This window comes from Labrys sp. HAY1-8F, assembly GCF_056754975.1.
On the sequence record NZ_JBPGWZ010000001.1, the window covers coordinates 233,187 to 289,913 of the forward strand.

Sequence of the window (56,727 nt, forward strand, 5' to 3'; positions counted from 1 at the left end):
CGCCGGAGCGGCGCACCAGTTGCGGACGGTCGAGATATTTGGCGACATCCACCGTTTCGATCGACAGCGAGACGGGCCGGCCCGCCACCCGTTGTCCGCCCTGGGAGGCCAGGGTGTAGATCTTGGCCTCGGGCGATGCGCAGGCTGCGAGCAGGCAGAGAGCCAGGCCCAGGCCCGTGAGGGCCGCGATGCGTCCAGAACGACGGAAGGAGGAGAACGGCATCAGTTGCTTCCTCTGGTCTTGCCCCGGATCAGGGATTCGGGGTGCTGCTGCATATAGTCGGTGAGCACGCGAATGGACCGCACGGCATCGTCGACCTGCGACATCAGGCGCGTGAGGTCGCGCTTGAAGCTGGACGAGCTGCCATAGCCCTGGTCGAAAGAGCCCAGGGTGGAATTGATGCGTTTCATCGACTGCTGGGCGGTGTCGAGCACCGGCTGCAGCCTCTGCATTGCCGGGGCGAGATCGGTCTTGGCCTTGTCGATCAGCTCCCGCGCCGAGGTGAGGGCGCCGGCGAGCGAGCGCAGCGATTCCTTGATCTCCGGTCCGGCGGCAAGGTCCTGGAACGACTTCATGGTGTCGTTGGCCTGGACCACCAGTTTGTCCAGCGGCAGTTTCGAGATGCGGTCGAGGATGTCGTTGACCGAACGCAGGGCGGAGTCGAACTGGTTCGGACTGGTGGGGATCACCGGATAGGTGTCACTGGTGTCCAATTGCGCTGGCCCGGCCTTGGGGTCGATGTCGAGCGACACCACGCTCTGGCCAGTCAGGTAATTGCTGGTCTTGATCTCGGCGCGCAGGCCCTTGGCGACCAGCGATTTCAGCACGGTTTCGGGATTGATCGGGCCGTCCGCGCCGACGATCTGGATGCGCTGCGGCTCGATTTCGATCAGCACCGGCGCGCGCGGCGTGTTCTTGCCGATGTTGTATTGTAGGCTGACATTGATGACCTCCCCGATCTTGAGGCCGTGCCACTCCACGTTGGAGCCGGCGGCAAGGCCGCCCACGGAGGAATCGAAATAGACCAGATAGCGCAGGCGAACGGTATATTTGGCCTCGTCGGCACTGGCCTGGTCCCGGTAGAGGGTGAAAGCCGTCTTGGGAGCGGCGCGCTCGTTCGAAAGCACGTCGGCCGGCGTATCGAAGGCGATGCCGCCCGCGAGCAGGGCCTGGATGGAATCGAGCTGGAGCCGAAAGCCCTGGGGACCGGTGGTGAGGGAGACCCCGGAGGCATTCCAGAAATTGGTACTGGTGCGCACTTCCTTGTCATAGGGATCCCTGACGAAGGCGCGGATGGTGATGCCGTCGGCGAGGTTGGAGGAATCGTAGCCGAGGACCTGACCGACTTCGAGGCCGCGATGGAAGATCGGCGATCCCGCGCTGATCGAACCGATCTGCGTGGTCTTCAGGGCAAATTCCGTTCCGGGCGCGTCGGTGGGAATGACGGGAGGCAGCTCGAGGCCGGCGAAGCTGTCGGCTGTCGTGCCGGCCTTGCCGGGATCGAACTCGATATAGACGCCGGAGATGATGGTCGACAGGCCGGAAATACCGGAACTGGCCGACAGGCGCGGCCTGACGACCCAGAACAGCGTGCCCTCGCGCATCAGCGGTTCGGCCTGCTTGGTCATATCGGCGGCGACGATGACGTGGCTGCCGTCCGGCGCAAGCGCGACGCTCTTCACCGTGCCGAAGACGATGGCCTTGTAGCGGATCTGGGTCTTGCCCGGCTCCAGCCCTTCCGCCGTGCGCATGGTGATGGTGATCACGGGCCCCTTCTCCGACAGCGTGACCCAGCCCAGATAGAGCGCGATCCCGGCCGCCACGATCGGGATCAGCCAGATCGCGGACAGGCGGCGACGGCGCGGCGGATCGATATCCGGCGTGGCCGTGTCACTGCCGTTCTTGGAGGCGTCGGAGTCGGTCAATGGCCCTTCTTCCCTGTGTCGCGGCGCAAGACATCCCACATCAGCCGTGGGTCGAATGATTCGGAGGCGATCATGGTGATGATCACCACGCTGGCAAAGGCGATCGCCCCGATGCCGGGCTCGATGGTGGCGATCTCGCCCAGCTGCACCAGGGCGACCAGGATCGAGATCATGAAGATGTCGATCATCGACCAGCGTCCCACGAACTCGATGATCCGGTAGAGCACCGTCCTGTCCTGCAGACGCCAGGTCGAGCCGCGCTGGGTGGTGATCAGCAGCATCGTCAGGCCCGCCAATTTGAGCACGGGAACCAGGATCGAGGCGAAGAAGACCAGGGCGGCCAGTGGCCACAAACCGGCATCGGCCAGGGCGATGACACCGCTGATGATGGTATCGGGCTCGCCATGCCCGAGCGAGATCACCGTCATGATCGGGAAGAGATTGGCCGGTATGTAGAGGATGGCGGCGGTGATCAGCAGGGCCCAGGTTCTGGTGAGGCTGTTGGGCTTGCGTTGATGCAGGGGCGCCGAACAGCGTGGACAGGCCGCGTCATGGCCGGAAGCGGGCAGGTTCGACACGAGCCAGCAGGATTCGCACAGGGCGGTCGGGCGGCTCGGATCCACCCGGGGAGGATGGGGAGCCACGCCCTTGCGCGCAAAGCTGCGCCAGATGGTTTCGTCGTCCAGGAGGGAGCCGGTCGCCACCGTCACCAGCATCAGCGCCACCACGGCGAACACGGCGGGGCCGAGATCGACGTGTGCGAGATCGATCAGCTTCACATAGGCGACGAGAAGGCCGAGCATATAGACTTCGATCATCGCCCAGCGGCCGACGAAACTGGCGCCGCGATGGACGAGCGGCAGCCAGCGCGGCGGGCGCCGCATCCTCAGCCCGGTCAGGACCGTGAGGCGGGCGAGAATCTGCAGGCCCGGCGCCACCAGCATGGTGAAGGCGACGACGATTCCCAGTTCCCACAATCCCTGGTCGTAGAGCGCCTTGATGCCGGTGACGAGGCTGGCCACCTGCGCGCGCCCGGATATTTCGAGCTTGATGAAGGGCAGGAAATTGGCCATGGCAAAACAGATGGCACCGGCCCAGCTATAGGCGTAGGCGTGGCTCAGCGAGATGGCGCGATAATGCTCCATCGTGGCGCCGCAGCGCGAGCAGCGCGCGCGCATGCCGTCCTGGAGCGGCGGCACGTCATGCAGAAGCCCGCAATCGTGGCACTCCATGATCTGGGTGGAGCTTCGCGTCGTCGGGGTGATCACCCGATCTGTCCGGCCGGCTACCATGTCACCGTTGCACTCGAATCACAAAAGAACTCCGGCCCTGCCGCAACGTCATTTTGCCAATGGAGACGATGAATCTCCCCTGAAGTCTCTCTTCGAGCCGATCGTAAATCCGATGTCTTAATATCGAACGGCTCTATTCCTAAACGTTCGCTAGCGGACAACTGCATTGCCGCAATACGCCTCTGCCGGTCCTTTGTTATTAATGCCCACCACTCACAACCAAGGTTTGCACGGGCAGAAGCATGGCTTGGATCCGCAGGATCATGGCGTGTACCAGACCGACCGTGTCAACGATATGGAGAAAGAGCCAACGTCCCGAGCTGATGTCTTGCGCGGCTAACGCGTCATGATTGTTAGTATAGACATTGGCTATGCAGCTGCCACCGGGCGGTACGTCTTCTAATTGCTCGGCATAAAGCGGTTCCAGATAAGCAGTGATGGAACCCGGTGGCCCTACCTTCTGGACGTCGATCAGCTGGTCTGTGGGACGAAATTGTCCGGTAGCGACGACATCTTGAACCAAGGTTACTTCCATTGGAATAATAGCGAAGGGTTTACCTATACAGGTCGCTTCGGCGATCATGCCGACCTTCAGTACTTGAGCCTCGATCTGATCAAACCCAGCTACGAGCGCAGTCCGTCCTGCTCCGGCCGGCACCAGAATACCTGCCGGTCGAAACGTTGTTACCACGTCACCCGGTCGTAACGTGAATTGCTGCAGAGTGCCTGCGATGCCAGCGCGCACGAGTTTCTTGTCCAACTCAACCTGTGCCTGCGCCAAGGCTGCCTCGCTACTGGCCTTTTGCGCTGGCAGAAGCGTGGATATCTGTGCTTGGAGGGTCTGCTTATTCGCTTTGGCGGCATCGGCTGACCCCCTTAAGCCCTCAACGGAAACCTGCAGGCGTTCAATTTCTCGTACGGCGACTACATCGGCATTGCGTCGCATGAGCTCCTGCTTTGTCTTCAGTTCGTCAAAAGCTTGCTGATAAGCTCCTTGCGCCTGCTGAATTGTCCCGTCTGCAGCTCCTAGTTTGGTCGAAGTTACAATTATCTGAGCATCGATTTCAGCGATCCTGCGCTTGGCAGCCTCCACAGCGGCTTTCTGATCTGAGTCATCGAGCTGAAACAGCGGATCTCCGGCCAGGACCTTTTCATTGGTGTTGACAAACACCTTCGCTACTCTTCCGTTTCCTTCCGGTAGAATTGAGACGGTGCGGTAAATGGTGGTGGCGTACTTGGTCGAAGGATGGAAGTAGAAGATCAGTGTGATTAATAAAACCGTCAGAATCACACAGGCGCTGATCCCCCATCGCAATTCGTACCAAACAGAATAGATAGTAATGTCACGACCAATACGCTTGTTCTGGACATAGCGGCGAACTAGATAATCGGGAAGAATCGTCAACATCGAGCACAGCAATAGCTCAAACACCGTTTAGTTTCCTTTGTTCAACGGAGGTGCGTTAGGCACTCCTTCGGGCGCAGGGTCATGCTCGTCGTGATTAGGATTCAGGTCAGATGCTGAGCGAAGGGGCAATTCGGCTGGGCGGTTCGGGGTGGCGCGGCCTAATGAATCACGAACAGGGGTTGGATTTTCCTGATGTTCGTCGTGTTGTTCGGCGATCTTTGCAAGAGAGCCCGCGATGGATGCGAGCGGGGTAGAGAAGTCGGGAATACGGATGAGAGCCAGCAACAAGCCGGCGATCCAGAAAAAATGGTTGTGCGTGAAAAGAGAAATCAAAACCAGAACGGCAACAACTTCCATTTGGACTAAGTTGGTTCTGTGCGCCATCCGTTCGGGAAGGGCATGGAGCTGGAAGTAGAGGTTGCCAATGACGAGGATTAACACCAGCATGACGACGACCATCCCGCTGAACAGGACGTCGGTTTCGCCAGGTGCGGTGATAAAAAACGGCAGATGGCCTAAAGCAGACCGATGAATTCTTCCGTCCAACGAGATCGCCCCTTAGTTTTCGATTTGCCCCATCTAAGTGGCCTTGGGGGGGCTGTCTTGCCATTTCGCGCCAGCACTCAGCGCTTCGATAGCCCTTACAGATCAAGTCGACATAGCGAACGACACAATCAAACGCACTCGTGCGTGGTTCCGAGAAATTGGGCAAATTCGTTGCTGAACAGGCGCCGAGCGCGCTTCTTCACAGCGGGAAGGCCCTCGATCCGGTCACTGGCAGTATCGCTGCCATCAGCGTCCTTAAGGACGGCATTGTATTCAGCCACGTCACGCCCTCCTGTGCATGCCGGCAACAAGTTCAGGTGCTGGTGTGCGCCCTTGGCGGCCCGCAAAGCGGCAAACACCGCCTCCACGACGCGTTTTTCATCCGGCTTGCGTGCCCGGTTCAGGCTCTCCGACAACAGGCGGATCGTTTGGTCGATGGCCTCGACATTCTGGGAATTGGCAGGGCGCAAAAGTGAATTGTTTCATGATCGTCCGTCCAGGATTGGAATGACCGGGCCAGCCGGCAGGCCGGCCCGGATCGGCTCTCAGAAAGCCCGATTCCCCGGAGGGGCCGGGCGAGTTCAACGTGCCATAACGCATAAGCCCGCCGCTGCTTCTCATTTGCCAGAATATCGATACGGGCATATTGATCTAAATCAGGTTGCGGATCGCGAGGGATCGACGCTCCGTGGCGGGAATGCCTTGACCTCCGCCAACGCCCCATTTCCTGCTTTTTTGCTTGTTGCAAGTGCGCAACAAGGCACCCTAGGAGGACGGTCGGGATAAGCGCCTTCTCCCGACCGGCCGTGTTCGTAGGGAAGCCTTTTGGGCTCTCGTTCGCTTGCACGGTGCCACATCGGCAATTTTAATGCTGACCGTTTCTTCGCGGGTTTCTTCTGTGTCGTCGCTCTGTATTTCGTGAGAAATATCCAGGCGTTGCTTGTAATATGTCGTCGAAGCAACGCACATGTCAGTATTTTTTGGCTGGTCATTTCGTACGAATTTGTCTTTTTTATTTTTCAATGAAGCCACTCCACATTCAGAATGAATCAGTTGTCGGAGTGCTGGGTCAATTAAAGGGTCGCAGTGCACAGCGACGGCGCAATCTTCACTTATAGGCCATGCGGTCACAGCTGCTTTGACATGAATCAAATGGCCCCGCGCCGGTACGCAGAACCTGGCTCGTCATGAGCAGGCTCGCCGAGCGTGCTTTGCTGCGTGGTCAATAACGCTCACTCGTGGCAAGGGGCGGCGATCACCAAACGGCTCGACCGGCTCGATCATCACAGAGTGCGGTTTAGGCGCGATCTCGGAATCGCAGTCGAGTCGCCCGCAATTTTCATGCGCTTCTGGCCGGCCACAACACCGGCTTTGCCGGAGTCTACTGCGTAAGCCACTCGCGCAAAACTTGGCGAGAAGTTGGATTCCTTCGTTATCGAGTTCGGTTGTCGGCTGGCCAAGAAGCCAAAGCTACGACAAGAGATTGGCGAGGACCTGCCAGGATCGATCACCTACCAGACAGCCACGACTTAGCCACACTTTCTGGTATTAAGCCTTCCGGAACAGGATGCGCAATTGTGGGCCGGAAATCGTCGCCATCGTCCTGCTGGGGACGGGCAAGACTGCAATTTCCGCAGATGCATTGATATTTTCTTGAGCGAGAGCGGCGATGAGCACTTGGCTCGAAGTTGTCCGCATCCGCACCGCCGCAGGACGAAGCCTCCAAGGATTGCATTCCAGATCTGTTCTCGATGTCAAAGATCGAGGGCTTTGCGGAGAGCTTCCAGCCGTTCCATCGCAACAACGCCGTCGTGGATGGTCGGAGCAGGCGTGTTTTCCCCCTTGAGCCCTGGGACAACGTCAGCAAGGAGGGCATGGTATCCCTTGAAATCCTCGTTGGCGGCTGCAGTGAAATTGGGTTTCCAGGTCAGGCTGTCCTGGGTGTCGGTGAGGGTTGCCGCTGCATCGGCTGCCTTGAAAGGGGGATCTCGGTGCCAACGCACCTCCACCACATCTTCGATCTCCAAACGTTGATGATCTCCCATGACATCGATCCGCTCGACTGGCGTGCCCCGGGACTGGATCGTGCCCATTGCTACGGTGCCGATGGCGCCGCAATCGAAGTCCAGAGCAATGTGGAACAGTACCCGACCCGGCGTCTTCTCCACTTTGCGTGCTGTCAGGGCGCTGACGGGCGAGACGAGGTGGGAGACTAGATCCATGTAATGCACACAATGATGCAGGAAAAAGCCGGTGTAATCGACGCTGCCGGCGAAATAGCCGGGCGCCGTCATGTAGTAGCCGGTGAGACCAAGAACGGGGCCGAAACGGCCGGATTTCAAGATGTTATGTGCAATCTTGTTCCCTACTGAATAGCGTTTCATGAAGCCAACAAGCAGGGGCTTGCCAGCCTTTTCGGATGCTTGACGCAATAGGCGAGCCCCCTCGGCCGAGCCTGAGGGAGGCTTTTCCATGAAAACGGGCAGTCCGTGTTCCAGCGCAGCCTTGCCGAAGGAAAGGTGCTGGTCGGGGCCGACGGCCATGCCGACGGCATCGATGCCGGGCGTGCGGATCAACTCCGTTGCGTCGGTGAGGAGCGTCGAAACGCCGAATTGGCGGCCGGCATCGGCCAGGCGCTTGCCGTCGATGTCGCAAAGGGCTGCGATTTTGACGTCGTGGCGTGCGAGCTGGGGCAACAGCATCTGGGTGGCGTGCACGCCACAGCCGATCCAGCCGATATTCAAGGTCATCTGCGAAATTCCGTCAGCGAGATATGGGAGCGGATGAAGGAGGCTGAGGCGGCGAGGCGTTCGCTCTCGTCCTCATGTGGCGCGCGCCATTGTGCCAGGGGCACGCCGAAACGATCATCGTTGCGCCGGAAGGGTTCGAGTGAGATGGGGCCGCTATAGTCGATGTCGTGAAGGGCGCGGCAGACGTCGACCCAGTCCGTGGCGCCCGTTCCCGGAAACCCGCGATGGTTCTCATTGGCCTGGAAATGCACGAGAAGAGATCCGGCAAGGCGAATGGCTTCCGAGACGGAGGCTTCCTCCATATGCATGTGGAACGTGTCGAGCATCAACCGCACAGCGACATGGTCGATGGCATGGAGCAATTCCATCGCCTGCTGCGTGGTGCACAGCACGTCGCTTTCGAAACGGTTCAGGGGCTCGACGGCGAGGGTAACGCCAAGGCGTGCGGCATGATCGCCTGCTTCCCTCAGGCCGACGACACAACGCTGCTTTCGGGCGAGGCGCTCGGTCTCGGACACCGGCTGGGGGGCACGGCCGGCAAAGACGAGCGGATTGCCTGTCAGCGGGCCCCCCACCACTGTCGCGCCGAGCGCGGCCGCGCAGTCGGCGGCATATTTCAAATAGTCGATGCCGGCCCGGTGGCTGTCTGCGTCCTCCGAGGACAGGTTGCGCTGCAGATTGACGCGAGCCGCCAACACCACTCCAAGACCCGCGTCGGCGAGGGCCGCACGGGCCGCCGCCAGGTCCATTTCCCCGGGCTCGGGCACCAGGAGCTCGACGAAGTCGTAGCCGAGTTCCTTCATGCGAGTGAAGAGGGGAAAATGCTCGGCGGCAAAGGGCCGGGCATATTGCATCGATATCAGGCCGATAGGATTCATTGTATCATTTCACGGTTTGCAGATGGCAGGCGCGGCGTTGGCTTCATCATCCCTTCACCGCTCCTTGGGTCAGGCCGCCGACCAGGCGTTTCTGCACGATGAGGAAGAGCAGCGTCGCAGGCAGGGCACCGACCACGCCGCCGGCGGCGAGCAGCCCCCATTCGATCTGGTATTCGCCGATCAGGGTCTGGATCGCCACGGTCACCGTGCGCACATTCTTGCCGCCCAAAGTGAGCGCATAGAGGTACTCGTTCCAGGCGGTGATGAAGATATAGATGCCGGTGGAGATGATGCCTGGCATGGCAAGCGGCAATATCACTCGGCGCAGCGCCGCCAGGCGCGAGCAGCCGTCGATCATCGCCGCCTCGTCGAGACTTCTGGGAATGGCTGCCACATAGCTCGTCAGCATCCACACCGCGAAGGGAATGGCGACGGTCGCGTTGGCCAGGATCAGGCTGAGATGGGTGTCGAGCAGGCCGAGCCGGCGCATCAGCACGAAAAGCGGCAGGATCAGCAGCACCACCGGGAACATGTTCACCAGCAGGAATTGCAGCATGATCGCCCGGCGGCCGAGGAAACGGAAGCGCGAGAAGGCATAGGCGGCGGTGACCGAGACGCCGAGGCCGACGACCACCGTGCCGAGTGCGATGATCAGGCTGTGGCCCATATTGCCGAGGAAGGAGGTCTGCTCGAACAGGCGGATGTAATTGTCGAAGCTCCAGCCGATGGGCGAGAGCGAAACCCCGCTTGCCGCGATGCGCTCGGACGGTGTGAGCGAGGTCAGGATCATCCAGGCGAAAGGCCCGAGCGCGAAGAGCACGATCGCCGCCACCGGCAGGTCGGTCGTCAGGATGCGCCGGAGGGTCGATGGTTTGTTCATCGCTCGACCTCCTTCATGGTGCGGATGATGTAGATGGCGACGAAGGCTCCAAGGAGGACGGTGAAGGTCACCGCTATCGCCGTGCCGTAGCCGAAATCGAGATTTTGGCGGGCCTTGATGAAAGCGTAGAGCGGCAATGTGTGCGTCGCGTAGCCGGGACCGCCGCCCGTCATCACGAAGATGACGTCCATGGAGTTGGCGACCCAGATCACGCGAAGGAGCCCGGCCGTCGCCAGGACGGGTGCAATCCCGGGCAGGGTGACGTTGACGAACTGACGCCAGGGCGTGGCACCGTCGATGGATGCAGCCTCGTACTGGCTGCGTGGAATGCCCTGCAGGCCGGCGAGGATCATCACGGCAAAGAAGGGGAAGCCCTGCCAGGTGAGCGTGGCGATCACGGCGTAGAGCGCGACATTGGGATCGGCGAGCCAGGGTACCGCACTCTGGATCAGGTGCACGCTGAGCAGCATGTCATTGAGCACGCCGGTGTTGGGGTCGTAGATCCAGCGCCACATCAAGGCGATGACCACGCTCGGCAGCGCCCAGGGGATGATGATCATCGCGCGGGCCAGACCCCGCCATGGAAAGTCTCGATTGAGCAGCAGGGCGGTCATCAGGCCGAGCCCCATCTGCAGCGGTACCGTGAGGCCGATCCAGACCACGGTGTGCCAGAGTGCGGTCCAGAACACCGGGTCGGCAAACAATTTGATGTAGTTACCGAAGCCGACGAATCTGGCGGCATTGGGCTTCCACAGCACGAGATCGAACAGGCTCGTGTAGATGGCCTCGATCATCGGGACAAAGACGACGACGAACACCACCAGCAGAGCCGGCGCCAACAGGGCATAAGGCATTAGACGCGCCCGCAGGCGGACCGCGAATTCCCGATCGAGCTGGGAGGTGGAGGAATGCAGCGACATGGCCTGGCGTCGTAGTGGGAGAAAAAGAGGACCTTCTGCACGATGGACAGAAAGTCCGGCACATTGCCTAGTTTGCAAACAGCGTCTGTAATTGCTGCATCATCTGCTCGGGCGTCGCCGCGCCCGTCAGGGCCTGCTGCATGTTGGTCTGCCAGGCCGTGTTGACGAATTCGGTCGTGGCTGGGGTCTGCGGCAGCACCGAGGCGAAGGGCAGCGACTGCACGGTGACATCCACGAAGCGCCGCTGGTGCAGTGTCCAGTTGGCCGAACCCGACTTGGTCACCGTCATCTGGCCCGTGGCCTTGTTGAACTCGACATTGTTCTGTCCCTCCGCCAGGAAGGAGATCCATTTCCAGGCAGCGTCCTTCACCTGCGAGGAAGAGAAGAGCGCCAGCGATTCATCGCCATAGGAGGTCCACTGCTTGCCGTTGCAGGCTGGAGCAGGCACCGCCGAAACCTTGTCGCCCAGGGCTTTGACGAGGTCGTTGGACGAGCCGACATGGTGGATGGTCATCGCGGTCTTTCCGGCCTTGAAGGCCGCAATGATTTCCTGGAAGCCGTCATTCGGCGCAGAGGGCGGAATCGACTTGTCCTCCCGGAACATGTCGACCAGCCATTTGTTGGCGGCAATCGCCTCCGGCGTGGTCAGGCCGCCCGGCTCGAGCTTGGCGCCCTTGGAAAAGACGAAGGTGCCCCACTGGTCCCAGCCGCCCTTGCCGCCGCGCAGGCCGAAGCCATAGGTGTCCGGCGCCTTGGTGAGCTTCTTGGCGTCCTCGCGGAATTCGTCGCAGGTCTTGGGCGGTTCCAGGCCGGCGGCCTTGAACAGGTCGGCGCGATAGTAAAGATAGAGAACGACATATTGGATCGGCAGGTAATATTGCTTGCCGTCCGGTCCCTTGTTGAGATTGAGGAGATTGTCGAGCAGGTCCGCCTTGCCGGGCCAGGCATCGATGCGTTCGCCGATCGGCTCCAGGGCTCCCATCTCGACGAGGCGGGGCTGGGCGAACAGCTTCACCATGGCGGCGTCGGGCGCATTGCCGCCGACGATCGCCGTGTAGAGATTGTCGTAATAGGAGTTCCACGGCACGTTTTCGGCTTCGACCTTGATGCCGGGATTGGCCGCCTCGAATTTCTTGATGAGGTCATCCATCGGGTTGGCCGGATTATCGAAATGATACCAGAAGCGCACGGTCTGCGCCTTGGCCGCCCCGAGCATCATGCTGGCGCTCAGGGCACAGGCGACACCGAGCGCCTTCAGCATTTTCTTCAGTCCTGTCCTCATCATTTCCTCCCGAAGAATGTGTTTTTGGTGCCGGTTCACGCCGGCTTGATCATTGACTTTGCCGCTTGGGCCGCGGTCTTGAGGGCGTTGCGGGCCGCGCTCAGCCCGGCGCTCATCTGCAAAAATCCGTGCGTCACACCCTTGACGATGTGTATGTCGGCCTGCCGCCCCACCGATCGCAGGCGCGCCGCCAGGTTGAGCGTGTCGGACAAGAGCGGATCGATCTCCGCGGCCAGAAGGAAGAGGGGCGGCAGACCACGTAATGCCTCGTCACTGGCATGAAGGGGCGAGGCGAGCACCGTCTGGCGTGCCTTCGGGGCGGGCAGATACCAGTTCCAATAGCGCTGCATCCGCGCCGTGGTCAGGCCAGGACCGTCGGCAAAACGTCGATAGGAGGGTGTCTCGAAATCAGCGTCGTAGACGCCGTAGAAGAGCAGGGCACCGTCGGGCAGGCTGCGTCCGTCGGCCTGGCGATGAAGCATGGCGGCGAGCGCCAGATTGGCGCCGGCCGAGTCGCCCGCCAGCAGCAGCGGACCTGGACGGATGCCGAGTGCAACGGTGTGATCGAAAACGCGGCCGATACAGGCGATCACGTCGTGCAGCCCCGCCGGGAAGGGATGTTCCGGGGCCAGGCGGTAATCGGGCAGGAGAACGGGCAGGCCGGTCTCGATGGCAAGAACCCGGGCGCAACGCTCATGGGTCTGCGGGCTGCAGAAGGCAAAGCCGCCGCCATGGACGAAGATCAGTGCACCGGCTCCCGCCTCCGGTGGGATAAGCACCTTGACGCGGCAATCGGCTGACGAGAATGTCGGATCCGCAGGAACGACGAAGTCGCCCGTAAAGGCCATTGCCGGCAGATCGCGGTTCCAACGCTGGTTGAGTTGCGCGGCAAGGGCCCGACCCTCTGCCGGCGGTAGCAGCGTCGTATCCGGCTGCGGGCCGATTTCATCGTCAATGGCGGCCAGGAGGCGTGCCAGTTCCTGATCGAGCTGGCCGGGCAGCTGTTCGACCGCCGTATCGGGGATAGGGGCATTCATTGCCCCGCTCCAGGAAAAACGTTGGGCCCGAAATCGACGATGGTCGCGATATGATGCTCGAGAGAGGTCACGGCCGCGGCGCTGTTGCCGGCCTCGATTGCGCCTACCAGCGGCCGATGACGCTGGGCTGTCAGCACGAGATCGCGCTGGCCTTGCGTGCGCGAAATCTTGAAGCGGTGGTTGTGGATCAGGCAGCGATGCAGGATCGGATCCAGGGCGGGCAGGTCTGCATCGTGGAATAGACGGCGGTGGAAGTCGCGGTCGAAGGCGGCGAGCCCCATCTCGTCATCCTCCCGCGCGGCCTCCTCCATGGCCTCGACCAGTGCCTTCAGATCGGAAAGCAGGCCGCGGCTGGGGTTGCGCAAGGCGCGCAGCACGCCGGCACATTCGATCTGCTTGCGGACGCGGAACATCTCAACGGCTTCGTCCGCCGTGCAGTCTGAGACCTGCGTGCCGCGATGGCCGCGCCGGTGCACCAGCCCTTCCTCCTGAAGCTGCAGCAGGGCCTCCCGCACCGTGCCCTGGCTGCAGCCGAAACGGGCGGCAAGTTCCAGTTCCACCAGGGGTTCGCCGGGAGCGAGTTCGCCGAGCATGATGTCGTGCTTGAGGGCGTCGAAGGCGATCGCCGAGCGGGCGACAGGGCCCGGCCGGCCGCCCTTGGCGCGCAATGCCGGGTTGAAACGCCGAGATGCTGGCCGCTCGCTCATGTCTCCCCCTTGTGCTGGCGCCATCTTGAGAGTGTTCGCATACCTCTTGCAATTATCATTATTGATATTGATAATTAGGTCAAGAGCTGGAATGGCCTCGCTTGTCGCAGGCAGTATCGGGGGAAAACGCAATGGCGGGCATTGGTCTCAGGGATATTCGCAAATCTTACGGCACCCATACGGTGATCCATGGTGTCGACCTCGATATCGCCGAGGGCGAATTCCTTGTACTGGTCGGTCCTTCGGGTTGCGGCAAATCCACCTTGCTGCGCATGGTCGCCGGGCTCGAAGAGATCACCGGTGGAGAGATGCGCATCGGGGACAGGGTGGTGAATGCGCTTACGCCCGCAGAGCGCAACATCGCCATGGTATTCCAGGATTACGCGCTCTATCCGCATATGACGGTCGCCGAGAACATGGGATTTGGGCTGCGCATGCGCGACCAGAACCCGCAAATGATCGACCAGCGCGTGAGACAGGCCGCTGAAACCCTGAAACTGGCACCCTTGTTGGAGCGTCGACCGGGGCAATTGTCGGGAGGGCAACGTCAGCGTGTCGCCATGGGGCGGGCCATCGTTCGCGATCCTCAGGCTTTCCTGTTTGACGAACCGCTTTCAAATCTTGACGCTGGCTTGCGGGTGGAGATGCGCCTTGAGATCGCAAAGCTCCACCGTCGCATCCAGGCAACCACGGTCTATGTCACGCATGACCAGGTCGAGGCGATGACCCTGGCCGACCGTATCGTGGTGATGAATGCGGGCCGCATGGAACAGGTCGGCCCTCCGCTCGAACTTTATCACCATCCGGCAAGTCTGTTTGTCGCGCGCTTTATCGGCAGTCCGACCATGAATACTGTGGAGCTGCAGCTGAATGGTGATGGCGAGCTCTCGGTCGGTAGCGCCAAAATTGTCCTGCCATGGCTGTCGCTGGCTCCCGGAGCGTCGGTCATCCTCGGCATTAGGGCGGAAGACCTTTCACCCTGCGATGCTTCCCAGGCTTGGTTCACCGGCGAATTGACCATGGTCGAACGTCTCGGCGGACAGACTTTCGGTTATCTCGATCATGGCAGTGACCGGATGATTACGGTCGAATTTCCGCGTCACAGCGCCGTGAAAGTGGGGGATAGGGTTTCCGTAAGGGGCGAGGGGGATGCCCTGCATCTTTTCGATGGGAGCAGCGGCACACGGCTAAAGCCGGACTGACCGGTTACCTGGTCTTCCCGCTCCAGAATCTCGGACCAAATTGCAGCAATGCCTGTTGGCGCGGGATTTCGACAATCCGGCATCCTGCTTGGTATGGGGCAACAAGGGGGGCTGGCGGCTGGCACCGACGGAAGCCGTCCTTCAAATAGAGCGCGCGTTTGACCATGGCGGGAGCAAAACTTTGCGCGAAGGATCCGTGCGAAAAGCGGCGAAGGTTGCCTATCGGATGCCAGGTGGAAGGGCCTTTCTCAGCAAGCGCCGTGAGGCTCGACAAGCGACCCTGTAGATAATGTTCGGGCCTTCCACTTGGGTACCTGAAATCTTGCCCTCTTCCGCCTCTAGGTTTCCTCCCAAACAGCTTGATATTTTGGCTGCTTGAAAAAAGGCACGATCGTCTTTCTCGGTCTTGGATTTGAGATTACGAACGGAATTTACGTAGTTGGGGCCAATTCGGCTCCGTTACGGCGTGGGGAGAGGTCGGCTAATCTGCTTCGCCGGATCAACTATTCGCTGATAACGTGCCAGACACCGCCGATGCCGTCGCCGGTCTTGTCGCCCTTCTTCTTGTCTGGCGCGTAGAAATAGACTGGTTTGCCGTCATAGCTCCATTGCAGTGAACCATCCGCCCGCTTTACGGCTGCCCAGCCTTCGCCCATTTTCTCGCCAGCCTTGGCGACATATGGAGGCCACTTTGCCGCGCAGCCGCCATAGCACGACGGCTTCCCACCGGCGTCCCGCGATAGGCCATAAGACCCCGATCCCGTTGCAGAACTCCGGTGGTGCCGCCAGCCCGCCACCGTGAAAGAGGCCGGAAACCCTAGCCTCAGGCGGTCCAACAAATGGGCGCGGATCAAACAGACCCTGCACTAACATTCAAACCGGACCAGTCATTGGGACCCGGCCACCTTTACGACAGAGTCATCGCAGTTAATTCGATCTGATCGAGACGTTTTTCTATGCATGACAGCGGATACTAATTGGCGGTTACCAATCGCGACCACCGCCGCACCAGATAATTGTGCTCGTCCATCGTCGTGTTCCAAACGGCGATCGAATTGGCGCGCTGGCGGTAGGATCCACCATCGCGCACGGATTCGGCCTTGATGGTGATGGTTCCGTCCGGACCGGGCAACTCAGTCTGTGTCGGCAGGCCCTCATACCAGTAGGCCCACTCGTCTGGTGTCAGATAAGCCCGAACGCGGGCGGGGATGGACATGTAATAGCCCTGGCGGGCCATCACCGCGCCTGGCCAGCCGGACAGCCACCAGTTCAGATAGTCATAGGCGACGTCGAGCATGCGCCCCGATAGGTTGCTCGAAAGGCACAGGCCGCCGTGCCAGGCTCGATAGCCTTCGCGGGGCACGGCCTCCATGACCGGCACGTTGCAATGGCGCAGGGCGGTGATGCCGGGGGACCACATGCTCTGGATGACGACACCGCCATCGCGCATCAGGCCGGCGGCTTCCGCCGCGGTCTTCCAGAAACCGGCGAAAAAGCCGGCCTTGCGCCGTTCGATCAGGATGCCCAGCAGAGTGTCGATCTCCTCGGTCGACATGTTGCCGATATCCTCGAAGCTCATCAATCCCAGCGATTGGGCGGCGAGAGCCGCGTCGAAAACACCGATCGCCGGCTCATCGACCAGAGCTGCCTTGCCATGCCAGTGCTCGTCGAGCAGGGCACCCCAGGAGACGATCTGCTCGGCATCGCCATTGGCGAGATCTGGTCGGAAAGCGAAGGAATCGAAATTATGGGTGGTCGGCAGCATCGAAAGCCAGCGCGACGGCGTCGGGCCCAAGGCACGGTTGGGCTGGACGAAGAGCTTGGTCACGGGGGCATCACCGAAACCGACGCGGGCCCCTGGATCGAGCCGACCTGTCTTGGTCAGGTCGGTGATTTCGCCCCAGAGCGGGATGCGCGTGAGATCGATGGGTTGGATGGCGCGCCAATACCAGACGATGTCGAGGTTGTGGAAACACTGGTCATAGACATCATAGCTGCCCGGCTCCGCCGCCGCCTTGTGCTGGGTGGTGATGAAGTCCTGGGTATCGAAGACGACGTTGATCCCCAGATCGGCTTCTGCCCTGAGGCGCAGTTCCTCCAGATGCGAAATCTCGGTTCCCAATACCCGCAGGGTCGGCCGTTCCGTGAGATGCAAGGCGGGTGCCGAGAACTTTTCTTCCGATGCTGCCCCCTTCATGGGGAGCTCGGATAACGGAGCTGAGACAATGGCATTCGAAATCGCTTGCTCATGATTGTTGCGACACTGGAGCCGCCAATCTGTTGAAGGCTGCCAGGGAGCGCCGGATCAAGCTGGAATCGAGGTCATCCACGATGAAAACGATGCGCGAGCGTCGATCGCCATCGGGCCAGGCCTGCATATGCACGGGTGTATGCACCAGATGCTGCACCCCGTGGATTGCCACCGGGGCACTCTCGCCCGCAAGGTTGAGCATGCCCTTCACCCGCAGGATGCGATCGCCATGCCGGTTGAGGAGCATGGTCAGCCAGATGCCGAAGGCCGTCCAGTCGAGCGGTTCATCGACCGTGACCACGAAGGAGCGGATACGCTCGCCATGCCGCGTACGGTCGCCTGAACCATGTTCGTGCCCGGGCTGGCTGATTGTTTCGGGGGTGAGCGGATCGTCGCTTTGAAAGGTCTGGCGGAACCATTCGCGGGTCGAGCGCTCCGGTTGGCCTGCAGCAGCGAAGTCATTTTGACTGAACAGAGCCGGGGCGTCGAAATCCCGCTCGGCCGACTGCAGGATCGGTGCATCCGGATTGAAGCGCCGAAGTCGATCGAGGAGCCGGGCAATTGTCACTTCGTCGGCGATATCGGTCTTGGTGAGCACGAGCCGGTCGGCGATCGCAGCCTGGCGTGTCGACTCAACGTGGTTCTCGAGCTGGAACTGGCCGTTCACCGCATCCACCGTTGCAATCACCGTGCCCGGCCGGAAATGATGCCGCAGGACGGGATCTGCCTTGATGGTCGACAGGATCGGGAAGGGATCGGCCAGGCCGGTGCTTTCAATCACCAGCCGGTCGAAGGGTGGAATGTCGCCACGCGCCCGCTTGGCATGGATATCGCGGATCGCCTGGGCCAGTTCGCCGCGTATCGTGCAGCACAAGCACCCCGACGGCAGCAGCACCATGGTCTCGTCGATGGGTTCGAGTAGATGGTGGTCGAGCCCGATTTCACCGAATTCGTTGATCAGCACGGCCGTGCGCGCCATGGCCGGGTCCGACAGCAGCCGCCGCAACAACGTCGTCTTGCCCGAACCGAGGAAGCCGGTGAGGAGGTGGACCGGGGTGAAGGCCGGGACGTCATCCGCCATGGCGCTTCTCCATGGCCTCGATCACCGGCAGGGAGAGCGGATCGCAGGCGCGCCGGGCCAGCCTTTCGGCCGCGGGCCACAGATGGCCGAGATCGTCGATGATCTCGGTCTTGCCGGTTTTCGTCGACAGCAGGAAGGAAGCGCCCTGCCAATCGGAGAGGGTCATGCCGAAGGGTTCCAGAACCTGGCAGGCAATGCGCACGCGGTTCATGCGCTCACGGCGGCGATCGATTCTGTCGCCATTGCGCGTGAAGACGCCCGGCCGGGCCACCGCATCGGCCCAGTGCTCATTGCCACCCAGAATGCCGCAGAGCGAACACATGCAGATCTTCCCGTTGCGGCGCATTTTTTCGACTTGAAAGGGCTGTAGCCCTTTCCCGACAGTATTGATGGCCGGGCCCACGATAGGGGACCCGGCCTCCCTCGTCACTTCTTGCGCGGGAAGCGGCGGGCGAAATCGTCGGCCATTTCGTTCATGGTGACGAACTTGACGCCGGGATGCTTGGCCATATGCGCATAGAGGCGCTCCAGCATCATCAGGACCTGCGGGCGGCCCGAGACGTCGGGATGGATGGTGATCGGGAAGACGGCATAATCCATCTCGCGATAGACCCAGTCGAACTGGTCGCGCCAGAGCTGCTCGATATCGTGCGGGTTGACGAAGCCGTGACTGTTGGGCGCCTTCTTGATGAACATCATCGGGGGCAGATCGTCGAGATACCAGGAAGCCGGGATTTCGATCAGGTCGGTTTCATGCCCCCGCTTCAGCGGCACCATCCAGTCCTTCGGCTTGCCGGAATAATCGATCTTGGTCCAGGAATCGCCGACGCGCACATAATAGGGCGTGAAGTCGTTGTGCATGAGAGAATGGTCGTATTTGATGCCGCGCTCGAGCAGCAACTCATTGGTGACGTTGGAAAATTCCCACCACGGTGCCACATAGCCGGTAGGACGCTTGCCGGAGAGCTTGGTGACGAGATCGATGCATTTGTCGAGAATCTCGATCTCCTGTTCGCGCGTCATCGCAATCGGGTTTTCATGGGTGTAGCCATGGATGCCGATTTCATGGCCGGCGTCGGCGACGGCCTGCATCTGCTCGGGAAAGGTCTCGATCGAATGACCGGGGATGAACCAGGTCGTCTTGATGCCGAAGCGTTCGAACAGCTTGACCAGGCGGGGCGAGCCGACCTCGCCGGCGAAAAGGCCGCGCGAGATGTCGTCCGGCGAATCCTCGCCGCCATAGGAACCGAGCCAGCCAGCGACCGCATCGACGTCGACGCCGAAGCCGCAGAGTATTTCCTTTGCCATGGGGTGAGGTCTCCTCATTTCATGTTGAAATCGATGTCTCTTGAAAAGGTGGTCTGTCAGGCGGCTGGAATGACGGTGGCCTCGGCGGCATTCCAGGCCAGCACGACTTCACCGCCGGGAGCGAAGAGGCCCGGCGGGTATTTTTCGACATGCGCTTCCAGGGAGATCGCCCGGCCTCCCGGAAGCTCGACGGACAGATGCGAGATGTGCCCGACGACATCGAGGCGACGGACGGTCGCGGCGATGGTATTGCCCATCTCGGTGACGCGCCCATCCGAGGCCGAACGAACTTCTATGGCTTCGGCCGGGACGACGATCTTGGCGGCACTGCCATTGGCCAGCCTGCCGTTCGCCGTGCCGCGCAGGATTCCAAGCGGGGTATCGACCACCACGCGCCCGTCCTCGACACCGCCAATGGAGCCGTCGAGAATGGTGTTGCGGCCGATGAACTGCGCCACGAAGGGTGTGTTCGGCCTTGTATAGAGTTGGTGCGGCGGGCTGATCTGTTCGACGCGTCCCTGGTTCATCACCACGATGCGATCGGAAAGAGCCAAGGCCTCGGATTGGGCATGCGTGACGAAAACGAAGGTGACACCCAGCCTTTTCTGCAGGAGCTTCAATTCGTTCTGGATCGCTTTGCGCAGATTGGCGTCGAGCGCACCCAGCGGTTCGTCCAGCAAGAGGATATCGGGTTCGACGACGAGGCCGCGCGCCAAAGCGATACGCTGGCGTTGGCCGCCGGAGAGCTTGTCGGGACGCTTGTCGGCGACATCCTCGAGGCCGAGCGTGTCCAGGATGCGATCGACCTTCGCGTCGCGCTCGGCTTTCGCCAGTCCCTTGACCTCGAGGCCATAGCCGATATTGCGGCGTACGGTCATATGGGGGAAGAGCGCGTAGTTCTGGAAGATCATCGATGTCGGGCGCCGTTCTGGCGGCACGTCGTTGATGCGCGTTCCCCTGATCAGCATGTTGCCGGACGAGATGGATTCGAAGCCGGCGATCATGCGCAAGGTTGTCGTCTTGCCGCAGCCGGAAGGTCCCAGAAAGGCGATGAACTCTCCCTTGGCGACGGCCAGGTCGAAACCGGCGACGGCGGGCGTGCCGTTGTCATAGACCTTGCCGACCTTGATGAGTTCGAGATCGTGGATCATCGCTTCGTGCTCCGCGGGAATGGCAGGGGAGGCGGGCGGAAAAGCGCACTTTCCGCCCGGATCGTGATCAGGCGTTCAGGAACTCGTCCCATTTCTGAATGAGATGGTCATAGGCATCCGGCCATTGGTGCCAATAGGCGACGTTGGCGGCCCGCTCCGTCAGGCTGCCGCCGTCGCGCAGGTCACCTTCCTTGATGCCGCGCTCGGCTGCGCCGACCCAGGGCTTGCCTTCGTACCAGAATGCGTATTTTTCCGGTGCCATCTCGCTCTTGATGTTGGTCGTCGGCGAGTAATAGCCCTGTTCGGAAACGGTGATGCCGGGCTTTCCCGAAAGCCAGTAATCGGCATAGGCGGCAACGGCTTCCTTGTTGGTGGAACCGGCGATGAGCGAGGGGCCGATCGCCCAGGCGCGATAGCCTTCCTTCGGGCGGGCATATTTGCAGGCCTTGCCCTGGGCCTTGACCGCCATCACGGCCGGCTGCCAGGCGTCGCACACCACCATCTCGCCGGAAGCGAGGAGATTGACGAGCTCGCCGAAATCACCCCAGAGCGCACGGAACTGCCCATCCTTCTTCTTCGAAACCAGGAATTTCGCAGCCTCGTCGATCTCGGCTTCCGAGGGATTGCCGGGGTTCTTGACGGCCGACAGGCCCAGCGAGTTCATGGCCATCACGGCCTGCCCGAAGGCGATCAGGGGGTCGGTGTTGAGGCCGGACTTGCCCTTCCATTTGGGATCGAAGATCGCCGCCCAGGTGTTGGCCTCCTCATCCGACAGCACGTCCGGATTATAGCCGATGGAGTCGTAATTATAGACGGCCGGCACCATCCAGAGCTGGCTATGGGCATCGTCCTGCCAGATCTGGCCGGTGATCTGGGCCTTGGGATCCCACTTGTCGCTCGGCTTGGTGAAAGTATCGCGGATATTGGCCCAGTTCTTCAGCGACGAGGCGGCTATCGGCGCGACATTGTTGGTCATCACCACCGATGGCAGGCGTTCGGCGATCACTTCCCAGCAATCATAGTCCTTCGAACCCGACAGGATCTTGGTCTGGGCATCGGGGAAGGTCGCGGCCGTGCCCGAGGTCGTGCCCACGCCGGAGGCGGCCTTGAACTCGGCCAGGATGCGTTCCTGCACCGTCACGGACAGGCCGATCGTGCGCAGGCTCTGGCTCGCCAGGCCAGTACCTTGCGCCCAGGCGGCCCGGGAGGAGAGGAACGGCGTGCCGCCGCCCAGTGCCAGGGCCATCATTCCCGCGGATCGCTTCAACAAAGAGCGGCGCGTCATCTCGCTTCGGTCAGACATCGTTCCTTCTCCGGTTCTGGTTATTTGCTTTTGTTTCAGTAGCGACCCACCAGCAGGCCGCCATCGACCACCAGCGTCTGGCCCGTGAGGTAGCGAGCGCTGGAAGAGGATAGGAAAACGATCACGTCGGCGATCTCTTCTGGCTCGCCGATACGGCCCATGGGAATGAAGGCACCGGCGGCCTCCGCGCCCTCGGGACCGAGGGAATGCTCCTTGGAGAGGAGCTGGGCGGTGCGGATGTACCCGGGTGCCACGCCATTGACCCGCACTCCGTCGCGGGCGACCTCGACGGCGAGGCCCCGCACCAAGCCGACGACACCGGCCTTGGCCGAGGAGTAATGCACATGCTCGTCCCAGCCATAGGCGACGCCCATGATCGAGGAGAGCGCGACGATGGCGCCGGATCTGCGGGCGCGCATGCCGGGCAGCGCTGCCCGCGCCACGCGGAAGATGCCCTTGAGGTCGATATCGAAGGTCAGGTCCCATTTGTCGTCATCGAGCCTGGCGAGCGGCACGCGGTGGGCGATACCGGCATTGGCGACGACGACATCGATGCCGCCGTGACGAGCCTCCACATCGGCGACGAGGGCGTCGGCCTTGTCGGTGGAACGAACGTCGAGCGGCGCGAATTCGGCCGAGCCGCCGGCGGCCTTGATCTCCTCGACGACAGCCTTGCCTTCCGCTTCCAGAATGTCGGTGACCACCACATGGTCGCCGAGCGCGGCGAAGGCCTTTGCGCTGGCGCAGCCGATGCCGATGCCTCCGCCGGTGATCAGGACGATGCGTGCCTTCGTCATGGTGCTATCTTCTCCCTCTGCTCGTTCACAACATCACGTCGCCGGAATTGGGCCCGAGCGTCTGGCCGACGAAGAGGCTGGCGGCCGGGGAGGCGAGGAAGGCGACGGTGGCTGCCACCTCTTCAGGTTCGCCGAAGCGGCCGAGCGGCAACTCCCTGGCCTTGCGCTCCTTCCAGTCATCCGAGAGCGCTCTCACCAGCGGCGTGTTGATCGGCCCCGGTGCGACGGCATTGACCCGCACGCCGCGGCTCGACACTTCGCGGGCAAGCGATTTGGTCATGCCGATCACGGCGGCCTTGGCACCGGAATAATGGGCGAGTTCGATCCCGCCGATCTGGCCGAGCTGGGATGCGACATTGATGATGATGCCCGATCCCGTCTCCAGCATCGCCGGCAACACGGCCCGTATCATCAGGAAGGTGCCGCGCACATGCACGGCAAACATGCGATCGAAATCACCGGGTTCGAGCTGTTCGAACAGGCATTGATGGACGTGGCCGGCATTGTTGACGAGCAGGTCCACCGGGCCGAGATGCGTTTTGGCCGCCGTGGCGATGGTCGCGACATCAGCCTCGCTGGAAACATCGCCGGCTGCGGCGACCGCCCTCCCGCCAACCGCCTGGATGGCCTCGGCGATGGCCTGCGCGCGATCCAGCACCAGATCGTTGACGAGCACGCCATAGCCGTCCGCCGCGAGACGTTCGGCGATGGCCCTGCCGATACCCGAACCCGCGCCCGTGACGATGGCGGTTTTCCGATTGGGTATCATGCGTCCTCCTGGATGGCGACGCGTCGGCCGCGCCGGACCGACAGGCCCATCAGGATCGCGTAGACCGCGAGCAGGGCGAACGAGAACAGGGTGGTCAGCACGCCGAAGGCGAAGACATTGGGATGGATCTCGACCGAGAACGTGCCGTAGATCGCCAGCGGCAAAGTGAGGTCGCGCCCCGAGGCGAAGAGCGTGCGTGAGAACTCGTCATAGGAAAGGGTGAAGGCGAACAGCATCGCCGACAGGACGCCTGGGAAGATCAACGGGAACGTCACCTTCCGGAATGTGCGGATCGGCGAGACGCCAAGGGACCAGGAGGCTTCCTCGACGCTCTGGTCGAAGCGGTTGAAGATCGCCAGCATGACGAGGAAGGCGAACGGATAGGTGTAGACGACGTGGAGGACGAAGGCCGTGCCCCACCAGTGCCGGTCGATGCCGAGGACGTTCGCCACCAGCGCCATACCGAGGCCGACCAGCACGCCGGGCACCATCATGCCAAGGACGATCAGATAGAAGGCGATGCCCGAGCCTCGGAATTTTTTGCGGAAGGCCTGCGCGGACGTCACGCCCAGGACGGTCGAGACCACCATCGTCATGATGGCAAGGACGACCGAACGTCCCAGGCTCTCTTCGATCGGCAGCGGGGCGATGCGGGAGGGCGGTGTCAGGCCGAAGAGATGCTGGTACCAGTAGGTCGACCATTCGATGATCGGGAATTGCGGCCCGCCTTCCGGTCCGGTCTGGAAGGACAGGATCGCCAGCACGACGAAGGGGCCATAGAGAAACAAGAGGAACAGAGCCGTATAGATGGCCAGGACCGGTTTGACGCCGCGTGCCTGCATGGCTCAGAGCTCCTTCCTGAGATCGACGACGCGCAGCAGGGCGGCGACTACGGCTCCCATGACGATCGTCAGGATCACGCCGACCACGGCGGCAAAGGCCCATTTGAGTGAACCGACCTGGGTGACGATGATGTTGCCGAGGAGGTTGACCTTGCGTCCCGACAGGGCCGTGGAGGTGGCGAATTCGCCCAGCACCATCACCGAGACGAAGATCGAGCCGACGATCACGCCGGGCATGGACAGAGGCAGGATGATGGTGCGGAAGATGCGCCAGAAGCCGGCGCCGAGATCGCGCGCCGCCTCGATCACGTTCGGGTCGATCCGGCCGAGCATGAAGGCGATCGGGCCGACCATGAAGACGCAGTAGATCTGCGTCATGCCGATCACCACCGACAGGTCGGAGAAGAGCAGGGCCTCGATCGGCTGCGTGATGATGCCGGCCTTGAGCAGGATCAGGTTGATGGCGCCCTCCTTGCCCAGCATCGGGCGCCAGGCAAGGACGCGGATCAGGAATGAAGTCCAGAACGGGATGACGCACAGCACCAGGAGCGTCGTCTGCAGCGCCTTGTTGCGCACGAAAAGGCCGACGAAGAGGGCCGTGGGGTAGCCCACCACCAGGGTTGCGACCAGTACCGTCAGCCAGATGCGGATCGTGGTCCAGAGGGCCTGGAGATAGGTATCGCTCGTGAAGAAGGTGGCCCAGCTCTTGGTAGTGAGGATGGGCTCGATCTTGAAGGTGGTCTGCGTCCAGAACGAGACATAGACCATCATCAGGATGGGGACGAGCAGGAAGAGCACCATCCAGGCGACGCCTGGAGCCAGCAGCCACATTGTCTTGTTGCGGGACCTGCGCGGCGATGCAGCCTGCGGAGCCGCCGCTTCGCTGCCGGGAGGCGTCGTCATCCAGTCGATCTCCGTTCCGGGTCGAGGGTCAGCAAGGGACATGGGCGTTGCTCACGCAAAGAGGAGCGCAAGGTCGCGCTTCCAGACGAGGCCGTAGCGTTCCTGCGGCGCGTAGTCGGCGGGGGGGCGATGGCTGAGATGGGTCTCCACCTCCACCACCTGGCCGCTATCGAGCGCGAAGAAGGAGTTCACGGCCGCGCCGCTATACTCGCTGGCGATGAAGGCAGCCTCGACGCCCACTTCGTCGCTCGTCATGGCCGACGATGTCGGGCGCACCTGAATGCGGTCATAGCGGACGGCATAGGCGGTTTTCCCGCCTGCGAGGCGCGTGCTTCCCTCAATCGGGAAGCTGCCCGCAGGCCCGACAAAGTCCTCGCCCGAGATCGCCCCTTCGAACAGATTGTAGCAATTGAGGAAACGCGCGACCGAAGGCGCGGCCGGGCGGTTATAGATCGTGTCGGCATCCGCCGACTGGGCGATACGGCCGCGGTCGAGCACCAATACGATGTCGCCCATCGCCAGCGCTTCGGATTCACTGCCGGTGACATGCAGGAAGGTGACGCCGAGGCGCTCGCGGATGCTCCTGAGCTCCGCCCGCATCCGGGCCCGCAGATTGGCATCGAGGGCGCCCAGCGGCTCGTCGAGCAGCACCAGGCGCGGTTCGGTCACGAGCGTGCGCGCCAATGCCACGCGTTGGCGCTGACCGCCTGAGATCTGGGCAACGCCGCGATCCTCCAGGCCGGCCAGGCCGACCAGTTCGATCATCTCCCCGACCTTGCGGCGAATGGCGGCGCGATCGGTCAGTACGGCGACTTCGCGGTTTTCAAGGCCGTAGGCGATGTTCCCGGCAACGGAAAGATGAGGGAACAGGGCGAAGTTCTGGAAGACGAAGCCGATGCCACGCCGATGGGCCTGGACATTGTCGACGGGGCGGCCACCGAGGGCAACGCTGCCCTGGTCAGGGTCTTCGAAACCGGCGATCACGCGCAGGAGCGTCGTTTTGCCCGAACCGCTAGGCCCCAGAAGCGATACATAGGTATTGTCGGGGATGGCGAGGTCGATACCGTCCAGCGCTTGCAGGTCGCCATACGACTTCCTGACGCCGGAGAGACGAAGTACATCTGCCAAACGAGCCTCCCAGAACATATTAGGCCACACCAATACCTTGCAATTCCTGAGAACAGCATGAATCGTCGGCAGCATAATTTAAGGTGATAAATATTAATTGGTCGCAATACGTTTGCGCCCAACATAATATCAATCAGATTTCTTAATTCAGTTCGCCTCTGCATTGCTTCTGCGGCAATGAGTGCTTGGATCTTAGTGCAATCGATTTTTGTATGCAACAATCTTTTTTGTGCAGCGAGTGCTTAAAATACGAGCGGATCCGAAATTTGGATCCTTGACGAGAGGTGGTCGAAGTTTGCGCAATTCTTATAGGAAATTGGCTATTTAAGCGAGATTTTTTGCGTCTTTCGACAGCGCATGTTTCGTTTGGCAAAGATGGTGGATGGCAAGGGCGGCGCGGAAGCTGGAGGAGGGTGGAAGTGCCAAGGGGTGGAATTTGCAATAAATTTCGCGGGAAATCGATGAAAATGGACTCTCCCTAAGAAAAATTGAACTATGGTATTCAAAGATCATTTATTCGAATATAGGACAGGTTGTGTCAAACGCGTTAGACACGGGCAGTTCGAGCGGCGGTCTGCGATGACGCCCGCAAGGAGGTCCGTTTACGGCATGCCATTGTCCAAGCCTCGCCAGACCGCCCAGCGGCGCTACGAAATTGTCGAAGACGTCTTGCGTACCAATATCGCCGACGGGCTGCTGCCACGGGGGCTGGTCCTGCTCGAGGGGCCGATCGCCGAGATCTTTCAGACGTCGCGTGCCCCGGTTCAGAGGGCGCTGCTGCGCCTGGAGGCAGAGCAGCTCATCCATCGCTTCGATGGGCGCGGCTATCTCGTCGGGGCGCCGGGACGGCGCATCGCGCCGGTGCGCGCCGATATCAAGACCCTGGGTCTGGTGGTACCCGAGGCCATCGACGAGGCGTTGCAAAGCCGGTCGACCTGGGAACGCATCTACGATTCCATCGAGGCGGATGTCGCGGCCTGTGTCGTATTCGGGCAATATCGCATCATCGAGATCGAGCTGGCGGATCACTTCCATGTCAGCCGCACCGTGGTGCGCGACGTGCTCGGGCGCCTGCAGGAAAGGGGACTGGTGCATAAGAACCAGAGCTCCCATTGGATCGCCGGCCCGCTCACGGCAAAATCGATCAAGGACCGCTTTGCGTTGCGGCGCATCCTCGAACCTCCTGCCCTGGTGTCGGCGGCGCCGCGCATCGATCGCGCGAGATTGACGGCGCTTCTCGACAGTTTGTCCGAGGCCGAAAGAACCGAATCGGATGCCGACCTGGTCGAGTGGGAGGATCTGGAGACGAAGCTGGTCGAGACCTGCGTGATGGCCACCCCGAACGAAAGGCTGCGCGACCTGATACGGGACAATCTGTTGCCGGTCGTGGCCTCGGAGCGCCTGTTGCGCCAATTAGGCCTGCCGCGTGATCGTATCGCCATTGCCGAATATCGCCTGATCGTCGAATTGCTGACGCGCGGCGCCATCGACGCCGCGGCTGCGATGTTCGATGCTCACCTCGAAGAAGCGAAGAACCGCAATATTGCGCAGATGAAGATTGTCGCGGTGATCCCGGCACCGCAGTCGATAGCATCTTATTTGACCAGGATCGCGGAGTAGGCCTGCGGGCGCAGGCGGAGGATCCCTAGGCGCTAACTTTGCGGCCAGAGGCGCGGGTAGCGTGGAGGGTCGATCTCCACAGCTCCATCAATTGATGGAGCGAGATCGACCACCTTTGTCCTCTATCTGGCTCGACATTTCCAAGATGGTCGATCTGGAGATCGACCCTCCAAATCTGGTGCCACCACACAAAGTTAGCGCTCATGGGCGGAGGATCTGCCGCTATCTGACGGGTTCTTTCCTGCGAAAGCCTCCTACAAGTTGTCTCCGTCCTTCGGAGGCGTGAACCACATAGTCATAAACGGGTTGGCCATCCGCGCAGCCGCGGCCCCGAGAACGAGGAAGCGCTCGACTATGACGATGCGATTGCCACTCTCCCCGGGAGCCGATCGACGCCCCGTTCAAGGATGCGATTTTTCCCATTGGATGCGATGGCGCGCTGCAAGAAGATCTCGCGTTTTGGCGAATTGTACATTCCGTCGCTCTGCGCTCCATCCGAGGGCTTCAGCTGCAATGTCCGCAATCGCTGCCAGATCACGTTCGCTCAGACGGCCCGTGATGGCGAGCGTGCTACGCCGCATCACGATGTCCTCGAGTTCAATGACTTTTTCGTAGCGCGCAATCCAGTCGATTTCGCTTAGAGAATAGCTGTTGGTGTCCGTCAGGCGCTGTGCCTGCGGGCCCTCATGGGCGAGGATTGCTCGTGCCGTCGTGCCATAACGCCCGAGCAACTCGGTGGTGCGCATGGCGGATGCACCCGTCGCCTTTGCTGTGTGCTCGATCCAATTGGCACGTGCGGCTGGTTCCGTCGGATAGTCGCGTCCGCCGCCGATCGGAAGGGCCCGCGTATTCAGGCGGCGATTATGGCCAAGACGCCCCAAGACGAGATCGCAGACCTCTTCGGCAAAGCCGCGAAAGGTCGTCCATTTGCCGCCCACCAACGAGATGACCGGGTAGGGACGATCATCGGCGGGTTCGAGCACGGGGGCCGAATGGTCGCGGCTGATCAGCCCGGCGGCCGTACTGCCCGAGGCGGGCAGGGGGCGGATGCCAGAATAGGCGTAGACGATCTGGTCACGCGAAAAGGCAAGGCCAGGCAACAGATCGCGCAGACTCTTGAGGAAATAGTCGATCTCTTCGTCGTCGCAGCAAACCGTGTCGGGATCGTCAGCGCGAATGTCGGTCGAGCCGACCAGTGCTCGGCCGAGATAGTCGTAGACCAGGCAGATACGTCCGTCATTGGCCTCGAAATAGATCATCCGTCCCTTGAGCGCCGCGATCAACTCGGGATGGTCGAGCAGGATATGGGAGCCCTTGGTGCCGCCGATCAGCCGGGTGGGTGAACCGAGAGCCTGGTTGACGTGATCGATCCAAGGGCCGGCCGCATTGACGACGATCCGTGGGCGAACGGTTCGCTCCCCGCCATCCGGTGTGCGCAGGCCTATGAGGTCGTTCTCGGCCGAGATCATGTTCGTATAGTTCAGGGCCTCTGAGGCTGGATTGGCTGCCGTGCCATCCTGCAGCAACTCCAGCACCAGCCGCTCCGGGCAGGTGACCTTGGCGTCGTAATAGGTGCCGGCGGCGACGATCTTCGGCGTCATCGGCGCGATTTCGCTCAGCGTGCGCCGGCGGGACCACAAGGCATGCCGGGGCATGACGCGGTGGCGGGAGCCATAGAAATCGTAGAGCGCCAAGCCGATCTTGATCAGCACCGCGCCGCGGTTGCGGGGAGCCGTGGTCGAGCCGAACAATGTACGCAGCGCCGCCGGAATACCCTGCAGCCACGAGAAGATCGGGATCACGGTCGGCAGGGGCTCGACCAGATGCGGCGCATTGCGCAGCAGGAGATTGCGTTCCAGCGTCGACTGGGCGACGAGGCGCAATTCCCCGGTCTCCAGATATTTGATGCCGCCATGGATCAGCCGCGACGGGGCGGCGCTGGTGCCCGAGCCGAAATCAGCCTTGTCGGCGATCAGGCAGGTCAGGCCCTGCTCACAGAGATCGCGAAACAGGCCGGCTCCATTGATACCGGCGCCGAGGATGAGAACGTCAATGTCTTTGGTCATGTCAAATACCGATGGTGCCGCGCCAGAGCATTTTCTAGAAAAGTTGATAGACTTTTCGATTAAGAAACCGCGTCAAAACAAAGAGTTAGAGCAAAGTGCGTTTCAACGGAATCGCACTTTGCTCTACGCTGCTTGCGAGGCGAGGGCCTCGATGCGCGGCCAGAGAGGTGCAAGCTGCGTGGCGATGTCGCAATGCAGGGCATAACGCTCCTGCAACTGCCGGCTGCGCGTGGGATCTGGCTGGTAATGCCGGGCGAGAGCTGCGAGATCGCGGGGATCGTCCGTCGGCGATGCGTAGAGGCCGGCTCCGGCGCCGGCGCACAAGGCAGCGCCCCAGGCGGCGGCCTCCTCGGTCTCGTTCACGGTGACGGGCAGGCCGAGAGCGTCCGCGAAGATCTGGGCGTAAAGCGGCTTCCTCGATATGCCGCCCGTCAGGCTGATGGTGCCGGGGGAAAAGCCTTCCCGCAGGGCGTCGACATGCACTCGGTGGTTGAAGGCGATGCCTTCGATGACGGCGCGCAGCATGTCACCGCGATCATGCCAGCCACGGAGCCCGAGAAAGCCGGCGCTGGCGGTCGCGCCATGGGGAGAACCGTAGAGATAGGGGTGAAAGAGCACGGTGGAGGGCCGCGCGAGTGCCGCCTCGATTTCGGTGCCGATGGCGGCGTGGATGGAGCCGCCTGTCTCCTCCGCGCTGCGTCGCTCGACGGCGCAGAGCGTATCCAGGAACCAGTCGTAGTTGGCGGCGGATGCCGGCGATATGCTCATATGGTTCCATTCGCCCGGCTTGATGCCGTTGCGGCAGAACCAGCGTATATCGGTCTTCGGCGTGCTGGCGATCGTCTCGTTGATGGAATAGGTCCCCGCCACGATCGCCACGGTGCCTTCGCGGTGGCCGCCAATGCCGAGAGCCGAGGCGACGACGTCATGCACGCCGGCCACCACCGGGGTTCCGGCCGTCAGGCCGGTCGCGGAGGCCGCGGCCTGCGAAACCGTGCCGATGATCTCATCGGGCCGGGTAACGGCGGGAAGGGCACCGGCAAGGCCCTCGAGGCCGAAGATCGGCAGGATGTCAGGTTCATAGACCTGGCTTTCCATCGCCGTGAACGATGTGCTGGCCTCGGTGAGATCCGTGCCAAGCGTTCCGGTCAGGCAAAAGCGCAGCCAGTCCTTGCAGGCCAGGACATGGGCGATCCTGGCAAAGCGCTCGGGTTCGTGGCGCTTGATCCAGGCCAGCAGTGCCGAGGGGGCCGAGGCATGCGCGACCTGGCCGGTGCGGGCAAGGGCGGTGGAGGAGGTGCCATCCCCGTCCCACTCGGCGACGATGGCGGCCGCGCGGCTGTCGAGCGAGAGAATGCCATGGCCGAGCGGACGATGCTCCGCGTCGAGAAGGTAGAGGCCGTCTCCATGGGCGGTCGCGGCCACCGCCGCGACATCGCTGGCAGGACGCCCGGCCTTTTCGAGTGCCTCGGCGATGGCCTCGGCCGTTGCCTGCCACAGGTCCACCGTGTCGCGTTCGACATGGTGGGGATGGGGAATGATCTGGGGAATGCGCCGGCGGGCCACGGCGAGCAGCACGCCTTTTTCATCGAAGACGGCCGCCTTGGTCACCGTCAGCCCGTTGTCGATTCCGATGAGGGTGGGCATTGGCAGGCACTCCGTCTCGAAAGGATATTGCAGAAATCGCGATGTCCGACGGAGACGAAACGCCTCGTCGCGTCACGCGGGGTGGGGTGAGCGCTGCTTGATCGGCGCGATCACGATGTTGATGCCGCGCGAGCGCAGCAATTCGACCTGGAGCGGGGCCATGCCGTCGTCGACGATGATGGCATCGAACTCGCTCAGAGTGCCCATGGCGTGCAGGGCGCGACGCTGGAACTTGGTGTGGTCGGCAAGCAGGATCCGCTTGGCCGCACTGTCGAACATGGCCCGCTTGGTCTCGACCATCTCCGCGGATTGGTGGAACACCATGTCATCGGTGATGGCCGACATCGACAGGAAGACGCAGTCGGCGCGCAGCCGGCGGATCTCGGCCGTCGTGGCCGGGCCCATGAAGGCGTTGCACCAATTGTAGTAGCGTCCCCCGAGGCCGAGCAGCGTCACGTCGCTCATCTCCTTCAACTCGTTCATCAGCGGGATCGAGTTGGTGATCGCCGTCAGCGGTACGCGGGCTGCGATATGCGGGGCCATCTGCAGCACGGTGGTGGAATCGTCGAAGAAGACGGCCTGGCCGGCTTCCAGGAATTGGGCCGCCACCTGGGCGATGGCGCGCTTTTCCACGGCCTCGCGCATGGAACGATAGACATCGCTCGACTCAACCAAGCTGGTGGGTGTCGCCGAGACGATGCCCCTCGACTTGCGCAGCAGGCCGCGATTGATCAGCTCGTCGAGGTCGCGGTGCACGGTCATCAGGCTGATGGCGAAGCGCTCGGCCAGTTCCTCGATGCGCATGGTGCCCTCAGCCATCACCGCCTGCATGATGAGCTGGCGGCGGGCAAGCTGGCGAGCATGGCGGCTGTCGCTCGGCACCTGATCGGCGATGATCTGTTCCAGCGTGTCTTCCTGCGTGGCTCTCGTCGATGTCATGTCGGTCTGTTTCCGGGTTGAGCGCTGGCAGGATATCCCGAAGTGCTGGAATATGCCTGCCTGCAGCAATCACCGCTGTGGAAGGACGCGCCACCGACCCATAAGAAAGCCGGGATAGCCAACGGCCATCCCGGCTTCGTCATTATTTGGCGAGCGTAAAGGCCGAAACATACTTGTCGACATTGTCCTTGGTGATCAGGATGCAGTCGAAGAGCTGCTTTTCGGTCGCTGCGCCGGTCTTGCCTGTTTTGATGAAGGTGTCGGCCTGGACCACCGCTTCCTTGGAGAAGACCGCAACCGGCTGCAGCACGGTATATTGCAGCTCGCCGGCCTTGATGGCGGCAACCGCATCGGGCGAGCCGTCGAAGCCGCCGACCTTGACCTTGCTGAGCTTGCCGGCCTCCTTCAGCGCCGCGATGGCGCCGAGCGCCATCTCGTCATTGCCGGAGATCACGCCGGTGATGTCAGGATGGGCCTGCAGCATGGACTGCATCTTCTGGTAGCCCTGGGCGCGATCCCAGTTGGCCACTTCCTTGGCGGCCTTGGTCAGGTCGGGATATTGCGTCAGCACGGTTTCGTAGCCGTTGGAGCGGGTGGCGGCGTTGTTGTCGGCGGGGTTGCCGAACAGCTCGACATATTTGCCCGACTTGGCGACCGAATTCACCCATTGCTCGGCACCGATGGCGGCGCCCTGCGCGTTGTTGGAGACGAGCTGCGCCTTGGCGAGGCCTTCCTTGTTGATCTCGGCATTGACGAGGAACACCGGAATGCCTGCATCGACGGCCTTCTTCACCGCTCCGACCGATCCATCGGCATTGGCCGGGTCGAGGATGATGGCGGCGGATTTGTTGGTGATGGCGGTATCGACCAGCGTGCTCTCGGTGTTGGTGTCGCCCTTATGGGCTGAAACCGAGGCGGTGTAGCCGAGCTGTTCGGCGGTCTTCTTGGCAACCTCGCCTTCCGTGTACCAATATGGATTGGCCGGATCGGTGACGATGATCGAGATCAGGCCGGCCGCCGAGGCCGAGCCGATCAGCAATGGGGTCACGGCGGCGGCCGCGACCAGCAAACGCATGCCTTTTTTGAACATGGCGCATCTCCCTTGATTGGTGAAGTTGTCTGCCGTCGCAAGACGGCAACGATCCCACTGCAGATCTGTTATTTGTTGCCGAAATGGGAAGGTTTCTGTGCGGGCCCTCAGCCTTGCCGGCCGCGGGCCTTGTACTGGATCGAGTTGAGCAGGACGGCGAGCACGATCACCGTGCCGGTGAAGACGGTCTGCCAGTAGGAGGACACGCCGATGATCACCAGCCCGTCCGACAGGAAGCCGATGACGAAGGCGCCGAGCATCGTGCCCTGCACCGTGCCGCGGCCGCCGGTGAGCGCCGCGCCGCCGATCACCACGGCCGCGATGGCCGTCAGTTCATAGGTGGTCCCCGCCGTCGGGCCGGCCGAGGTCAGCTGCGAGGACAGAACCAGCCCTGCGATCGCCGACAGGATGCCGGAGACGGTATAGACGGTGATCTGCACGCGCTTGACCGGCACGCCCGACAATTCGGCGGCGCGGGCATTGCCGCCCGAGGCATAGAGCCAGCGGCCGAAGGCGGAACGACCGAGCACCAGAGCCGTGACGATGGCGAGCGCCGCCAGGATCAGCACCGAGATCGGCACGCCGAACAAGCGATTGAAGCCCAGCCACTCGAAGCCGGTGTTGCCGAGATCGGCATGGCCGGAGAGATTGTTGTAGGTGAGGCCGTTGGTCATCAGCAGCGCCACGCCGCGGGCGACATACATCACGCCCAGCGTCGCCACGAAGGCAGGCACGCGGAACCAGGCGATGAGCACGCCGTTCAAGGCTCCGACCAGCCCGCCGGCCACCAGGGTCAGGATCACGATGGCCCAGACCGGCGGGTAGAGGATGACGCCGGCCACCTGCAGGGTCACGCCTCCCATCAGGAAGCCGGCGACGCAGCCGGACAGGGCCAGTACCGAGCCCACCGAAAGATCGATGCCGCCGTTGAGGATCACCAGGAGCATGCCGAGCGCCAGGACGCCGTAGATGGCGACATGAGAAGCCATCGTCAGGAAATTGCCGAGCGTGAAATAATTCGGCGACAAGAACGAAAAGACTGCGACGATGAGGATCAGCGCGAAGAAGGCGCGTCCTTCGAGGAGCAGCCGGCCGAGGCCGGGGCCCGATCTCTGCCCCTTGGCGCTCGTACTTGCAGCGGTGTGCGACATGGGCAGGCCTCCAGCCTAATGGACCACGGCTTCGCCCGAGGCGGCCATGATCTCGTCCTTGCTTGCGGTTGCGCCGAATTCGGCGACGATGCGGCCCTTGCGCATGACGATGATGCGATGCGCGACGGAGAGGCATTCGCCGACTTCGGACGTGGAGTAGACGACGGCGAGGCCCCGGCGTGCGCCCTCGGCCAGCAACCGGAACACTTCGGCCTTGGCGCCGATGTCGATGCCGCGGCTCGGCTCGTCGAGCAGGATCACCTTGGGGTTGGTGGCCAGCATCTTGCCGATCACCACCTTCTGCTGGTTGCCGCCGGACAGCGAGCCGATGGGCGCTCCGCCTCCGGCCGTCTTGACCGTGACCTTGCGGATGGTGTCTTCGATCAGCTGCTGCTCGATCTTCAGAGAAGTGAACAAGCCGCGTGTGAAGTCGGCGATCGACGCCAGGGACAGGTTCTGGCCCACGCTCATGGTCTGCACCAGGCCATCGCGCTGCCGGTCCTCGGGAACCAGGGCCAGGCCGGCCTTGATGCGCCGAGCGATGGTCAGGCCCGAGACCTCGTCATCCTCCAGCAGGATCTGGCCTGATGAGGCTTTGAGGCGTCCGGCCAGAGTCTCCAGCAATTCGGTCCTGCCGGCGCCCATCAGGCCGTAGATGCAGACGATCTCGCCGGCCTTGACGTCCAGCGACAGCTTGTCGACCACGTTGTAGCCGCCACCCGCGGGATCCGGCACCGTGAGGTCGCGCACCGAAAGCGCGGTGGCGCCGAAGGCGTAGCCCTCCGGCGGCGAGCCGAGATCATAGTTCTCGCCCACCATGTTGCGGACGATCCATTTGAGGTCGATCTCGGCGCGCGGGGCGTAGGCCGTCATGGTGCCGTCGCGCAGGACGACGGCGTGATTGGTGATTTCGAGCGCCTCTTCGAGATGGTGGGAGATGTAGACGATCGAGACGCCCCGGCTGGTGAGATCGCTGATGACCTTGAACAGCACCGCCACTTCCGTCGCCGACAGGGCCGAGGTCGGCTCATCCATGATCAGGATGCGGCTGCGAACCGAGAGGGCGCGCGCGATCTCGACGATCTGCTGCTGCCCGAGCCGCAATTCGCCGACCGGGGTGAGGGGATCGATGTCTTCTTCGAGCTCGGCCATCAAGGCGCGCGTCTCTGCTTCCTCCCGAGCGAAGTCGACGCCGGTGAGGCCCATGATCTCGCGTCCCATGAAGATGTTGTCGCGTACCGACAAATTGGGCGCGAGGGAGAGCTCCTGGTGGATGATCGAGATGCCCTGGTCGCGGGCGTCCGATGCCGAGGAGAACACCACGGGCCGGCCGTCGAGGAGGATCTCGCCCGATGTCGGCGTCACGATGCCCGACAGGATTTTCATCAGGGTCGATTTGCCGGCGCCGTTCTCACCGAACAGGGTTGTGACCTGGCCGCGATGAATGTCGAAGTTCACGCCTTTCAGGGCATGGACATTGCCGTAGGACTTGGCCACGTGGCGCGCGGCCAGCACGACCCCGGGCATCTGAGCGCCGGAAGGAGAGGGCTCGCCGCTCATTTCACCGTCACCGCCACGGGCGTGATCAGCCAGTTTTCCGGGTTCACCAGCCGGAAGGCACCAACGATCTCCAGGGTCTTGCCGGTGAGATTGGCGGTGTCGATGCCGGTGAGTACCTGCTTCTTCATCTCGCGATTGATGGCCGAACCGGCGTTCTGATACTCGATCTGGTTCTTGAACTGGCCGAAAGCGATGTCGCCAGGCGCATCGCGAAGATCGGTCCCGTTGATGGCGGGGCCGGTCTGCACGCGCACCCCGATGGATGCCGGCAGTCCGTCCACCGTGAGCTTGTAGATGCCCGCCTTCTGCTCGCCGGCGATGCCGGTGAGGCGGATGGGAATGATCGAGCCGGTGGAGGCTGCCGTGCCATATTTCGTGGCGGCTGCCGCCTTATTGGCCAGGACCTCCGGCGCGAGGGTCTTGGCCTCGACGGCGCGCTGTTCGATGGCCGCCTTGATCTGCGGAAAATGCTCGATGCCATAGCTGTCGGGCGAAAAGGCCGCCTGGCGCACATCGTCCTTGGAGCCGATCTGCACGATCCGGGTATCGAACGCGATTCCTGCAATGACGAGAAGAACAAGGGCTGGCACCACCAGCCGGACACGCCCGCCGGCGCCCGACGCCCTCACGGATGCACCATGACTATTGCTCATGACCAGGCCCCACATTCTTGCGGTGTTCGACCAGCGCGGCGTGAGGGAATGTCTGGCCGAGGCTCGCTCCGGCTTGCGCCGCAAACGCGGGCCCGGTGCGCGGAATGCGCAGCATGGCTCCTCCCATTCTGCCGCTGATGCGGCCCGCTCTCACGGGCCGGACGGCTCTCTCGCTGATCATTGAGATATGTTATATCTGTGTTTTATAAAACGTCAACAGAGTTATATTCTTAACTCGTTGATTTGGCAGGAAAGTTTTCCGGAAGGGATATTATCCCGCGGCAATCTCTCCGGCGAAGCAGGGCAGCCTGCGGGGCGTTGGGGTGGCCCGCTGCTGCATTTTTCATAGAGTGAGTCGTTATGCTCAGAAAACGAAGGTATGACAATTTATCTATATAAATCAGTTATGTAACTAAGAATTGGCAATTGAAAAACGAAAGAGATGACGGTTTTTCAGCACATTCCAAGCGGAGGCGTCGGTAGGCGCCCGAGGCTTTTGCGATGGGCCTTCTCTTTCTGGCTATGGGTCCGGTTATCTGAAATAATATGTTATGTTGGCAATAAATTACGTGACGTATGATATCTTTGTGATATATGAAAATCACAGTGATCGGAGATCGATGCGGACGGTGAAAATCGCCGGCGCGTGTGGGAGGCCTGGCTCTGTCAGGGAGATGGATCATGCGCGGAAGTGTCGACCCGTCGGTTCGCGAAGGATGTTGCGATGTCCGCTGATCTGCTGATCGGGGTGGATGCCGGGACCTCGGTGATCAAGGCCGTCGCTTTCGATTTCGGCGGCCGCCAGGTCGGCGCCGCCTCCGTACCCAATCGTTACCTGCGCGGGGATGATGGCTCGGCGACCCAGTCGCTGGAGGCGACCTGGGCCGATTGTGTCGCGGCGCTGCGCGGATTGGCCGACAAAATCGAGAATCTGGCCGCCCGCACCGCGGCGCTCGCCGTCACGGCCCAGGGCGATGGCACCTGGCTGGTCGGTGCGGACAACGCGCCGGTGGCCGATGCCTGGCTGTGGCTGGATGCGCGGGCGGCGCCCACGGTGCGCGGCCTGGCAGCCTCCCCGCTGAACAGGGCTCGTTTCGAGGCCACCGGCACGGGCCTCAATACCTGCCAGCAGGGCTCGCAAATGGCCCATATGGACAGCCACAATCCGGATCTGCTCGACAGGGCCGAGGTGGCGCTGCATTGCAAGGACTGGCTCTATCTGAACCTGACAGACGTGCGCGCCACGGATCCGTCGGAAGTCAGCTTCACCTTCGGCAATTTCCGCACCCGCCGCTATGACGATGCGGTCGTGGAGGCCCTCGGCCTGACGCATCGGCGCAGCTTGTTGCCCGAAATTCTCGACGGCAGCCAGGTCACCCACGCCCTTACGAAGCGCGCGGCGGAGCAGACGGGATTGCTGGCGGGCACGCCGGTGAGCCTGGGCTATGTCGACATGGTCATGGCCGCTCTGGGGGCGGGTGTCTATGGCGGTTCGGGCGATGCGGCCTGTTCGACCATCGGCTCGACCGGCGTCCATATGCGGGCCAAGAAGGCGGCGGACGTTCATCTCAATGCGGAGGGTACCGGCTATGTCATTGCCCTGCCCGTGCCCGGTGTCGTCACCCAGGTCCAGACCAACATGGCGGCCACGCTCAACATCGACTGGGTGTTGACGATAGCGGCCGACATTCTGGCGCAGATGGGTCAGAAGGTGGCGCATCAGGACCTGGTGAGGCGTATCGACGGTTGGCTGGCCGACAGCCGCCCGGGATCGCTGATCTACCATCCCTATATTTCCGATGCCGGGGAGCGCGGTCCCTTCGTCGATGCCGATGCGCGGGCCGGCTTCATCGGCTTGTCCGCCGGCCATCGCTATGCCGACCTGGTGCGGGCCGTCGTCGAGGGGCTGGGCATGGCCATGCGCGATTGTTATGCCGCGATGGGCGACCTGCCGGCCGAACTGCGCCTGGCCGGCGGGGCGGTGCGCTCGCGCGCTTTGCGCGGCGTGTTGTCCGCGGCGATCAACGCCCCGCTACGCGTTTCCTCACGAGAGGAAGCCGGGGCTGCCGGCGCGGCGATGATGGCGGCGGTTGCCGTCGGCGCCTTCAAGGACATGGATGCCTGCGTCGCCCAGTGGGTGACGCCTCTCTTGGGGGCGCCAGAACCGCCCGATCCGACCCTTGCGAGCCTTTACGATCAATTGTTCCCCGCCTTCAGGGCCACGCGCCTCGAATTGACCCCGGCCTGGAATGCACTTGCGGCCGCCCGGCACGATGCCGGTGGGGCAAGCGCAGCACCGGGCGCGGGAAGGAGCCTTGCAGTATGAGTGAGATGATCGACCTCCCGGTGATTGACCTTCTGGTGATCGGCGGCGGCATCAATGGTGCCGGCATCGCCCGCGATGCGGCAGGCCGCGGCCTGTCCGTCACGCTGGTGGAAAAGGACGATCTGGCCCAGGGCACGTCCTCGCGCTCGGGCAAGCTGGTGCATGGCGGTCTGCGCTATCTGGAATATTACGAGTTTCGTCTGGTTCGCGAGGCGCTGATCGAGCGTGAAGTCCTCTTGAAATCGGCCTGCCACATCATCTGGCCGATGCGGTTCGTGCTGCCGCACAGCCCGCAGGACAGGCCTGCCTGGCTGGTGCGCCTCGGCCTGTTCCTCTACGATCATCTCGGTGGCCGCAAGAAGCTTCCCGGCACGCGCGTGCTGGATCTGCGGCGCGATCCGGTCGGTGCGCCGATCCTCGATCAATATGCCAAGGGCTTCGAATATTCGGACTGCTGGGTCGATGATGCGCGGCTCGTCGCGCTCAACGCGCTCGGAGCCGCGGAAAAGGGCGCCACGATCCTCACCCGTACGGCGGCCGTCTCGGCGCGGCGGGAGGAGGGGGCCTGGACCGTCATGACTCGTGACGAGACCACAGGCGAAACCCGCACGCATCGAGCGCGCTGCATCGCCAACGCGGCAGGGCCCTGGGTCTCCGATGTCATCGCACAGGTGGCAGGCTCCAACTCCACGCGCAATGTGCGCCTGGTCAAGGGCAGCCACATCATCGTGCCGAAATTCTGGGAGGGGCAGCAGGCCTATCTGGTGCAGAACCACGACAAGCGCGTGATCTTCATCAATCCCTATGAAGGGGACATGGCGCTGATCGGTACCACGGATATAGCCTATCAGGGCGCCGCCGAGGACGTCGCTGCCGACGAGACGGAAATCGACTACCTGATCACAGCGGTGAACCGCTACTTCAAGCAGAAGCTGCGCCGACAGGACGTGCTGCACGCCTTTTCGGGCGTCCGGCCGCTCTTCGATGACGGCAAGGGCAATCCATCCGCCGTCACGCGCGATTACGTCTTCGATCTCGATGAGACGGGCGGGGTGCCGCTGCTCAACGTCTTCGGCGGCAAGATCACCACCTTCCGTGAGCTTTCCGAGCGCGCGATGCACAGGCTCGGCAAGTTCTTCCCCAAAATGGGCGGTGACTGGACGCGCGAGGCCAAGCTACCGGGCGGCGAGATCGAGAATGCCGATTATGTGAGCTTCGTCGAGAGCCTGCGCATCGCTTATTCCTGGATGCCCAACCGGCTGCTCCAGCATTATGGCCATGCCTATGGGGCACGCACCCGGCAGGTCGTTGGCTCGGCAAGCAGCATTGCCGATCTCGGCCGTCATTTCGGCGGCTGCCTCTTCGAGGCCGAGGCGCGCTATCTCGCCGGTCATGAATGGGCCCGCAGCGCCGAGGACGTCCTGGTGCGCCGGACCAAGCACTATCTCCACCTGAGTGATGCCGAAAAGGCGGCTTTCATCGCCTGGTTCGAGCAGGAGATGCCGACCGCAGGCGAGGCTACGCCGACCCGTTTTTCCAACGTTTCCGCCTGAGGATCCGATGCCTCTGACGCTGTCCCTCAATACCAATCCGCTGGTGAACCGTTTCGCCGATCCCGACGATCTGATCGACACGGTGGCGCGCGGTCTCAGGCTGCGCGACCTCCAGCTCACCCATGAATTCATCAATCCGAGCTGGCCCGCGCCCACCATAAAGCGCCTGGTCCGCGAGATGGGCAGCGCCCTGGCCCGCACCGGCGTACGCGTGACCAGTGGCATGACCGGGCCCTATGGCCGGCTCAATCATTTTGGACATCCCGATCCAGATGTGCGGCGCTATTATGTCGACTGGTTCAAGACCTTCGCCGACATCATCGGCGATCTCGGCGGCACGTCGGTCGGCACGCAGTTCGCCATCTTCACCTATGCCGATTATGACGACACGGCCCGCCGCGAGGAGTTGGTCCAGATCGCCATCGAGTGCTGGGCGCAGGTCGCGGAGCATGCCAAGGCTGCCGGTCTCACCTCTGTCTTCTGGGAGCCGATGAGCATCGGCCGCGAGTTTGGCGAGACCATCGAGGCCTGCCTGTCGCTGCAGCGGCGGCTGACGGCCGCCGACATGGCCGTGCCGATGTGGATGATGGCCGATATCGATCACGGCGACGTCACCTCGTCCAATCCCGACGACTACGACCCCTATGCCTGGGCCCGGGCCGTGCCGAAGGTTTCTCCGATCATCCACATCAAGCAGAGCCTGATGGACAAGGGCGGCCATCGTCCCTTCACGGCCGAGTTCAATGCCAAGGGCCGGATCCAGCCCGAGCCGCTGCTGGCGGCCCTTGCCGAAGGCGGGGCTGCAGACAACGAGATCTGTCTGGAGTTGAGCTTCAAGGAGCGCGAGCCCAACGACCGCCAGGTGGTGCCCCAGATTGCCGAAAGCATCGCCTTCTGGGCGCCTTTCATCGAGACAGGTGTGGGGGATCTTCATGTCTGACGCGGAACGGGGACGGGGAGGCGGGATGGGACGCGCCGTCACGGAGAACGAGCTGGAGGAGTCTCTCGCCCGTCGCGCGGCCTGGCTGCATTATGTCGGCGGCCTCACCCAGGCGGCCGTGGCCAAGCGGCTCGGCCTGCCCTCGGTGAAGGCCCACCGCCTCATCGCGCGGGCGGTGGCGAGCGGCGTGGTCAAGGTCTCCATCGACGGCGACATCATCGAATGCGTCGAGCTGGAAGAAGAGCTCTGCCAGCGCTTCCATCTCGATCATTGCGAGGTCGCTCCCGATCTCGGCGAGGATGGCATCCCGCTGCGCGCGCTCGGCCAGGCCGGAGCGGGCTTCCTGCGGCGCGAGATCGAGCGCGGCGACCATCGCACCATCGGCCTGAGCCATGGGCGGACCCTGACGTCTGCCGTCGCGCATATGTCGCGCATCGCGGCCGGCCAGATGCGCTTCGTCTCGCTGCTCGGCGTGCTCACCCGCGATTATGCCGTCAACCCGCACGACGTCATGCACTCCATCGCCGAGAAGACCGGTGCGCAGGCCTATGTGATGCCGGTGCCGTTCTTCGCCAATTCCGCCGAGGACAAGGCAGTCCTACTCGCCCAGCGCGGTATCGGCGAGGTGCTCGCCATGGCCAATGGCGCGGGGCTGAAGGTGGTGGGCATCGGTTCGGTCGATGCCGACGCCCAGCTTGTCTCGTCCGGCATGATGCATCCGCAGGAAATCCGGGAGATCAAGGCCGAGGGCGGCGTGGGCGAAATGCTCGGCTACTTCTTCGATGCCCAGGGGCGCGTGCTCGAGAACTCGTTGACCTCGCGAACCCTGGGCGTGGCGTTGAACGGACGCGCCGACGATCACGTCGTCGGCATCGCAGGCGGGGCGAACAAGACTGAGGCCGTCCGGGCCGTGGTGCTCAGCGGCCGTCTCCGAGGCCTGATCACCGACGAGGCCACTGCGCGGGCGCTGCTCGGCTAGGCCCGCTTCAAACACACGAATTTGCAAGCCGGTCGGCAGCGGTCGGCACGGAGATACACGGAAAATGACACGTTATTGGATCGGCACCAGCTGGAAGATGAACAAGACCCTGGAGGAGGGCCTGGCCTTTGCGAACGCCCTGGCCCAAGCGCTGGCTTCGGTCGATGATCGCTTGCAACCCTTCGTCATCCCGCCCTTCACCCTGGTGCGCGAAGTCAAGCAGGCGCTGGCCGCGACGCGGGTGAAGGTCGGCGCGCAGAACATGCACTGGGCCGACGCGGGAGCCTGGACCGGCGAAATCTCGCCGCGAATGCTGCGCGATTGTGGCCTCGACCTGGTCGAACTCGGGCATAGCGAGCGGCGGGAGCATTTCGGTGAGACGGATCGCACCGTCGGCCTCAAGACGGCGGCGGCCATAGGCCATGGCCTGATACCGCTGATCTGCGTCGGCGAGACCCTGGCGGAACGCGAGAGCGGCAGGGCCGAAGAGGTACTGGCGGCCCAGGTCGAGGGGGCGCTCTCGCAGCTTGGCAGCGGCACGCCCGGCGTGGAAATCATCTTCGCCTATGAGCCGGTCTGGGCCATCGGCGAGAACGGTATTCCAGCCAGCGCCGACTATGCCGATGGCCAGCAGGCCCTGATCAAGCAGGTTGCGGCCGGGCGTCTCGGTACGGCCCCTGCGGTTCTCTATGGCGGCAGCGTCAACCCGGGCAATGCCGCCGACCTTATCGGCCAACCCCATATCGACGGCCTCTTCATCGGCCGCTCCGCCTGGCAGGCCGAGGGCTATCTCGACATCCTCGATCGCACGGCCCGAGCCCTGTCGGCACGGCCCTGATGCGCTCCCATTCCCTTATGCAAGGAAGGAAAACCGCCATGAAAATCGCACTCGGAGCCGACAGCGCGGGCAAGCCCCTGCTCGACGTCATCGCCGCGCATCTCGCCAATCGCCCGGACCTGGAGATCACCGACCTCAGCCAGTCGGGCTTCTATGCCGATCTCGCCGCCAAGGTCGGCCAGGATGTCCTCGACCACAAGCATGATCGCGCCATCCTGTTCTGCGGCACCGGCATCGGCGTATGCATCTCCGCCAACAAGGTGCCGGGCATCCGCGCGGCCCTAACGCATGATACCTATTCGGCCGAACGCGCCGCCAAGTCGAACAATGCCCAGATCATAACCATGGGTGCGCGGGTCGTCGGTCCGGAACTGGCCAAGGCCATCGTCGACACCTGGCTGTCCTCGAGTTTCGATCCCCAAGGCCCTTCGGCCGGAAATGTGCATGCCATCGATCAGCTCGATGCCAGAAGGTAGCGACTGCCTCTGCCGAGTGACGGCGGTCTTTGCCGGCTGCTGTGACAACGCTAACGCATCGGGAGCCGCGGTCGGATGGAGGCAACCAATTCTGTCATAAGTCGCTCGTCATCTGGGCCTTACGGCCCCGATGACGTTTTGCGTTTGAATCCATGAGTTCGGTGAGTTCCGCCGCGCTGTAGCCTTTGCCGCGCCCGACAGAAGCAGGGTGATGCATTTTTTGCGGCAGCCCTGGCCCCCGGAGGGCGCGACGACGGCTCACCCGACCTACGTGCTCATTGCTTGGTCGAGACGATTACAACGCGCCCGAGGATGGAATGGCCTTCGGCATAGGCGTGGGCTTCAGAGGCGGCCGCAAAGGGAAACGTTCTGTCCACGATCACCTTGAGATCCCCAATTGCCGCCAGCTCCAGCATGCTGGAGACCGTGCGGTAGACATCCGGCTTTTCCAGTTGCGTTCCCATGAAGACACCGAAAAGCGATTGGTTCGCCTGTAGCGCCGACCACAGATCAATATTGAGCTGCGAGCCACCGGCGTTACCCACGACTATCAAACGCCCCTCGGGCCGGAGCGCCGCCAGGGAACCTTGCAGGGTGGTTCCGACCGGGTCCACGACGAGATCCGCGCCACGGCCTTCTGTCAGACGCATGACCGTATCGGCGACGTTGGCCGAGCGATGATCGATCGCATGATCGAGGCCAAGCCCGGCGAGGCGTTCGGCCCTCGTCGCCCCGGAGACCGTTGCAAGCACAGTCGCGCCCGCCCGATGCGCAAGCTGGATGGCGGCGAGCCCGACGCCGCCGGCGCCTGCCTGGATAAGGACAGTTTCGCCAGACTTCAAACCGCCTCGCGCGAAAAGGCAGTGATGAGCGGTTCCGAATGCGATGGGCAGGGCTGCGGCAGCGGCGATGTCGAGTCCTGCCGGCACGGGCCAGGTCCGGCTGACGGCGACGGCACGCAACTCCGCATGCGACCCGGCGAGATCGAAGCTCGTCACCTTCTGGCCGACATGACGGTTCTTCACCTTTTCTCCGACCGCGATGATTTCGCCAGCGGCGGCATAGCCGACGACGAAGGCCGCGTGGGGTGGAGGCGTGGACGCGCGATTGATCAGGTCGCCGCCCTCGATTGCGGCAGCCTCGACACGGATCAGGACGCCATCGTTTGGGCAAACCGGATCGGGCACATCCGCGTAGTGAAGGACAGCCGGCGGGCCGGGGTGATCATAGATGGCTGCTTTCATGGTTCTCTCACTGCGTCATCACTCTTGGGGGAACGATTAGACGCATCAGCAAGGGGGGCCTTTCTTTAAGGTGCCGAAGAGACCTCCGGCTGCGGCGATAATATTCATCGCTGACATCACAAGCCTTCCCTCTGAGGTGAGGTTGGCGAGGTTCTACATACGGATCGCTCTGGATTCGTATCGAAACTCGCCATCCCGGCCCGGATCAGCCTTCGCTCGGCACAGGCGTTTTGAGCAGTTGCTGCTCCCAGAGAAAGGCAATGCCGCTGCCAGCGGCATGCTGCACAAGCACCTCCGAAAGCTCGGCGGCATGCTCTGTGCGAGCCCAGTCGCGCTGCCATTCCGAAGCCACCGCCAGCCAGGTCATCATGTTCGCGCCGGCCGCGATCATGCGCTGGATGGCGACCTCGTGTGCCTCGACCGAAGTGCCGCCGGACGCATCGGTGACAACCGTCACATCCCAGCCTTCGCCGAGCGCCTGGATCGTCGGCATTGCCACGCAAATCTCGGTCCACAGGCCCGCGATGATCAACTGCTTGCGGCCCGTCGCCTTCACCGCATCCACAACCTTCTGGTCCTCCCAGGTATTGATGAACGTCCGGTCGATCACTTCCTGACCGGGGAAGACATCGGTGATCTGGGGGAAGATGACGCCGCCCCGGTCAGCGATCACACTGGTCAGGATGGTGGGCACGCCGAACGCCTTGGCGGCCTTCGCCAGAGCCGTCGAATTGTTGACCACCATATGCGGGTCGTGGCTGTTCAGGTTCGCGAGCTGGTAAGGCTGATGATCGATCAGAACGAGGACCGAGTCTTCGGGCCGAAGAAGCGAATCAAGGCCGTTGCGAAAGGTCATTATTGCGTCCTTTGCTGCCGCTTTGTGCGACATTGGTTTTGCGTGAGACATGCGCCAGCGGGCGACGCTTGCCGGCCGCAATTTGCCGTTCCCCATCCCGATGCGGTAGTGCCGTAGTTCGGTAAGCTGTGTCGCGAAATGAGGAACGCTGAATTGGATATCGAAGATCTACAGACATTCGTCGCAGTGGCCGATGCCGGGGGCGTATCGGCGGCGGCGCGCCGGCTCGGCGTCTCCAAGTCGATCGTCAGCCGGCGGCTCTTTCGGGTTGAAGCGGAGCTTGGCGTCCAGCTTCTTGCACGAACGACCCGCGGCGCCGCGCTCACAGAAGCAGGAATCACGTTCAGAGATCACGCGGCCAGAGCCAGCGCCGAGATCGATACGGCCCGGGAAGCGATCCTGCCCACCGGTGAGCTGCGCGGCAGCCTGAGGGTTGCCATGCCGCTTACGTTCGGAGCGACCCACTTCGCCCCCGTGCTTGCGGAAATGGCGCGTCTGCACCCGAAGCTTCACATCCATGCTTCCTATAGCGATCGCTTCGTCGATCTCATCGCAGAGGGTTTCGATTGCGCGATCCGAGGCGCCTACCTTCAGGACTCCAACCTGATCGCGAAGCGTGTCGGGCCGATCCAGGGAAAGCTTGTCGCAAGCCCGGATTATATCGAGGTGCACGGGTCACCCGAGAACTCCGGGCGAACTCGTCGCCCATCAGGCCCTCATGCAGGGAACGGAAGCCTGGCAGTTCATGGATGGTGACAAGATCGTCACGGTTCAGCCGCAGGGCAGGTTCAAGGCCGACAGCGCCACAGCGCTTGCCGCGGCGGCGGCGGCGGGTCTCGGCATCGCTTGGCTCCCCGATTGCATCACACATGAATATGTGGGCTCCGGCGCCCTGGTCCCGATCATGACACGCTATCCGGTACCTCCGGGGGCCGCCTATGTCGTCCGCCCGCCGGGTCAGCATCCCACGCGGAAAGTGCGGGTGCTCATGGAGATGCTGATTGAGTATTTCAAACGCAACACGGATCTTTGGGGCCTTGACGGCTAGGGCGCGAACGGTTCGGCCAATCGCCTCTATCGTAATATGCCGAGGGAAATCGCGGTTTCAGCCATTGTGATGCGCTGCGCGCGTAAGACCTGGTTGCGGATCCCCGCAACAAATTTGGTCATAAATCGCTAACCGTCCCGGTCTGATCAACCCGGGCGGTCCTTGTATTTGAATACTACTGGTACGTGTTTGCCCGCCGAAACTGCGACCTGGCCAGATCAGTCGCCAAATTCTACTGCCAGGCGATTCTGGGGCGCAATTGTGCGAGGGCGTGATGCTCGTCATGGTGGGAGGATCGTCGTGTATTTGACCTCCTTTAGAGCGAAGTGAGACGAAGAGGTCGCAACCGAGCTGTGGGCGAGTATCCCGTCCAGGAGCAGGTGCTCGTAGTTCTTGATATCCTTGACCGCCAGCCTCAGCACATAATCCCAATCTCCCGTCATCGCATAGCATTCCAATACCTCTTCGTAGCTTCCGACGAAAAGCTCGAAACTTTTGCGGGCCGCCGGATCCTGGGATTTCATCCGGATCTGACAAAAGACGGTCTGTCCCCGCCCGATAGATTCGGGGCTTACAAGACGCACTGTCGGCCCCAGAACCCCAATTTCCTCAAGCTTCTTGATCCTGCGCCAGCATGATGCAGGGGAGCTTCCAATCTGCTCGGCCAATACGACGTGGCTTATGTTCGCCTCGCGTTGCAGGGCGCGGATAATGCGTCTGTCAAGCGCATCGAGCTCGGCGGCTGTCATTCACTTTCTCCGCATTATCGAAACACTCATACCAAGTTTCATTAAAATCCGGTCGAGAATGAAACGTATTTCCTGAGTTGTCGAGATACGATTGCTTTCCCAGGCGTTCTGGTTTGGAACCAGGGGAGAAATAGATGGCGCAAGCGCAGCTCAGCAGCTCATTGCCAGTCCTGCCAGCCCCCGAGATTGACTGGCGTCGTGTCGTCTATCTGCTGCATCTGTCGAGGACACTCGACAGTCTGGAGGAGACCCAACTGGTCCCGAGCAAAGAGGTGCTCTATCAGTTCTCCGCACGCGGACATGACATGGCCCAAATACTCCTCGGGCTGCAATTGTCCGATCGACACGACGCGGCTTGCGGTTACTACCGATCTCGTCCCCTGCTGCTTACACTGGGTGTCGATCCTGCGGATGCGCTAGGATCCGCCATGGGGCGGTCGGGTGGCTACTCCGACGGTCGCGACATCGGAGTCGTCTTCAACTATCCCAATCCGACAGGAGCCTCCGCGCTGCCGATGTGCGGCGGCGTCGGTACACAGTACACGCCGACGGCGGGATGGGCGCAAGCCATCCGCTATTACAGCGAGACCTTGCACAGGCCTGAATACGAACGTTCGATCGCCGTGGTTCTTGGGGGTGACGGGTCGGTTGCCTCCAACGGCTTCTGGGCAGCGCTTACGATTGCCACGACGGAAGGTCTGCCGATGTTGTTCTACGTGGAGGACAACGGATATGGCATATCGGTTCCCTCGACGTTCCAGACGCCCGGGGGGGACATCGCGGCGAACCTGTCCTCCTGGCAGGGGTTGGCAATCTTTTCAGGCGACGGCACGGATCCGGCCGAGGCCGCACGTTTGTCCCACCAGGCCATAGCCCATGTGCGCGAGACCCGGACCCCGGCGATGCTGCATCTGACGGTGCCTCGCCTCCAAGGCCACAGCTTTCAGGACACCCAAACGTACAAGTCGGAGGAAATCGTGGCAGCGGAATGGAGGCGCGATCCATTGCCGCGGCTGAAGGAATATCTCGTGCCTGCCATCATGAGCGAAGAGGAATGGAAGACCGTGTCCGCTGATGCCGAAAGCGCCGTTGGAGCGGCGCTGGAGGTGGCGGAAGCGCGCCCGTCTGCGAAGCCCGAGACCGTAATGCGAAACGTCTTCTACGAGGGCGAAATGCAGGCGATGGGAGGCCAGCATCGTGCCGGCTATAGAGTGCCCCCAAGTACCGACAGACCAGCCGACAAGGGGCAGCGCATCAACATGGTCACGGCCATCCGGCGCACCCTCGAGCACGAACTGACGATCAATGAGCGTGTGGTCCTGTTCGGCGAGGATATCGGCACAAAGGGCGGCGTTCATGCCGCAACGCTTGGTCTGCAGGAAAAATTCGGCACTGGCCGTGTCTTCGACACCTCGCTCTCGGAGGAAGGCATAATCGGCCGGGCCGTGGGCATGGCGCTTGCCGGGTTATTGCCCGTACCGGAGATCCAGTTCCGCAAATATGCAGAGCCGGCAACCGAACAGATCAACGATTGCGGTACGATTCGCTGGCGTACCAACAACCGCTTCGCCGCTCCTATGGTGGTACGCATGCCGGGCGGCTTCTTCAAATGCGGCGATCCCTGGCATAGCCAGACAAACGAGGTGGCCTTCGTCCACCAGCCCGGCTGGAAGGTGGCCGTGCCCTCCAACGCGCGCGATGCCGTTGGATTGTTGCGTGCCGCGTTGCGGGGCAACGATCCTGTCATCTTCTTCGAGCATCGGGAAATGTTGGATCATAGCTGGGCGCGCCGGCCCTATCCCGGAGATGATTTTGTCCTGCCCTTTGGCAAGGCAGATTTCGTCCGGAGCGGCAAAGACATCACGATCGTCACCTGGGGCGCCATGGTCAATCGTTGTCAGGAGGCTACCGAGGGCATCTCCGCAGACGTGATCGATCTGCGCACTCTGATGCCTTGGGATTGTCAGTCGGTGCTGGATTCCGTGCGACGCACGGGGCGCTGCCTGATCGTTCATGAGGACTTGTCCACCGGCGGTTTCGGCGCCGAGATAGCGGCCGTCGTCGCGGACGAGACTTTCATGGATCTGGATGCGCCTGTCTCGCGTCTTACCATGCCCGATATCCCGAGCCCACATAATCTCGAACTGCTCGAATGGGCAGTTCCATCGGTAACGCGCATCCGCGAGCGCATCACCGAGCTTATGGAGTTCTGATCATGGCCGAGGTCATCGACATCTGCGTTCCTCCGGAACACGAAGGCACAAAGGCCATCGTTGCCAACTGGTTGAAAAAAAGCGGCGACGAGATCGCGATCGACGAACCGCTGGTAGAACTGGAGACAGACAAGGTCACGCAGGAAATTCCTTCGCCTGTCGCCGGCGTGCTGTCGGAAATCGTACTCGATACGGGCGAGATCGCCATTCCGGGCGCGGTGCTGGCCCGGGTAACTATCGGAGAGGCGTCCTCCCCGTCCGCCGAGCCCCGTCCAACCCAAACGGCTGTCCCGGCTGCAGCGGGGGACGGGGCAATCCGCTATTCGCCGGCAGTGCGTCGCGCGGCTGGGCAATATGGCATCGACCCCGCGAATATCCCCGGAACGGGCAAGGGCGGGCGCGTCACACGCGCCGATATGGAGACCGCCGTCGCGGAGCGAGGGCTCACGGCAGACAGGAGGGCGGCCGAGCCACAACAGACCATGATTGCACCGATAGTTTCCCAGCCGCGACCGGCGAGCGCGAAAGCGTCCACACCGGCAGGGTCCCGTAGAGTTCCACATTCGCCGATGCGGCTTGCCATTGCTCAGCACATGGCGAACTCGGTTGCGGCCGCGCCTCATGTGACGGCTGTGTTCGAGGCTGATTTCAGCGCCATCATTCGCCACCGCGACCATCACAAGCGGCGGTTCGCCGAAGACGGCATCAATCTGTCCTATACCGCCTATATCGCAGCCGCTTGCGTCCCCGCCATGCGCGCGGTGCCGCAGGTCAACAGCCATTGGCACGACGATGCGCTCGAAATCTTCGGTGATGTGAATATTGGTATTGGCACGGCACTGGACGACAAGGGGCTGGTCGTGCCGGTGATCCATCAAGTTCAGGATCTGGCCCTGGAGGGCATTGCCCGCGGGCTCCAGGACCTGACCCTCCGTGCCCGTGAGGGCAAATTGTCCCCGGCCGATATGCGCGGCGGAACATTCACCATCTCGAACCATGGTGTCTCCGGCTCCCTGGTGGCGACACCCGTCATAATCAATCAGCCACAGTCGGCCATCCTAGGCGTCGGCGCGCTGCAAAAGCGTGCCGTAGTACGCGAGATCGACGGCAGGGATGCGCTGGTGATCCGGCCGATGGCCTACGTGTCGCTGACCATCGATCATCGTTCGCTTGACGGGCACCAGACGAACGCATGGCTGAGTCATTTCGTAAAAACGCTGCAGGAGTGGCCGCTGTGACCGCGGTTTTGGCTAAGACGTTCTCATGATCGACGGCGGTCCGGAAGGATATGTCTGCATGATCCGGGCAGCGCAGTTCGACCCGGGAGCTGCCTGTGTTGAGCGTCGCGCCACCCATGGGGACACTTGCCTCAACGAAGGAAGCCACCAGAGTAGCCGCCACTCGCCGACTGCCATCTTCCGATATCGGGTGGCATTTTCCGAATGAGTGCGACTTGATCGACTTCATTGCGGCCCGAAATCGGTGACCCGGCGACAGACGTTTTCACAGAAAGTGTCGCATCTGCGCTCCGCCATACGTTCTTCGGTGTTGCGATGGTTCGAGCTGAGCCACTGAAACAGCCAAACGGTATGTCGAGCAAAAGCGGGCGGGAGATGGTGAGGTCGCATGGGATATGGACATCATCCCGGCCTTACAGCGACCGCCCCTGAGGTGACGGTCCTGATTGACTCGATCAGGAAAAGGTGTAATTACATAACCGGCCGGTCGGTAAATTATTTAAGATGCACCGGACCACGGAGGGGCGATGCCTGACGCTTTCATCTGCGATGCCGTTCGTACGCCGTTTGGCCGATATGGCGGAGCGCTGGCGGGCGTGCGCGCCGACGACCTGGCCGCGATTCCGCTGGCTGCGTTGATGCAGCGCAATGATGGTGTGGATTGGTCCGCTGTCGACGACGTTATCCTGGGCTGCGCCAATCAGGCGGGCGAGGACAATCGCAATGTTGCGCGCATGGCAGTGCTTCTTTCCGGCATGCCCGTCGATGTTCCAGGCACAACCGTCAACCGGCTTTGTGGCTCAGGGCTCGATGCAGTGGGACTGGCCGCACGCTCCATTCGGGCCGGGGACTGCAGTCTGATGATTGCCGGCGGCGTGGAAAGCATGTCGCGCGCGCCCTTCGTCATGCCGAAAGCGGATACCGCCTTTTCGCGTGCCAACGCGGTCTACGACACCACGATCGGCTGGCGTTTTATCAATCCGAACATGAAGAAGGTGCATGGCGTCGATTCCATGCCTGAGACCGCCGACAACGTTGCCGCAGATTTCGGCGTATCGCGTGCGGACCAGGACATGTTCGCGCTCCGCAGCCAGCAGCGCTGGGCCGCGGCGCAGATCGCGGGTCGGTTTGCCGACGAGCTTGTTCCGGTTCGCCTGCCGCAGAAGAAGGGGGACCCGATCGCGGTCGAGCGCGACGAACACCCACGCCCCGATGGGACAATCGAGCAGCTCGCCAAGCTGAGAGGCGTCAACGGTCCCGATCTTTCGGTAACGGCCGGTAACGCTTCGGGCGTCAATGATGGTGCCGCGGCGCTGATCATCGCCAGTGAAGCGGCCGCCAAGGCAAATGGCCTGGCGCCGCGCGCCCGCGTCGTTGCGATGGCTGCCGCCGGTGTGCCTCCCCGTATCATGGGCATCGGTCCGGTACCCGCCGTGCGCAAGGCGCTCGCAACGGCTGGCCTGACGCTCGGACAGATCGACCTGGTCGAGCTCAACGAAGCATTTGCCGCCCAGTCATTGGCCGTGCTGCGCGAACTCGGTTTGCCAGATGATGCCCCTCATGTGAACCCGAATGGCGGCGCCATCGCCATCGGCCATCCGCTGGGCGCCAGTGGTGCCCGGTTGGCAACCACGGCGTCTTGGCAGTTGCAGCGCACCGGCGGACGTTATGCGCTGTGCACGATGTGTGTCGGTGTGGGCCAGGGCATTGCATTGATCCTCGAGCGCGTCTGACGCGCGGATCGTAGAAAGGGAGGCGACGCGATGTACGCACAGATGGTCAAGACCGATGCCGCGCGAGTCCTCGCCCTCGACGAGATGGATCCGGTCGAGCGCGCCTTTCAGGAGCGCATCAATGCCGGCCAGAAGATCGAGCCGAAGGAGTGGATGCCGGAGGGTTACCGCAAGACGCTCGTGCGCCAGATCAGCCAGCACGCCCATTCGGAGATCGTCGGCCAGTTGCCGGAGGGAAATTGGATTACCCGCGCGCCGACACTGGAGCGCAAGGCGATCCTGCTCGCCAAGGTACAGGATGAGGCCGGCCACGGGCTCTATCTCTACTGCGCCGCCGAGACCCTCGGCGTCAGCCGCGACGAGATGTATGAGCAACTGCATTCCGGCAAGGCCAAATACTCCTCGATCTTCAACTACCCGACACTGACCTGGGCCGACATCGGCGCCGTCGGCTGGCTCGTGGACGGCGCGGCGATCATGAACCAGGTGCCGCTGCAGCGCTGCTCCTACGGGCCCTACGCGCGCGCCATGGTCCGCATCTGCAAGGAAGAGAGCTTCCACCAGCGCCAAGGCTTCGACATCCTTGCGGTATTGTGCAAGGGCACGCCGGAGCAGAAGGCGATGGCGCAGGATGCGCTGAACCGTTGGTGGTGGCCATCGTTGATGATGTTTGGTCCTTCCGACACGGATTCGGTGCATTCGGCGCAGTCGATGGCCTGGAACATCAAGCAGGATTCCAATGACGAACTGCGCCAGAAATTCGTCGACCAGACCGTGCCGCAGGCCAGGTTCCTCGGCCTGACCATCCCCGATCCCAAGCTCGTATGGAACGAGGAGAAGGGCGGCTACGATTTCGGCGAGCCGGACTGGAACGAATTCTTTGAAATCATTGCCGGCAACGGCCCGTGCAACCGGGAGCGCCTGGAGGCGCGCCGTAAGGCTTGGGACGACGGCGCCTGGTTCCGCGACGGATTGACGGCCCATGCAGACAAGCAGGCGCAACGCCGGCAGACCGCCAAGATCGCGGCGGAATGATCACCAATGACGTCGGCAACTCGTCAATAGGAGTGACCCAAATGTCCAAGGAATGGCCTTTGTGGGAAGTCTTCATCCGCGGTCAGCACGGTCTGAACCACCGGCATGTCGGAAGCCTTCACGCGCCCGACGCCGAAATGGCGATCCACAATGCGCGCGACGTCTATACCCGCCGCAACGAGGGCATCAGCATCTGGGTGGTGCGTTCCTCCGACGTCGTCGCCAGCGCGCCCTCCGAGAAAGGTCCGCTATTCGATCCCGCCAATTCGAAAGTCTATCGGCACCCGACCTTCTTCGACGTGCCGGATGAAGTGGGGCATATGTGATGGCGCACGTTTCCTCCGACTTGCCGGTGCTGGCCGAGTTTGCGCTCAGGATGGGCGACACCTGCCTGATCCTCGGACACCGCAATTCCGAATGGTGCGGTCATTCGCCCGCGCTCGAGGAAGATATCGCGCTGGCCAACACGGCGCTCGATCTGATCGGCCAGACGCAGCTCTGGCTGGGCTTGGCCGCAGAGGCCGAAGGCAAGGGCCGCACGCCCGATACTCTGGCCTATCTGCGCGACGCGTCGGCCTACCGCAACCTGCTGCTGGTCGAGCAGCCGAACGGCGATTTCGGCCGCACCATCATGCGGCAATATCTGTTCGATGCCTGGCACTTGCCGATGCTGAAGGCGCTGATGACGTCGAGCGACAAGCGGGTCGCCGAGATCGCCGAAAAGGCCTCCAAGGAAGCCACCTATCATCTCGACCGCAGCGCCGACCTGGTGGTGCGTCTGGGGGATGGCACCGAAGAAAGCCATGCGCGCATGCAGTCCGCGCTCGATGTCCTATGGCCCTATGCCGGCGAGATGTTCCTGAGTGACGCGGTTGACGAAGAGCTGGCATCGAACGGCGTCGCACCGGCGCCGGAATCGCTGCGCGCGGCCTGGGATCAGCATGTGGGCCGCACGCTCGCCGACGCGACGCTGAAGGCGCCAGAGAAGTCATACGCCCAGAAGGGTGGCAAGCGCGGCGTGCACTCCGAGCATCTGGGCTACATCCTGGCTGAAATGCAGTTCCTGCAGCGCGCCTATCCCGGCGCGAATTGGTGAGGTGCGGCGATGCCTGAACCACACCCCATGCCGGTCGTGCCCGCGGCCCGTTACGACGCGGCGTCCGGAACGGGCGAACCGGTTCACCCGTCCGAGGCGCGTGTCTGGTCGTGGCTTTCGGAAATTCCCGACCCCGAGATCCCGGTGATCTCGCTGACCGATCTCGGCATCATCCGCCAGGTGGCCTGGGCTGGCGACACACTGGAAGTGACCGTGACGCCAACCTATTCCGGCTGCCCGGCGACCAGTGTCATCAATTTCGAGATCGACCGCCATCTGCGCGCGAGAGGTATCGCCAGGCTCCGGCTCAAGCGCCAGCTTTCGCCAGCCTGGACGACGGCCTGGATCAGCACCGAAGGCCGAGACAAGCTGTCGGCCTACGGCATTGCGCCGCCCGTCGAGGGAACAGCGGCGTGTGCAGGATCGCTGCAGCCTCGCGAGGTCTCGTGCCCACGCTGTGGCTCCACACGGACGGAACGTATCAGCCAATTCGGCTCGACGCCGTGCAAGGCGCATTTCCGCTGCACCGAATGTCTCGAACCCTTCGACTATTTCAAGAGCATTTGAGGGACCGATGGCCCGCTTCCTGTCACTCAAAGTCGCCGACGTCCGCCGCGAGACACGTGATGCGGTGGTGGTCACACTCGTACCTCCCGAAGAGCATCGGGCGGCGTTCGATTTCACCCAAGGCCAATATCTGACCTTTCGCCGCTCTTTCGACGGTGAGGAACTACGCCGCTCCTACTCCATCTGCGCTGGCAAGGACGAGGGTGTGCTCAAGGTCGGCATCAAGCGTGTGGACGGCGGCGCCTTCTCCACCTGGGCCAATGAGGGTCTGAAGCCCGGCGACACGCTGGAGGCGATGCCGCCGATGGGTGCCTTCCACGTGCCGCTGCAGCCCGAATGCGGGCGACATTATCTCGGCTTTGCCGGCGGGAGCGGCATCACGCCGGTGCTGTCGCTCATCAAGACGACGCTGGCGCGCGAACCCAGGTCTCGCTTCACACTGATTTATGGCAACCGCTCGATCAATTCGATCATGTTCCGAGAGGAACTCGAGGACATCAAAAGCATGCATCTCGGGCGGTTCAACGTGATCCATGTGCTGGAAAGCGAGGCGCAGGACATCGACCTCTTTTCCGGCCGCATCGACGCTGACAAATGTATCCGGCTATTCAAGAGCTGGATCGACATCGACAGCGTCGACATGACCTTCATCTGCGGACCCGAGCCGATGATGCTGGCCATCGCCGCATCGCTGCGCGAGCACGGGCTGCGCGATGACCAGATCAAGTTCGAACTGTTCGCCTCGGCTC

At 62.4% G+C, this 56,727-nt stretch carries 51 protein-coding genes and 1 pseudogene (2 of these 52 running past the window's edge); 17 read left to right on the plus strand and 35 right to left on the minus strand.

Annotation, left to right across the window (positions count from 1 at the left end; translation table 11 throughout):
• The 13 genes from ACR9ZN_RS01105 to ACR9ZN_RS01165 all read right to left on the minus strand — a co-directional run.
• Window positions 1-223, minus strand: the 5' end (the start) of a protein-coding gene (locus tag ACR9ZN_RS01105) for a PqiC family protein (protein ID WP_481271083.1). 413 nt of this gene lie to the left of the window's left edge; only the first 223 of its 636 coding nucleotides appear in the window; its start codon is at window positions 221-223; its stop codon lies off the left edge, out of view.
• Window positions 223-1,926, minus strand: coding sequence for a PqiB family protein (locus ACR9ZN_RS01110; protein ID WP_481271085.1), 1,704 nt, complete (start codon window positions 1,924-1,926; stop codon window positions 223-225). Before ACR9ZN_RS01110 ends, ACR9ZN_RS01105 begins: the two co-directional genes overlap by 1 nt.
• A complete protein-coding gene (locus tag ACR9ZN_RS01115) occupies window positions 1,923-3,194 on the minus strand; it encodes a paraquat-inducible protein A (protein ID WP_481271086.1) in 1,272 nt (423 codons plus the stop codon). The genes ACR9ZN_RS01110 and ACR9ZN_RS01115 overlap by 4 nt, the downstream gene beginning before the upstream one ends.
• Before the next feature lie 223 nt (window positions 3,195-3,417).
• Window positions 3,418-4,626, minus strand: coding sequence for an HlyD family secretion protein (locus ACR9ZN_RS01120; protein WP_481271929.1), 1,209 nt, complete (start codon window positions 4,624-4,626; stop codon window positions 3,418-3,420).
• A 27-nt stretch (window positions 4,627-4,653) separates the two neighbouring features.
• A complete protein-coding gene (locus ACR9ZN_RS01125; protein ID WP_481271088.1) occupies window positions 4,654-5,172 on the minus strand; it encodes a hypothetical protein in 519 nt (172 codons plus the stop codon).
• A gap of 128 nt (window positions 5,173-5,300) precedes the next feature.
• Window positions 5,301-5,642, minus strand: coding sequence for a hypothetical protein (locus tag ACR9ZN_RS01130; RefSeq protein WP_481271089.1), 342 nt, complete (start codon window positions 5,640-5,642; stop codon window positions 5,301-5,303).
• 1,284 nt (window positions 5,643-6,926) lie between these two features.
• Window positions 6,927-7,922: a Gfo/Idh/MocA family protein gene (locus ACR9ZN_RS01135; protein ID WP_454818536.1), complete on the minus strand. Its 996-nt coding sequence runs from the start codon at window positions 7,920-7,922 to the stop codon at window positions 6,927-6,929.
• On the minus strand, window positions 7,919-8,800 hold the full coding sequence (locus ACR9ZN_RS01140; RefSeq protein WP_454818534.1) for a sugar phosphate isomerase/epimerase family protein: 882 nt from the start codon (window positions 8,798-8,800) through the stop codon (window positions 7,919-7,921). The genes ACR9ZN_RS01135 and ACR9ZN_RS01140 overlap by 4 nt, the downstream gene beginning before the upstream one ends.
• A gap of 46 nt (window positions 8,801-8,846) precedes the next feature.
• Window positions 8,847-9,680 carry a carbohydrate ABC transporter permease gene (locus tag ACR9ZN_RS01145; RefSeq protein ID WP_441774369.1) on the minus strand — a complete coding sequence of 278 codons (834 nt, stop codon included), beginning with the start codon at window positions 9,678-9,680 and terminating at the stop codon, window positions 8,847-8,849.
• Window positions 9,677-10,600, minus strand: coding sequence for a carbohydrate ABC transporter permease (locus ACR9ZN_RS01150; protein ID WP_441774368.1), 924 nt, complete (start codon window positions 10,598-10,600; stop codon window positions 9,677-9,679). Before ACR9ZN_RS01150 ends, ACR9ZN_RS01145 begins: the two co-directional genes overlap by 4 nt.
• Window positions 10,601-10,667: 67 nt before the next feature.
• Window positions 10,668-11,885: an ABC transporter substrate-binding protein gene (locus ACR9ZN_RS01155; RefSeq protein ID WP_434961176.1), complete on the minus strand. Its 1,218-nt coding sequence runs from the start codon at window positions 11,883-11,885 to the stop codon at window positions 10,668-10,670.
• Between the two features lie 32 nt (window positions 11,886-11,917).
• The gene (locus ACR9ZN_RS01160) at window positions 11,918-12,919 is read right to left on the minus strand and encodes an alpha/beta hydrolase (RefSeq protein ID WP_481271091.1); all 1,002 of its coding nucleotides are present in this window, start codon (window positions 12,917-12,919) and stop codon (window positions 11,918-11,920) included.
• The gene (locus ACR9ZN_RS01165; protein ID WP_454818528.1) at window positions 12,916-13,626 is read right to left on the minus strand and encodes a GntR family transcriptional regulator; all 711 of its coding nucleotides are present in this window, start codon (window positions 13,624-13,626) and stop codon (window positions 12,916-12,918) included. The genes ACR9ZN_RS01160 and ACR9ZN_RS01165 overlap by 4 nt, the downstream gene beginning before the upstream one ends.
• Window positions 13,627-13,757: 131 nt before the next feature.
• Between ACR9ZN_RS01165 and ACR9ZN_RS01170 the strand changes: the two genes are divergently transcribed.
• A complete protein-coding gene (locus tag ACR9ZN_RS01170; RefSeq protein WP_454818526.1) occupies window positions 13,758-14,828 on the plus strand; it encodes an ABC transporter ATP-binding protein in 1,071 nt (356 codons plus the stop codon).
• Window positions 14,829-15,331: 503 nt separating this feature from the next.
• Here the strand turns inward: ACR9ZN_RS01170 and ACR9ZN_RS01175 are convergent.
• The 12 genes from ACR9ZN_RS01175 to ACR9ZN_RS01230 form a co-directional block, all read right to left on the minus strand.
• Window positions 15,332-15,484 (minus strand): COG4315 family predicted lipoprotein, encoded by a 153-nt coding sequence (locus ACR9ZN_RS01175; protein WP_454818524.1) that lies wholly within the window; start codon window positions 15,482-15,484, stop codon window positions 15,332-15,334.
• A 317-nt stretch (window positions 15,485-15,801) separates the two neighbouring features.
• Window positions 15,802-17,025: an ABC transporter substrate-binding protein gene (locus tag ACR9ZN_RS01180; protein ID WP_481271092.1), complete on the minus strand. Its 1,224-nt coding sequence runs from the start codon at window positions 17,023-17,025 to the stop codon at window positions 15,802-15,804.
• A 49-nt stretch (window positions 17,026-17,074) separates the two neighbouring features.
• A complete protein-coding gene (locus ACR9ZN_RS01185) occupies window positions 17,075-18,160 on the minus strand; it encodes a CobW family GTP-binding protein (protein ID WP_454818520.1) in 1,086 nt (361 codons plus the stop codon).
• The gene (locus tag ACR9ZN_RS01190; protein ID WP_441774361.1) at window positions 18,150-18,482 is read right to left on the minus strand and encodes a hypothetical protein; all 333 of its coding nucleotides are present in this window, start codon (window positions 18,480-18,482) and stop codon (window positions 18,150-18,152) included. Before ACR9ZN_RS01190 ends, ACR9ZN_RS01185 begins: the two co-directional genes overlap by 11 nt.
• Window positions 18,483-18,586: 104 nt before the next feature.
• Window positions 18,587-19,468, minus strand: coding sequence for a polysaccharide deacetylase family protein (locus ACR9ZN_RS01195; protein WP_105865590.1), 882 nt, complete (start codon window positions 19,466-19,468; stop codon window positions 18,587-18,589).
• A 56-nt stretch (window positions 19,469-19,524) separates the two neighbouring features.
• Window positions 19,525-20,619: an ABC transporter ATP-binding protein gene (locus ACR9ZN_RS01200; protein ID WP_434961168.1), complete on the minus strand. Its 1,095-nt coding sequence runs from the start codon at window positions 20,617-20,619 to the stop codon at window positions 19,525-19,527.
• A gap of 67 nt (window positions 20,620-20,686) precedes the next feature.
• The gene (locus tag ACR9ZN_RS01205) at window positions 20,687-21,922 is read right to left on the minus strand and encodes an ABC transporter substrate-binding protein (RefSeq protein ID WP_481271094.1); all 1,236 of its coding nucleotides are present in this window, start codon (window positions 21,920-21,922) and stop codon (window positions 20,687-20,689) included.
• A 35-nt stretch (window positions 21,923-21,957) separates the two neighbouring features.
• Window positions 21,958-22,719, minus strand: coding sequence for an SDR family NAD(P)-dependent oxidoreductase (locus ACR9ZN_RS01210; RefSeq protein WP_481271095.1), 762 nt, complete (start codon window positions 22,717-22,719; stop codon window positions 21,958-21,960).
• Window positions 22,720-22,744: 25 nt separating this feature from the next.
• Entirely contained in the window at window positions 22,745-23,488 is a 744-nt protein-coding gene (locus ACR9ZN_RS01215) for an SDR family NAD(P)-dependent oxidoreductase (RefSeq protein ID WP_454818511.1), read from the minus strand.
• Window positions 23,485-24,330 (minus strand): ABC transporter permease, encoded by an 846-nt coding sequence (locus ACR9ZN_RS01220; RefSeq protein ID WP_454818509.1) that lies wholly within the window; start codon window positions 24,328-24,330, stop codon window positions 23,485-23,487. Before ACR9ZN_RS01220 ends, ACR9ZN_RS01215 begins: the two co-directional genes overlap by 4 nt.
• Window positions 24,331-24,333: 3 nt before the next feature.
• Entirely contained in the window at window positions 24,334-25,233 is a 900-nt protein-coding gene (locus tag ACR9ZN_RS01225; protein WP_481271097.1) for an ABC transporter permease, read from the minus strand.
• 51 nt (window positions 25,234-25,284) lie between these two features.
• Entirely contained in the window at window positions 25,285-26,361 is a 1,077-nt protein-coding gene (locus tag ACR9ZN_RS01230; RefSeq protein ID WP_454818505.1) for an ABC transporter ATP-binding protein, read from the minus strand.
• A 609-nt stretch (window positions 26,362-26,970) separates the two neighbouring features.
• Here ACR9ZN_RS01230 and ACR9ZN_RS01235 point away from each other — a divergent pair.
• Window positions 26,971-27,981 (plus strand): GntR family transcriptional regulator, encoded by a 1,011-nt coding sequence (locus ACR9ZN_RS01235; protein ID WP_454818503.1) that lies wholly within the window; start codon window positions 26,971-26,973, stop codon window positions 27,979-27,981.
• Between the two features lie 401 nt (window positions 27,982-28,382).
• Here the strand turns inward: ACR9ZN_RS01235 and ACR9ZN_RS01240 are convergent, their stop codons facing one another.
• The 7 genes from ACR9ZN_RS01240 to ACR9ZN_RS01270 all read right to left on the minus strand — a co-directional run bounded on the left by ACR9ZN_RS01240 (window position 28,383) and on the right by ACR9ZN_RS01270 (window position 37,087).
• Window positions 28,383-30,047 (minus strand): glycerol-3-phosphate dehydrogenase/oxidase, encoded by a 1,665-nt coding sequence (locus ACR9ZN_RS01240; RefSeq protein ID WP_481271098.1) that lies wholly within the window; start codon window positions 30,045-30,047, stop codon window positions 28,383-28,385.
• 123 nt (window positions 30,048-30,170) lie between these two features.
• The gene (locus ACR9ZN_RS01245; protein ID WP_481271099.1) at window positions 30,171-31,694 is read right to left on the minus strand and encodes an FGGY-family carbohydrate kinase; all 1,524 of its coding nucleotides are present in this window, start codon (window positions 31,692-31,694) and stop codon (window positions 30,171-30,173) included.
• A gap of 72 nt (window positions 31,695-31,766) precedes the next feature.
• A complete protein-coding gene (locus ACR9ZN_RS01250; RefSeq protein WP_434961158.1) occupies window positions 31,767-32,633 on the minus strand; it encodes a DeoR/GlpR family DNA-binding transcription regulator in 867 nt (288 codons plus the stop codon).
• 142 nt (window positions 32,634-32,775) lie between these two features.
• Window positions 32,776-33,723 (minus strand): D-ribose ABC transporter substrate-binding protein, encoded by a 948-nt coding sequence (locus ACR9ZN_RS01255; protein WP_454818497.1) that lies wholly within the window; start codon window positions 33,721-33,723, stop codon window positions 32,776-32,778.
• 107 nt (window positions 33,724-33,830) lie between these two features.
• On the minus strand, window positions 33,831-34,874 hold the full coding sequence (locus ACR9ZN_RS01260; RefSeq protein ID WP_481271101.1) for an ABC transporter permease: 1,044 nt from the start codon (window positions 34,872-34,874) through the stop codon (window positions 33,831-33,833).
• A 15-nt stretch (window positions 34,875-34,889) separates the two neighbouring features.
• A complete protein-coding gene (locus ACR9ZN_RS01265; RefSeq protein ID WP_481271102.1) occupies window positions 34,890-36,434 on the minus strand; it encodes a sugar ABC transporter ATP-binding protein in 1,545 nt (514 codons plus the stop codon).
• The gene (locus tag ACR9ZN_RS01270; protein WP_454818493.1) at window positions 36,431-37,087 is read right to left on the minus strand and encodes a DUF2291 domain-containing protein; all 657 of its coding nucleotides are present in this window, start codon (window positions 37,085-37,087) and stop codon (window positions 36,431-36,433) included. Before ACR9ZN_RS01270 ends, ACR9ZN_RS01265 begins: the two co-directional genes overlap by 4 nt.
• Before the next feature lie 724 nt (window positions 37,088-37,811).
• On the opposite strand from ACR9ZN_RS01270, the gene ACR9ZN_RS01275 reads away from it, so the two are divergent.
• The 6 genes from ACR9ZN_RS01275 (at window position 37,812) to derI (ending at window position 44,199) form a co-directional block, all read left to right on the plus strand.
• Window positions 37,812-39,413: an FGGY family carbohydrate kinase gene (locus tag ACR9ZN_RS01275; protein WP_481271103.1), complete on the plus strand. Its 1,602-nt coding sequence runs from the start codon at window positions 37,812-37,814 to the stop codon at window positions 39,411-39,413.
• Window positions 39,414-39,418: 5 nt separating this feature from the next.
• The gene (locus ACR9ZN_RS01280; protein ID WP_481271930.1) at window positions 39,419-40,966 is read left to right on the plus strand and encodes a glycerol-3-phosphate dehydrogenase; all 1,548 of its coding nucleotides are present in this window, start codon (window positions 39,419-39,421) and stop codon (window positions 40,964-40,966) included.
• Window positions 40,967-40,973: 7 nt separating this feature from the next.
• A complete protein-coding gene (locus tag ACR9ZN_RS01285; protein ID WP_481271104.1) occupies window positions 40,974-41,906 on the plus strand; it encodes a sugar phosphate isomerase/epimerase family protein in 933 nt (310 codons plus the stop codon).
• A 25-nt stretch (window positions 41,907-41,931) separates the two neighbouring features.
• Window positions 41,932-42,885, plus strand: a complete 954-nt coding sequence (locus ACR9ZN_RS01290) for a sugar-binding transcriptional regulator (RefSeq protein ID WP_481271931.1) — start codon at window positions 41,932-41,934, stop codon at window positions 42,883-42,885.
• A 64-nt stretch (window positions 42,886-42,949) separates the two neighbouring features.
• Window positions 42,950-43,723 (plus strand): triose-phosphate isomerase, encoded by a 774-nt coding sequence (locus ACR9ZN_RS01295; RefSeq protein WP_481271106.1) that lies wholly within the window; start codon window positions 42,950-42,952, stop codon window positions 43,721-43,723.
• Window positions 43,724-43,761: 38 nt separating this feature from the next.
• Entirely contained in the window at window positions 43,762-44,199 is a 438-nt protein-coding gene (gene derI, locus ACR9ZN_RS01300) for a D-erythrulose-4-phosphate isomerase (RefSeq protein WP_434961149.1), read from the plus strand.
• 275 nt (window positions 44,200-44,474) lie between these two features.
• Here derI and ACR9ZN_RS01305 read toward each other — a convergent pair whose 3' ends face one another.
• Both ACR9ZN_RS01305 and ACR9ZN_RS01310 read right to left on the minus strand, forming a co-directional pair.
• The gene (locus ACR9ZN_RS01305) at window positions 44,475-45,443 is read right to left on the minus strand and encodes a quinone oxidoreductase family protein (RefSeq protein ID WP_481271108.1); all 969 of its coding nucleotides are present in this window, start codon (window positions 45,441-45,443) and stop codon (window positions 44,475-44,477) included.
• Between the two features lie 205 nt (window positions 45,444-45,648).
• Entirely contained in the window at window positions 45,649-46,299 is a 651-nt protein-coding gene (locus ACR9ZN_RS01310) for a hydrolase (protein WP_481271109.1), read from the minus strand.
• A 153-nt stretch (window positions 46,300-46,452) separates the two neighbouring features.
• Between ACR9ZN_RS01310 and ACR9ZN_RS01315 the strand changes: the two are divergent.
• A pseudogene (locus ACR9ZN_RS01315) lies at window positions 46,453-47,347 on the plus strand (LysR family transcriptional regulator).
• A 281-nt stretch (window positions 47,348-47,628) separates the two neighbouring features.
• Here the strand turns inward: ACR9ZN_RS01315 and ACR9ZN_RS01320 are convergent.
• Complete coding sequence (locus ACR9ZN_RS01320) at window positions 47,629-48,096, minus strand: Lrp/AsnC family transcriptional regulator (RefSeq protein ID WP_481271110.1); 468 nt, start codon at window positions 48,094-48,096, stop codon at window positions 47,629-47,631.
• 134 nt (window positions 48,097-48,230) lie between these two features.
• Between ACR9ZN_RS01320 and ACR9ZN_RS01325 the strand changes: the two genes are divergently transcribed.
• The 8 genes from ACR9ZN_RS01325 to paaE all read left to right on the plus strand — a co-directional run.
• The gene (locus ACR9ZN_RS01325) at window positions 48,231-50,309 is read left to right on the plus strand and encodes an alpha-ketoacid dehydrogenase subunit alpha/beta (protein WP_481271111.1); all 2,079 of its coding nucleotides are present in this window, start codon (window positions 48,231-48,233) and stop codon (window positions 50,307-50,309) included.
• A 2-nt stretch (window positions 50,310-50,311) separates the two neighbouring features.
• Window positions 50,312-51,547 (plus strand): dihydrolipoamide acetyltransferase family protein, encoded by a 1,236-nt coding sequence (locus ACR9ZN_RS01330; RefSeq protein WP_481271112.1) that lies wholly within the window; start codon window positions 50,312-50,314, stop codon window positions 51,545-51,547.
• A 527-nt stretch (window positions 51,548-52,074) separates the two neighbouring features.
• Window positions 52,075-53,280, plus strand: a complete 1,206-nt coding sequence (gene pcaF, locus ACR9ZN_RS01335; protein WP_454818475.1) for a 3-oxoadipyl-CoA thiolase — start codon at window positions 52,075-52,077, stop codon at window positions 53,278-53,280.
• A 30-nt stretch (window positions 53,281-53,310) separates the two neighbouring features.
• Window positions 53,311-54,315 carry a 1,2-phenylacetyl-CoA epoxidase subunit PaaA gene (paaA, locus tag ACR9ZN_RS01340; RefSeq protein WP_454818473.1) on the plus strand — a complete coding sequence of 335 codons (1,005 nt, stop codon included), beginning with the start codon at window positions 53,311-53,313 and terminating at the stop codon, window positions 54,313-54,315.
• A gap of 41 nt (window positions 54,316-54,356) precedes the next feature.
• Entirely contained in the window at window positions 54,357-54,641 is a 285-nt protein-coding gene (gene paaB / locus ACR9ZN_RS01345) for a 1,2-phenylacetyl-CoA epoxidase subunit PaaB (protein ID WP_434961140.1), read from the plus strand.
• Entirely contained in the window at window positions 54,641-55,411 is a 771-nt protein-coding gene (gene paaC / locus ACR9ZN_RS01350) for a 1,2-phenylacetyl-CoA epoxidase subunit PaaC (RefSeq protein ID WP_454818471.1), read from the plus strand. The genes paaB and paaC overlap by 1 nt, the downstream gene beginning before the upstream one ends.
• A 27-nt stretch (window positions 55,412-55,438) precedes the next feature.
• Window positions 55,439-55,978: a 1,2-phenylacetyl-CoA epoxidase subunit PaaD gene (paaD, locus tag ACR9ZN_RS01355; protein WP_481271932.1), complete on the plus strand. Its 540-nt coding sequence runs from the start codon at window positions 55,439-55,441 to the stop codon at window positions 55,976-55,978.
• Window positions 55,979-55,985: 7 nt separating this feature from the next.
• Window positions 55,986-56,727, plus strand: partial view of a 1,2-phenylacetyl-CoA epoxidase subunit PaaE gene (paaE, locus tag ACR9ZN_RS01360; protein ID WP_454818469.1) — the 5' portion only. Its footprint extends 332 nt past the window's final position; 742 of the gene's 1,074 nt are visible here — the first part of the coding sequence; its start codon is at window positions 55,986-55,988; its stop codon lies off the right edge, out of view.

What these genes read in the sequence shown, in the direction of transcription:
- ACR9ZN_RS01120 (WP_481271929.1), bottom strand. Translation starts at nt 4,626, where the DNA reads ATGTTGACGATTCTTCCCGATTATCTAGTTCGCCGCTATGTCCAGAAC.
- ACR9ZN_RS01135 (WP_454818536.1), bottom strand. Translation starts at nt 7,922, where the DNA reads ATGACCTTGAATATCGGCTGGATCGGCTGTGGCGTGCACGCCACCCAG.
- ACR9ZN_RS01140 (WP_454818534.1), bottom strand. Translation starts at nt 8,800, where the DNA reads ATGAATCCTATCGGCCTGATATCGATGCAATATGCCCGGCCCTTTGCC.
- ACR9ZN_RS01145 (WP_441774369.1), bottom strand. Translation starts at nt 9,680, where the DNA reads ATGAACAAACCATCGACCCTCCGGCGCATCCTGACGACCGACCTGCCG.
- ACR9ZN_RS01150 (WP_441774368.1), bottom strand. Translation starts at nt 10,600, where the DNA reads ATGTCGCTGCATTCCTCCACCTCCCAGCTCGATCGGGAATTCGCGGTC.
- ACR9ZN_RS01155 (WP_434961176.1), bottom strand. Translation starts at nt 11,885, where the DNA reads ATGATGAGGACAGGACTGAAGAAAATGCTGAAGGCGCTCGGTGTCGCC.
- ACR9ZN_RS01160 (WP_481271091.1), bottom strand. Translation starts at nt 12,919, where the DNA reads ATGAATGCCCCTATCCCCGATACGGCGGTCGAACAGCTGCCCGGCCAG.
- ACR9ZN_RS01165 (WP_454818528.1), bottom strand. Translation starts at nt 13,626, where the DNA reads ATGAGCGAGCGGCCAGCATCTCGGCGTTTCAACCCGGCATTGCGCGCC.
- ACR9ZN_RS01170 (WP_454818526.1), top strand. Translation starts at nt 13,758, where the DNA reads ATGGCGGGCATTGGTCTCAGGGATATTCGCAAATCTTACGGCACCCAT.
- ACR9ZN_RS01175 (WP_454818524.1), bottom strand. Translation starts at nt 15,484, where the DNA reads ATGGGCGAAGGCTGGGCAGCCGTAAAGCGGGCGGATGGTTCACTGCAA.
- ACR9ZN_RS01180 (WP_481271092.1), bottom strand. Translation starts at nt 17,025, where the DNA reads ATGAAGGGGGCAGCATCGGAAGAAAAGTTCTCGGCACCCGCCTTGCAT.
- ACR9ZN_RS01185 (WP_454818520.1), bottom strand. Translation starts at nt 18,160, where the DNA reads ATGGCGGATGACGTCCCGGCCTTCACCCCGGTCCACCTCCTCACCGGC.
- ACR9ZN_RS01190 (WP_441774361.1), bottom strand. Translation starts at nt 18,482, where the DNA reads ATGTGTTCGCTCTGCGGCATTCTGGGTGGCAATGAGCACTGGGCCGAT.
- ACR9ZN_RS01195 (WP_105865590.1), bottom strand. Translation starts at nt 19,468, where the DNA reads ATGGCAAAGGAAATACTCTGCGGCTTCGGCGTCGACGTCGATGCGGTC.
- ACR9ZN_RS01200 (WP_434961168.1), bottom strand. Translation starts at nt 20,619, where the DNA reads ATGATCCACGATCTCGAACTCATCAAGGTCGGCAAGGTCTATGACAAC.
- ACR9ZN_RS01205 (WP_481271094.1), bottom strand. Translation starts at nt 21,922, where the DNA reads ATGTCTGACCGAAGCGAGATGACGCGCCGCTCTTTGTTGAAGCGATCC.
- ACR9ZN_RS01210 (WP_481271095.1), bottom strand. Translation starts at nt 22,719, where the DNA reads ATGACGAAGGCACGCATCGTCCTGATCACCGGCGGAGGCATCGGCATC.
- ACR9ZN_RS01215 (WP_454818511.1), bottom strand. Translation starts at nt 23,488, where the DNA reads ATGATACCCAATCGGAAAACCGCCATCGTCACGGGCGCGGGTTCGGGT.
- ACR9ZN_RS01220 (WP_454818509.1), bottom strand. Translation starts at nt 24,330, where the DNA reads ATGCAGGCACGCGGCGTCAAACCGGTCCTGGCCATCTATACGGCTCTG.
- ACR9ZN_RS01225 (WP_481271097.1), bottom strand. Translation starts at nt 25,233, where the DNA reads ATGACGACGCCTCCCGGCAGCGAAGCGGCGGCTCCGCAGGCTGCATCG.
- ACR9ZN_RS01235 (WP_454818503.1), top strand. Translation starts at nt 26,971, where the DNA reads ATGCCATTGTCCAAGCCTCGCCAGACCGCCCAGCGGCGCTACGAAATT.
- ACR9ZN_RS01240 (WP_481271098.1), bottom strand. Translation starts at nt 30,047, where the DNA reads ATGACCAAAGACATTGACGTTCTCATCCTCGGCGCCGGTATCAATGGA.
- ACR9ZN_RS01245 (WP_481271099.1), bottom strand. Translation starts at nt 31,694, where the DNA reads ATGCCCACCCTCATCGGAATCGACAACGGGCTGACGGTGACCAAGGCG.
- ACR9ZN_RS01250 (WP_434961158.1), bottom strand. Translation starts at nt 32,633, where the DNA reads ATGACATCGACGAGAGCCACGCAGGAAGACACGCTGGAACAGATCATC.
- ACR9ZN_RS01255 (WP_454818497.1), bottom strand. Translation starts at nt 33,723, where the DNA reads ATGTTCAAAAAAGGCATGCGTTTGCTGGTCGCGGCCGCCGCCGTGACC.
- ACR9ZN_RS01260 (WP_481271101.1), bottom strand. Translation starts at nt 34,874, where the DNA reads ATGTCGCACACCGCTGCAAGTACGAGCGCCAAGGGGCAGAGATCGGGC.
- ACR9ZN_RS01265 (WP_481271102.1), bottom strand. Translation starts at nt 36,434, where the DNA reads ATGAGCGGCGAGCCCTCTCCTTCCGGCGCTCAGATGCCCGGGGTCGTG.
- ACR9ZN_RS01270 (WP_454818493.1), bottom strand. Translation starts at nt 37,087, where the DNA reads ATGAGCAATAGTCATGGTGCATCCGTGAGGGCGTCGGGCGCCGGCGGG.
- ACR9ZN_RS01275 (WP_481271103.1), top strand. Translation starts at nt 37,812, where the DNA reads ATGTCCGCTGATCTGCTGATCGGGGTGGATGCCGGGACCTCGGTGATC.
- ACR9ZN_RS01280 (WP_481271930.1), top strand. Translation starts at nt 39,419, where the DNA reads ATGATCGACCTCCCGGTGATTGACCTTCTGGTGATCGGCGGCGGCATC.
- ACR9ZN_RS01285 (WP_481271104.1), top strand. Translation starts at nt 40,974, where the DNA reads ATGCCTCTGACGCTGTCCCTCAATACCAATCCGCTGGTGAACCGTTTC.
- ACR9ZN_RS01290 (WP_481271931.1), top strand. Translation starts at nt 41,932, where the DNA reads ATGGGACGCGCCGTCACGGAGAACGAGCTGGAGGAGTCTCTCGCCCGT.
- ACR9ZN_RS01295 (WP_481271106.1), top strand. Translation starts at nt 42,950, where the DNA reads ATGACACGTTATTGGATCGGCACCAGCTGGAAGATGAACAAGACCCTG.
- derI (WP_434961149.1), top strand. Translation starts at nt 43,762, where the DNA reads ATGAAAATCGCACTCGGAGCCGACAGCGCGGGCAAGCCCCTGCTCGAC.
- ACR9ZN_RS01305 (WP_481271108.1), bottom strand. Translation starts at nt 45,443, where the DNA reads ATGAAAGCAGCCATCTATGATCACCCCGGCCCGCCGGCTGTCCTTCAC.
- ACR9ZN_RS01310 (WP_481271109.1), bottom strand. Translation starts at nt 46,299, where the DNA reads ATGACCTTTCGCAACGGCCTTGATTCGCTTCTTCGGCCCGAAGACTCG.
- ACR9ZN_RS01320 (WP_481271110.1), bottom strand. Translation starts at nt 48,096, where the DNA reads ATGACAGCCGCCGAGCTCGATGCGCTTGACAGACGCATTATCCGCGCC.
- ACR9ZN_RS01325 (WP_481271111.1), top strand. Translation starts at nt 48,231, where the DNA reads ATGGCGCAAGCGCAGCTCAGCAGCTCATTGCCAGTCCTGCCAGCCCCC.
- ACR9ZN_RS01330 (WP_481271112.1), top strand. Translation starts at nt 50,312, where the DNA reads ATGGCCGAGGTCATCGACATCTGCGTTCCTCCGGAACACGAAGGCACA.
- pcaF (WP_454818475.1), top strand. Translation starts at nt 52,075, where the DNA reads ATGCCTGACGCTTTCATCTGCGATGCCGTTCGTACGCCGTTTGGCCGA.
- paaA (WP_454818473.1), top strand. Translation starts at nt 53,311, where the DNA reads ATGTACGCACAGATGGTCAAGACCGATGCCGCGCGAGTCCTCGCCCTC.
- paaB (WP_434961140.1), top strand. Translation starts at nt 54,357, where the DNA reads ATGTCCAAGGAATGGCCTTTGTGGGAAGTCTTCATCCGCGGTCAGCAC.
- paaC (WP_454818471.1), top strand. Translation starts at nt 54,641, where the DNA reads ATGGCGCACGTTTCCTCCGACTTGCCGGTGCTGGCCGAGTTTGCGCTC.
- paaD (WP_481271932.1), top strand. Translation starts at nt 55,439, where the DNA reads ATGCCGGTCGTGCCCGCGGCCCGTTACGACGCGGCGTCCGGAACGGGC.